Source organism: Sphingobacterium griseoflavum, assembly GCF_014653155.1.
Taxonomy (GTDB): domain Bacteria; phylum Bacteroidota; class Bacteroidia; order Sphingobacteriales; family Sphingobacteriaceae; genus Sphingobacterium; species Sphingobacterium griseoflavum.
The window spans coordinates 57672-101303 of record NZ_BNAF01000014.1 but is presented as its reverse complement, the minus strand read 5'-3'; the positions used below and the strand labels follow the sequence as shown (position 1 = coordinate 101303).

At 45.6% G+C, this 43632-nt stretch carries 29 protein-coding genes, 1 tRNA gene and 1 pseudogene (1 of these 31 cut by a window edge); 8 read left to right on the top strand and 23 right to left on the bottom strand.

Features of this window, described 5'->3' with window-relative positions; genetic code table 11:
• Together IE165_RS16615 and IE165_RS16610 are read right to left on the bottom strand one after the other, a co-directional pair.
• A pseudogene (locus IE165_RS16615) lies at positions 1-570 on the bottom strand (hypothetical protein); the annotation flags it as partial.
• A gap of 62 nt (positions 571-632) precedes the next feature.
• The gene (locus IE165_RS16610; protein WP_189627773.1) at positions 633-1688 is read right to left on the bottom strand and encodes a PLP-dependent cysteine synthase family protein; all 1056 of its coding nucleotides are present in this window, start codon (positions 1686-1688) and stop codon (positions 633-635) included.
• A 152-nt stretch (positions 1689-1840) separates the two neighbouring features.
• Here IE165_RS16610 and IE165_RS16605 point away from each other — a divergent pair, with 152 nt between their 5' ends.
• The gene (locus IE165_RS16605; protein ID WP_189627772.1) at positions 1841-2302 is read left to right on the top strand and encodes an Lrp/AsnC family transcriptional regulator; all 462 of its coding nucleotides are present in this window, start codon (positions 1841-1843) and stop codon (positions 2300-2302) included.
• 104 nt (positions 2303-2406) lie between these two features.
• On the opposite strand, the gene IE165_RS16600 is transcribed toward IE165_RS16605, so the two are convergent.
• Together IE165_RS16600 and IE165_RS16595 are read right to left on the bottom strand one after the other, a co-directional pair.
• The gene (locus IE165_RS16600) at positions 2407-4161 is read right to left on the bottom strand and encodes a RagB/SusD family nutrient uptake outer membrane protein (protein WP_189627771.1); all 1755 of its coding nucleotides are present in this window, start codon (positions 4159-4161) and stop codon (positions 2407-2409) included.
• Positions 4162-4164: 3 nt separating this feature from the next.
• Complete coding sequence (locus tag IE165_RS16595; protein WP_189627770.1) at positions 4165-7449, bottom strand: SusC/RagA family TonB-linked outer membrane protein; 3285 nt, start codon at positions 7447-7449, stop codon at positions 4165-4167.
• A 648-nt stretch (positions 7450-8097) separates the two neighbouring features.
• Between IE165_RS16595 and IE165_RS16590 the strand changes: the two genes are divergently transcribed.
• Positions 8098-9279, top strand: coding sequence for an exo-beta-N-acetylmuramidase NamZ family protein (locus IE165_RS16590; protein ID WP_189627769.1), 1182 nt, complete (start codon positions 8098-8100; stop codon positions 9277-9279).
• 239 nt (positions 9280-9518) lie between these two features.
• On the opposite strand, the gene IE165_RS16585 is transcribed toward IE165_RS16590, so the two are convergent.
• The 14 genes from IE165_RS16585 to nagA all read right to left on the bottom strand — a co-directional run bounded on the left by IE165_RS16585 (position 9519) and on the right by nagA (position 32609).
• Positions 9519-9593: transfer RNA gene (locus IE165_RS16585), tRNA-Val, on the bottom strand.
• A 73-nt stretch (positions 9594-9666) separates the two neighbouring features.
• Complete coding sequence (locus IE165_RS16580) at positions 9667-11154, bottom strand: sodium:solute symporter (RefSeq protein ID WP_189627768.1); 1488 nt, start codon at positions 11152-11154, stop codon at positions 9667-9669.
• 60 nt (positions 11155-11214) lie between these two features.
• Entirely contained in the window at positions 11215-12030 is an 816-nt protein-coding gene (murQ, locus tag IE165_RS16575; protein WP_189627767.1) for an N-acetylmuramic acid 6-phosphate etherase, read from the bottom strand.
• 281 nt (positions 12031-12311) lie between these two features.
• On the bottom strand, positions 12312-14201 hold the full coding sequence (locus IE165_RS16570) for an outer membrane protein assembly factor BamB family protein (RefSeq protein WP_189627766.1): 1890 nt from the start codon (positions 14199-14201) through the stop codon (positions 12312-12314).
• Positions 14202-14209: 8 nt separating this feature from the next.
• Positions 14210-15661 (bottom strand): glycoside hydrolase family 10-like protein, encoded by a 1452-nt coding sequence (locus IE165_RS16565; protein WP_189627765.1) that lies wholly within the window; start codon positions 15659-15661, stop codon positions 14210-14212.
• A gap of 95 nt (positions 15662-15756) precedes the next feature.
• Positions 15757-17193, bottom strand: a complete 1437-nt coding sequence (locus IE165_RS16560; protein ID WP_189627764.1) for a DUF4623 domain-containing protein — start codon at positions 17191-17193, stop codon at positions 15757-15759.
• A 26-nt stretch (positions 17194-17219) separates the two neighbouring features.
• Positions 17220-19022 (bottom strand): RagB/SusD family nutrient uptake outer membrane protein, encoded by a 1803-nt coding sequence (locus IE165_RS16555; RefSeq protein ID WP_189627763.1) that lies wholly within the window; start codon positions 19020-19022, stop codon positions 17220-17222.
• 15 nt (positions 19023-19037) lie between these two features.
• Positions 19038-22493, bottom strand: a complete 3456-nt coding sequence (locus IE165_RS16550) for a SusC/RagA family TonB-linked outer membrane protein (protein WP_229826605.1) — start codon at positions 22491-22493, stop codon at positions 19038-19040.
• A 214-nt stretch (positions 22494-22707) separates the two neighbouring features.
• Complete coding sequence (locus IE165_RS16545) at positions 22708-23940, bottom strand: exo-beta-N-acetylmuramidase NamZ family protein (protein WP_189627762.1); 1233 nt, start codon at positions 23938-23940, stop codon at positions 22708-22710.
• 95 nt (positions 23941-24035) lie between these two features.
• Entirely contained in the window at positions 24036-25676 is a 1641-nt protein-coding gene (locus tag IE165_RS16540) for a SusD/RagB family nutrient-binding outer membrane lipoprotein (protein WP_189627761.1), read from the bottom strand.
• Between the two features lie 3 nt (positions 25677-25679).
• The gene (locus IE165_RS16535) at positions 25680-28811 is read right to left on the bottom strand and encodes a SusC/RagA family TonB-linked outer membrane protein (protein WP_189627760.1); all 3132 of its coding nucleotides are present in this window, start codon (positions 28809-28811) and stop codon (positions 25680-25682) included.
• 242 nt (positions 28812-29053) lie between these two features.
• Positions 29054-29635 carry an N-acetylmuramoyl-L-alanine amidase gene (locus tag IE165_RS16530; protein WP_229826604.1) on the bottom strand — a complete coding sequence of 194 codons (582 nt, stop codon included), beginning with the start codon at positions 29633-29635 and terminating at the stop codon, positions 29054-29056.
• A gap of 139 nt (positions 29636-29774) precedes the next feature.
• Entirely contained in the window at positions 29775-31418 is a 1644-nt protein-coding gene (locus IE165_RS16525) for a glycoside hydrolase family 10-like protein (RefSeq protein ID WP_189627759.1), read from the bottom strand.
• A 72-nt stretch (positions 31419-31490) separates the two neighbouring features.
• Positions 31491-32609, bottom strand: a complete 1119-nt coding sequence (nagA, locus tag IE165_RS16520; protein WP_189627758.1) for an N-acetylglucosamine-6-phosphate deacetylase — start codon at positions 32607-32609, stop codon at positions 31491-31493.
• Between the two features lie 358 nt (positions 32610-32967).
• On the opposite strand from nagA, the gene IE165_RS16515 reads away from it, so the two are divergent.
• From IE165_RS16515 to recG, 5 genes are all read left to right on the top strand, one after another.
• A complete protein-coding gene (locus IE165_RS16515; RefSeq protein ID WP_189627757.1) occupies positions 32968-33354 on the top strand; it encodes a RidA family protein in 387 nt (128 codons plus the stop codon).
• Between the two features lie 23 nt (positions 33355-33377).
• Positions 33378-34271 (top strand): EamA family transporter, encoded by an 894-nt coding sequence (locus IE165_RS16510; RefSeq protein ID WP_189627756.1) that lies wholly within the window; start codon positions 33378-33380, stop codon positions 34269-34271.
• Between the two features lie 117 nt (positions 34272-34388).
• Positions 34389-34778: a hypothetical protein gene (locus tag IE165_RS16505; protein WP_189627755.1), complete on the top strand. Its 390-nt coding sequence runs from the start codon at positions 34389-34391 to the stop codon at positions 34776-34778.
• A 20-nt stretch (positions 34779-34798) separates the two neighbouring features.
• Entirely contained in the window at positions 34799-35206 is a 408-nt protein-coding gene (locus IE165_RS16500; RefSeq protein WP_189627754.1) for a hypothetical protein, read from the top strand.
• A gap of 113 nt (positions 35207-35319) precedes the next feature.
• Positions 35320-37425 (top strand): ATP-dependent DNA helicase RecG, encoded by a 2106-nt coding sequence (recG, locus tag IE165_RS16495; protein WP_189627753.1) that lies wholly within the window; start codon positions 35320-35322, stop codon positions 37423-37425.
• A 58-nt stretch (positions 37426-37483) separates the two neighbouring features.
• Here recG and hflX read toward each other — a convergent pair whose 3' ends face one another.
• Entirely contained in the window at positions 37484-38674 is a 1191-nt protein-coding gene (gene hflX, locus IE165_RS16490) for a GTPase HflX (protein ID WP_189627752.1), read from the bottom strand.
• 234 nt (positions 38675-38908) lie between these two features.
• On the opposite strand from hflX, the gene lipB reads away from it, so the two are divergent.
• Positions 38909-39634: a lipoyl(octanoyl) transferase LipB gene (gene lipB, locus IE165_RS16485; RefSeq protein WP_189627751.1), complete on the top strand. Its 726-nt coding sequence runs from the start codon at positions 38909-38911 to the stop codon at positions 39632-39634.
• Positions 39635-39645: 11 nt separating this feature from the next.
• On the opposite strand, the gene IE165_RS16480 is transcribed toward lipB, so the two are convergent.
• The 4 genes from IE165_RS16480 to IE165_RS16465 all read right to left on the bottom strand — a co-directional run.
• Entirely contained in the window at positions 39646-40026 is a 381-nt protein-coding gene (locus IE165_RS16480) for a hypothetical protein (RefSeq protein ID WP_189627750.1), read from the bottom strand.
• A 23-nt stretch (positions 40027-40049) separates the two neighbouring features.
• Positions 40050-40895 carry an MBL fold metallo-hydrolase gene (locus IE165_RS16475; RefSeq protein WP_189627749.1) on the bottom strand — a complete coding sequence of 282 codons (846 nt, stop codon included), beginning with the start codon at positions 40893-40895 and terminating at the stop codon, positions 40050-40052.
• Positions 40896-40958: 63 nt separating this feature from the next.
• Positions 40959-42386 carry an L-serine ammonia-lyase gene (locus IE165_RS16470; RefSeq protein WP_189627748.1) on the bottom strand — a complete coding sequence of 476 codons (1428 nt, stop codon included), beginning with the start codon at positions 42384-42386 and terminating at the stop codon, positions 40959-40961.
• A 223-nt stretch (positions 42387-42609) separates the two neighbouring features.
• A protein-coding gene (locus IE165_RS16465) for a glycoside hydrolase family 3 protein (protein WP_189627747.1) crosses the window boundary here: on the bottom strand, positions 42610-43632 show its 3' portion. The gene runs 681 nt beyond the window's last position; only the last 1023 of its 1704 coding nucleotides appear in the window; its start codon lies off the right edge, out of view; it ends in the stop codon at positions 42610-42612.

Below are 43632 nucleotides of genomic sequence, written 5' to 3'. Positions count from 1 at the left end.
CCCAAAGAAGGAGGCCGCAAAGACCAGCAGGATCAGGAAGAACAGAAAATTGAACACCCCGTTGGTGGAAAGTGCGTTGAGCGCATCGCTGCCGAAGGTAATGGAGATGAACATCCCCAGCGCGACATAGATCACAATGATGAACAGCCCATAGAGCAGGGCCTGCGACACCCCTTTGCCGCGGGAGCCCGAGCGCTTGGTGAAGAAGCTCACCGTTAGGGGCACCATCGGGAAGATGCAGGGCATGATGAAAGCGGCGAAGCCACCGATCAGGCCGGCTATAAAGATCCCCCAAAGCGATTGTTTCTCCGGTTTGCTATCCGCCGGCAGACCGGCATCCGACAGCGATACGCTATCTTGGGCCACACTGTCCGCTTCGCCATCCGTAAAAATGAGGTCCTCAGGAACTTCTTGGAGCGAATCTATCTCTCCAACACGAGCCGCTGTATCCGTTGCCCCATCCGTAAACACGACGTCCTCTACAGAAACAAGGCTATCTGCCACCTGCCCAAGTCCAATCAGCGGCAATGTCAACAGCAACCCTAAACATATTTTCCTTAATATTTTCATAATCTATTTCTATAAATTTACCTATCAACTATTATCAAGCTACCGAACGCTGGTAGGTACGGCTATATCATCGGAGCGCTGAGACGTCCGATCGGGTGAAACCCATCGAAACTAACTTCTTGGGCTAGAAAATCGGCTTTGATCGGCTCATCTTTCACCAAATCCGTACTGAGATACTTCTTATTATCATCACATAAAAGTGTGACTACGGTGGCATCAGCTCCTAACTGCTCTTTTAGTTTAATGGCACCAATTACGTTGGCACCAGATGAAATCCCAACAGCCAACCCCAGCTGCTTAGCCAGTTTCTGCGCCATCAGGATGGAATCTCCATCAGAAGCTTGTATGACTTCATCCAGCTGATCCAGTTTCACGATCGCAGGGATAAACTCATCCGAGATACCTTGTATCCGGTGCGATCCGACTTTATAACCGGTTGTTAACGTCGGGCTCTCTGCCGGCTCCAACGGGTGAATCTTCACGGCAGGGTTTATGCCGCGCAGATAATTTCCGACGCCCATCACTGTGCCTCCTGTACCTACACCGGCTACAAATGCATCCGCAGTTTTCCCCACGGTAGCCAGCTGCTCTGCAATCTCTTTTCCCGTAGTCAGCTCATGTGCTTCTGCATTGTATTGGTTTTCAAATTGACGCGGCAGGAAAACGCCGCCCTGTGCAGCCAGTTCCTCACTGAGACGAATGCTTCCCAAAAAGCCTCCTTCTTCTTTACTGACCAGCTGTATATCAGCACCCATACTTTTGATGATATCCATACGTTCCTTGCTTAACCAATTGGGCATAATGATTTTGACCTGATGACCCAATGCTTTACCGATAGCAGAAAATGCTATCCCGGTGTTTCCACTGGTGGCCTCAACGATCATATCCGTGGGCCGGATCGTACAATTCATATAGGCTTTGTATAAAATATAGAGTGCCATCCGATCCTTGATACTACCGGTCAAGTTGTAATTTTCACACTTCACATAAATCTGCCCCTTCTTGCCTCGATAGCTATACTGCAGTTCCAACATCGGCGTATTTCCGACCAAACACCACAGGTGTTTAAACTTACTATCAAGCTTGGGAGACAAGCATTTACTCATTAAGGCTTCCATAAATTGTAATCTAAATATTTTACAAAATTTGTATTTAACAAGATATTATTCAACCTAAATATCGTTATTTAGTAAAATTTATTATACAAAACGGAATATCAAAAATAATTTCGGAATTAAACACTATTTTCGAATACAATCAAGAAAAACGTATGATGGAATTGGACATTGTTGATATTAAATTACTTCGCCTTTTGCAGAAAGATGCTTCGTTAAGTAACAAAGAACTTTCTTACCACCTGAATAAGTCGATCGCCGCTGTGCATGAACGTGTTAAAAAACTGAAAGCCAACGGTTATATCAAACGCACCGTCGCTATCCTGGACAGGAAACGTGTCGGCATCGATTTGATCTCGTTCTCCCAAGTGTTTTTAAAGGCCCACACCGCTGAAGTGCTAAATGAGTTTGAAATGGAGGTTGCTAAATTCCCGGAGGTTATGGAGTGTTACCAAATGGCTGGCTCCTATGATTTTATGTTGCGTATTGCGACACGTGACATGGAGGCTTATCATATCTTTTTAAGGCACAAGTTGGCTGTGCTGCCACACGTAAGTACCGTACAGACGTATTTCGTGCTATCGGAAACGAAAAGTGAAACGGCCTATCCGATTTAGGGTGAAATGATAGGCGGATGCAAAAAAGGAATTTCGTTTCTGGAACACTATACTTTCCAACAGGTGTCGCCTGTTGAAAAGTATAGTGAGAAGGGAGTGTCAAATTACCATCCTGGATTTTGCGATAACTCGACACCATTGCTATTATAAAGCGAAATCTGATCGATCGGAATTGGATCGAGATAATATTTCTCGTTGACCAACCGCTTAATCGCATTAGAGGGAATAATATATCCTTCGGTTGAACCATCGATTGTAATGCCATTTAGCTGGCTTGCTGGATAATTTGCTTTGACAATATAAGCTCCTCGATTGATCGTGGGATTTTTATCAGTGTCTGCATAATCCAGCTTTTTCCAACGCCGTAAATCATTTAATCGCATCCCTTCGAACATCAGTTCGGACCGTCTTTCACGGCGAATTTCCCAAAGGATACTGGAAACACTGATATCGCGCGCAGGGTCATTATATGGCGTGCCGTTCACTGCAGGTTGGTTGGCAACGATCTCCAAACGCGGAAGCCCTACGCCATTTCTGCTCCGCAGCACATTGATTGATCGATCGATATCTTGCTGTGTCAAGACACCCAGCTCTGCGGTAGCTTCTGCATAATTCAACAAAACTTCGCCATATCGAATGATAGGTGCATCCGTGATATTTAATTGTCCGCTACCAATGGGAAGATTTCGAAGACTTTCATTCAAAAATTTATGTACGGAATAACCAGAGAATGCATAGTTGGACACCGTGTTTAACATGCGTAGTTGCGGAACTATAGTCTGCGTCATGCGGCCATCACGATTTGCCAATGCGTCCTGTACCGTTTTGTCGCCATTGTAACGACTAGAAAGGCCTATAGGAAGACCATCGGAAAGGAGATAGCTATCAATCGCATTCTTTGAGGCTCCCGCCTGAGGCTCTAGGTTATTAAAAGACATTAAGCTATGCTGCAACACCCCTTCCGCATACTCTTTAAAAAGAATGACCTCCGGATTGCCTTTAAGCGACTCCGAACTAAACAGCCCGCGGTAGTCGTTAGACAGGCTAAAAGCGCCACTGTTGATAACTTGCTCCGCGGCCCATCTAGACGCTTCTAAATATTCTTTTGATTTGGCCTCGTCGATTTGGTGATATTTTAGCCAAGTACCCTCAAATAGAAACACGCGCGACATATAGGCTAACACAACATATTTATTGACGGCCTGCTGTGCTGGGCCATCGGTAGTCCGGACACTTTCAGCGGCAAACCTGAAGTCTTCCAGAACCTTATCCATAACGATTATTCGCGAATCTCGTTTCTTATACAATGCTGGATCATTTTCGTCCAATACGCGGTCAATGTAGGGCACGTCCCCGAAAACATTGACAAAATTCGCATATTCAAGTCCCCGGAAAAAACGTCCTATCCCCAGCCAATGATCTTGCACCTCTTCCGCAAGATTGGCTTTAGGAACACTTTCTATGAAGTGATTTGCTTTGCGGATACGCGAATAATAGGAAGTTACGCCGATGGGCGTTTGGCTGGTAGGTAGAGCCGGAGACCAGCCTCCGCCAGAAGTAGGGACATTTTGTATAAATTCGGTAATGATGTTTTCATTGGGGGTCTGCGGCGCGAAATCATCATTGATAAATTGCCCTGCGAAATACGAACCCCAAGCGAATCCTTGGCCATAACCGCGAAAATAATAGTTATAAAAACCATACGTATATGTCCGGATATTATTTTCGGACGACCAAAAAGCTGGATCGGTCAATTGATCTAGCGGATCCTTGGTCAAAAAATCATCTCCTAAAAAATCTTTCGAGCAAGACGACATCGATAGAACGCCTGCTAACGCGATATATTTTAATAGTTTCATAGCTTAAAATGTTAATTGTAGTCCCAATGAAAAAGTTCTACGATACGGATAAGAACGGCCGAAAGAATTCGGATCTCGTATACCATTTTCCGTATAGTCCGTTTCCGGATCAATCGGAATGTTCAAGTTGTCGAATTCCATTAAGTTCTCACCCGAGAAAAAGACCCTAAATTTGGAAATTTTAGCTTTCTCTAATACCGTGGCCGGGATGGTATACCCAAGTGTCAGGTTTTTTAACCGTAGATAGGACATGTCTAACAGATATTGTGTCTGGGGCATATGGTTCATAGACGTATTGCTCTGGTTCTGATTTGTTGGCCGATAGTAGAATGCACCCGTATTTTCCGGCGTCCAATAGTCCATCTGATGTGCATACCATGCTTCTGCAGGACGCCACCCTGGCACGGCGAAATCTCCGCCTACCCAATTATCGCGCTGGCCAACACCCTGAAGAAAGAAGCCTAAATCAAAACCTTTAAATGCGAAGTCTGCACGAAAGCCATATTGGTAACGCGGATTAGCATTACCAATAATCCTTCTATCGCCGGGATTTTCAACGGTTCCGTCGCCCACACCGATCACCCCGTCACCGTTCAGATCTCTATATTTTACATCGCCTGGCCCGTATTTAAATGTCGCGGTTTCATAAAATGCCTGTGATGGAATGCCCTCTTTTAAGGTGTAGGTACCGTCGCTATTGATATGGAAATCATCTACCTGAAATAAGCGATCCGTCTCATATCCCCAAATTTCGCCGATTACCTTCCCTGTATAGTTGGAGGAAGTTCCGTTGGCATTGATCTGTGCCTGCCCATCAAATTTGGTAATACGCTCCGTGTAGTCGGATAGCTGACCCGCCAACCGCATGGTGAGACCATTATTAAAGCTATGGTTATAGGCTAGTTCCAACTCCCAGCCATTTGTTTGCATTTCGCCGAAATTGCGCAGTGGCGATGGAGCTCCAAAGCTCGACGGCAGGATCACACCGCCTGTAATTAGGTCAGAAACCGTCCTTCTGTAGCGATTAAATGTAACATTCAGTTTATTGCTAAAAAAAGCAGCATCTATTCCGATCTCTTGTGTGGTTACCGTTTCCCAAGTTAGATCTTGCGACACGATGGAAGGTGTCGTCATAGTATTCTGATTGACGCCATCGATTACCCAATTTGTGGGTGCCTGACTCAACGTAGAAAGATATAACCCTGTGGGCACAGTTTGGTTTCCGACACTGCCCCAGGAAGCCCTCAATTTTAGGAAATTGAGATAGGGCTTAGACCAGTCCATGAATGCCTCCTGCGAGAGTACATAACCAGCAGATATCGCTGGAAAAAATCCCCAAACATTATCCGCGTTGAAGCGTGAAGACCCATCGTACCTAGCCAACACTTCAAGTAGATATTTATTGTCATAATCGTAATTAACGCGTCCAAAAAAGCCCAATGTGGACCAATGCGAAGCTCCGGAGCTCGTCGACATTTCGCCGGTGGCCAAACCTAGCTGCGGATAATTCTGGTCGAGAAGACCGAGCCGCTGCCCCCATATATTGTCGGATTTGAAAAGCTCTGCGTTTGCACCGGCCATAACTTTGAAGTTGTGTTGCTCCACGCTCTTGTCATAGGTTGCATACATATTCGCAACATGCCTGTCTCGTATCGTGCGTTCTTTCCGAGCGCGGTTATATGCGGCGCCAGTGTAGGTAAGGTATTCAAACTCGTTTTTATTCCAAAAATCCCATCCGGTAACGGTGCCTCCATTTTCGTCAAATCTGGTAAGAAACTGAGAGTAGGTATAATCCGCGTCAAGGGTTAGTCCGGGCATGATCTTGGCCTGCCCACCAAACGTAAAACGTGCCATATTGAAGTTTCTTTCATTCATATTGGCCTGTTGCACATCCGTTATGGCATTTCGCATAGGAAGTCCATCAATGGTTCCGTAGGGAAAGTTTCGTGGCCACCGATATAAATAAAAGAGGGGCTCGTAAACGTCTCCATTAAAAGAAAAAGGTTTACTCACGTCAGATGCCGTATATAAAATTTTTGCGAAACCTGTCAGCCAATCAGTCAGATCGGCATTTATACCCAAATTGAAATTGTAGCGGTTATATTTATCGGTATTATCCTTTAAAATACCGGTCTGCGAAATCATGCCAAACCCCGCATTGTAATTAATTTTTTCGGATCCACCTGAAATGCTCAGATTATGATTTTGTTGCGGGGTATATTTTTTCATAAACATATCTTCCGCATCCCAGGTACGATGGAAATACAAGTAGCCATCCTTGACTTCATAATCCCGGCCTTCCAGCATATCTAATCCGAGCGTTTGCCCACCATACAACCGTTCCCATTCTTCCATCTTTTGAATCGCATATTCATCATAGCGGGTACCTAGATTAACATAGCCCGCGAGCGCAGGGTTAGTGCGCTGCATAGCAAGCAATCCCGCCCGAGCACCTTCGGCGCCACCAGCAATGACAGGGGTCGTAGTAAGGGTTTGCAAGGCGAAATTATTGGCATAGTTTATCGCTGTCTTTGTATTTCTTTTTCCAGACTTTGTCTTGATCAATATCACACCCCATGCAGCTCTGGATCCATAAATTGCCGCAGACGCATCCTTAACAACCGACATTGTCTCAATGTCTGTCGGGTTAATCATGGACAAACTGGGCACTTCCACCCCGTCGACAAGAATGAGCGGGGAGGCACCTCCCTGCGTTTGTAATGATCCTGTCACACCGCGTAGACGTATAGTCGGATCACCACCTAAGTCGCCGCTCGGCGTGGAAATTGACAAGCCAGACACAGCGCCTTGCAGCGCTCTTCCCACATCGGTAATCGGACGCGTCTCGAAGGTTTTTTCCGTATCTACGGTAGAAACCGCCCCCGTGACATTCGCTCGCTTTTGCGTCCCATAGCCTACCACAACAACTTCATCAACTGTGCGGGAATCAGACTGCATTTCCACCTGCATAGGGTTAGCGCTAACTACTAACTCCATTACTCCATATCCTACGCTACTGAACTGCAAAGTCGACCCTACGGGAGCTACAATTGAGAACTGCCCCTTTTCGTCGGTTTGGGTAGAGATAGCAGACCCGACGAGCGACACTGTCACGCCAGCTAACGGACCGTTCAAATCTACTACGGTACCGGTGGCGGTATGCTGCTGCGCAGCCATGGAGGTACGCCAGTCTGTGCTAGACGTAGCGCTAAGTCCTGCTTTCGGCACACTTGCTTGCGAATGCAGGACTATGCCAAATGCAGCAGAAAAAAGTAATGATCTTCGCATATTAAAGTTGTTAGTTTATTTTTATCGTATAGTTTTTATAAAAGCTAGTATTCAAGATTCTCGAAAAACAGATATTTTATTTATGCGTCTCCTTAAGCATATAAACCACTAACTTATCCTGCGACAATCTATTCTCCGTTTGTCAGCAGGAGTAAATGATCGGACAGCGGATATGGTAAATTTAGATAAGCTACTGCTCCTCAAAAACACGAACTATTTACATAAAATTAGTAAAAAAATGCACAATCATGCACATTTGTAGAATTATTTAACAGATTATGTTTATTTTAGTGTAAACGAGTCACAAAAACCAGTACAAACTTGCACCTTGACCTATAGCCTGCGATAGCATATAAAAGCACAGGAAGATAATCATATATGCTTATCTAGGTACAGATCCAGATCTTACAAACGTACTGAAGGCTATGGTTTATATCAGCAAAGCATGATCGTTTGCTTTGTTCTGTATAACTTGGTGCACCATCTTCGATAGATATTGAAGTCCTTGCGTTTTCTTGCCTATTTGAAAATTTATTCTTACTTTACGGCGAGAAAAATTGACAAACTGGCCAGTCAGTTTTGCATTATTAATAAACTAAAACGCCTTTACCGCGTTTTCAACGTTAAAAATTTACCGTCCTTATTATCATGAAAATTACGCTAACTACCTTTTTATGCCTTTTACTCTCTTACGCAGCGACAGCACAAATCATTCCTGGCGCAGATCGAATAACAGAGTACCTTGATTACATAAAAGGCAAAAGAATTGGGATGGTTGTTAACCCAACATCTCGGATAGGCGAAAAGTCAAGCGTCGACAGCTTATTGACATTGGGTGTGAACATCGTCAAGGTATTCGGTCCTGAACATGGTTTTCGTGGAGATGTTGGAGCGGGTGTCAAGGTGAAAGATGCTGTTGATCCAATAACAGGGGTTAAGGTTGTGTCACTCTATGGAAAAACAAGCAAACCAACCAAAGAAATGTTGGAAGATGTTGACCTGATGATTTTCGACATACAAGATATTGGAGTTAGATACTTTACCTATGTAGCGACGATGCATAGGGTTATGGAAGCCTGTGCAGAGCATGGCAAAGAACTATTGATATTGGACAGACCTAATCCAAATGGATACTTTATAGATGGTCCCATATTGGATATGGCCTACAAATCTGACATCGGCATGCATCCCGTACCAATTACCCATGGGATGACCGTAGGCGAATACGCACATATGATTAATGGCGAGGGCTGGTTGGCTAATGGCATCAAGTGCCCGCTTAAAGTTATTCCCGTGGCAAACTATACGCATGACATGGAATACATCCCTTCTGTTAATATGTCTCCGAATATCAACACTTATCAGGCTGTTATCTTATATCCTTCGACTTGCCTGTTTGAAGGCACCGTGTTAAGCGAGGGACGCGGCACGCTTTTTCCATTCACGGTGATGGGAGCCCCAGAATACAAACATATATATACATTTTCCTTCACCCCCAAAAGCATCCCGCACATGAGCGCTACGCCGATCTATTTGGAAAAGACCTGCTACGGCTTGGATTTAAGAACTGTAGATCTGAAACGTTTAAGAGCAGCCAAAGCCATCAACTTATCTTGGCTTATAGAGACCTATAATAGCCATCCGAATAAGAAAATATTCTTCGACTACAAGCAAAGTAAGGAAATTGTCGTTTTTGACAAGTTAGCTGGGGGACCGCTATTGAAACAACAGATAATGGATGGCATGAGCGCGGAAGAGATAAGGGAGAGCTGGAAGCCAGGACTCGAAAAATACAAGTTGATGCGGAACAAATACGTATTATATAAATAGAAGCTCAATGGCGACAACAACTTTACACGACTTGTAGTCGTCTTGATGGAACACCGCTAGCCAATACCTGATGACCATTGGATAAGCTGCGGAATCGTTTTGTTCGCATTTAACATGCGGTCATCACATGTACAATGTAGACCGGATAATAACGCGTAAAATCCCTATTCACACATTGCCCCCAAGAAGTCTTTGAACTTTTGGGGGCAATGTGTGAAAGATAGCTACGCTATCTGATGTGGGAAATACTGGGTTCGAACCAGTGACCCCTACCTTGTCGAGGTAGTGCTCTAAACCAGCTGAGCTAATTTCCCCTTTATCGAATTTCTTCGCGTGGCACAAAGATACATTTTTTAGGGATTTGCAAAAAGAATCTTACAAATTATTCTAAAATACACGGCTTCCTTTTTCCAGCTTTCCTGGTGATGTTGCCCAAAGCAATATAAATGTGGTCAATCCATTGTACACGATAAGCTCAAAACCTATGCGATAGGCGGTATTCGGAACGATGTAATACGTATTCAGCGCAAACCAAATTGCTGGCGATAACAGACAGAAATACGGCACCCATTGATCTTTCACCTCATATCGGGTCAGGATGCCGAAAGCAAATAAACCCAATAGAGGTCCGTAGGTATAACTTGCGGCCGTGAATATCGCTGTAACGACTGAATCGTCGTTGATCAACCTGAAAACGAGGATAACCAGCAGCATCACCACACTAAAAACAAAATGTACGATATTTCGCTGCCGCACCAACTTGGGATCGTTCGGATTCTCTTTTTTATTAAAATTCAAAAAGTCTACGCAATATGACGTGGTCAATGCCGTGAGGGCCGAGTCTGTGGTCGCAAAAGTAGCGGCCGTCAATCCCATCATAAAGATGATCCCCGCTGCTAGGGAAAGATGGTGTAAGGCAATCTCTGGATAAAGGTAATCCGGCGTGCGCAGCATGGAAATGTCAATTCCTTTTTCGGCAACATAGATGTACAGCAGCGCACCCACAGCCAAAAAGAAAAGGTTGATCACTACGAATATGGACGTAAAAGTGAGCATATTTTTTTGCGCTTCGCCAATCGTGCGCATACTTAAATTTTTCTGCATGAGATCCTGATCCAAACCGGTCATCGCTATTGTTGCAAACGCACCGCCCACCACGTGTTTCCAAAAATGATTCTTGTTCCCCAACAGGTCTTCCCAAACTATAATTTGTGCATACGAGCTATCCTTCACACGTTCGAAAGCATCCAGCACCGACAGGCCAAGACCATCTGCCATAAAATAAATCGATAAAATTACGGCCAATAGCAAACAGAATGTCTGTAAGGTGTCTGTAATGATAATGGTCTTCAATCCGCCTTTGTTTGTATAAAGCCAAATCAACAACAGGCACCCTGCTACGGTTATGCCAAAAGGAACTTCCCAAGCGTCAAAAATAAATTTTTGAAGAATGATGGCCACGAGATACAGCCGAAATGCCGAGCCCACCGTACGTGATACCAAAAAGATCATCGCTCCTGTTTTGTAGCTCTTATGCCCCAAACGCTCCTCCAAATAGGTGTAGATCGAGGTTAGGTTCATGCGGTAATAAAGTGGTAGCAAGACATATGCGATGACCAAAAAACCTAATGCGTTGCCCAGCACAAATTGAAAATAGCTAAAATTTGTCGTTCCTACGGCGCCAGGAACGGATATGAAAGTCACACCGGAAAGCGCTGTACCAATCATGCCGAAAGCAACCATATACCATTTGGAGTTACGGTTAGCCACAAAAAAAGTAGCATTATCCGAAGCGTTTCTCGATGTAAAATAAGAAACGGCCAAGAGCAGTCCAAAATAAACAAATAAAAAGGTCAGTAGTATGTAGGGTGACATGTTGGATTGAGTAGGAAATTGTGATCAGTAGGTTTACAATAGTGCAATGTGCTGCCGCGTTTACGCTTTGTAAGCGCGGCTGTTTTCGATGGCTTCACGAACATTACCGTAACGTTCGAGCAATAATGTAGCGGTCTCCTCGTCGGCGCCGGTTTCATCCATTACCATCCGCACGCCACGCGCCACCAATTTGATGTTTGATAGTTGCATATCCACCATTTTGTTGCCCTTCACGCGTCCCAATCGAATCATCACGGCCGTGCTCAACATATTAAGCACCAGTTTTTGGGCAGTTCCTGATTTCATTCGGGTAGATCCGGTCACGAACTCCGGGCCAACGACGACTTCGACTGGATACTGGGCCACCTCTGCAATGGGCGAGCCACTGTTGCAAACGATACATCCTGTAATCATCCCTTCTTTATTCGCACGGCTAAGGCCCCCGATAACATAGGGTGTAGTTCCAGAAGCCGCAATGCCAATGACGACGTCGTTCTTGCTCATGCCATACTCCTGCATATCCACCCATGCCTGTTCCTGATCGTCCTCCGCAAATTCTACAGCCTTTCTTATTGCCTGGTCGCCTCCTGCAATAAGGCCAATAACCCAATCAAATGGCACGCCGAAAGTTGGCGGACATTCCGAGGCATCCAAAATGCCGAGACGCCCGCTTGTGCCAGCGCCGATGTAGAATAAACGACCTCCCTGACTCATCTTTTCCACCGTGATGGACACCAGCTCCTCCAGTTGTGGAATTGCTTTTTCCACCGCGAGGGGTACCGATCTATCTTCCTTGTTCATGTTTGTTAAAAGATCATGAACAGACATTTTATCCAAGTCCTGATAATTAGACTCCTTTTCCGTAACTCGTATCATATTAAAAAGCAAATTCTACAACCATACAAATATGCGAATTTCAAATTGAAAGACGCACAAAAACGCAACCCTTTTTTATTTTTCCCCTGTACCCGTTCAACATGCTATTGGTTATCCATTGATATTCCATATCAAACATAGATAAATTTATAGGCATTTGTAATTGACCTCAGAAAAAAAGTAATTTTTTTGCTATCAAATTACGCTATGCACAAATTCAGCTAGGAATGGAAGGCTCGGATCCTGAACGAAACTGTCCAATAGACAGATGTACAGCATATTTACCTTAATTTTAGCTTGACGATACTTCCATCCATCGATGAGATGACCATGTACTTCCCTTTCATGGTATAGATCGGATTGATCATCGTGTTGGAGATCTTATATTGCCAAAGCAAATTTCCGCTTGCCGCATCAACGCCCGACAATAATCCTGAATGGCTCGGAACAAGCACCTGCCTCCCAAGAGTTTCGATCGCTGTCGGATTTAATTCATACGGAAGCTGCAAGTTCGAGCGCCAAGCAATGCGCATTTCATCTGCCTGTGCAGCTATGCCCAGCAAGTTGCCGTCCATTGTTTTCACATAGATATACTTATGATCTCGAGACAATCCCATGGACTCCCGCACGCGTATATCAGGCATTTTTTCACGCCATATAACCTTTCCGCTATGAACATCAAGGCATGTCATATATCGATCGGGTGCCACAACGAAAACGCGATTATGCACAACCACCGGATAGCAGGCCGCCGCAGACAACATACGACTTGAACTCCCATTATTCCAGCTCCATACCAGCTGCCCACTGCGTTGGTCTAATGCATAAAAACCATTGCCCCAAGAACCGAAAATAACTAAATTGCCGTGCAGCGTCGGCTTTGCGGATACGTATCCACTAACTTTGTCAAAAGTCCATTTAAGCTGACCAGAAGAAACATCAATCGCACGAAAAATACCGTCCGAAGAACCGATGAACGCTGTCCCGTCCGCTATAGCAGGACTTCCAAGCACAGCCTTATCCGCCTTAAGGCGCCATTTTTCCTTTCCATCTCTTGCACGGAGCCCGTAAATATAACCATCCGAAGAACCTACAACGACTACTCCCCGCCAAACAGCTGGGGTAGCGTAGACCTTTCCACCGGTGTTATACGTCCAAATTTTTTTACCTGTTTCACTGTCGATCGCATAAACCAACCCGCTGGTGTTACCGGTGATCAACAACCGTTTGTATGCTGCAAAACCAGCGCCCAAATCGGACCCGTCCTCATATCGCCATACGGCAGCTACTTGATCTTTATATTTTTCATTGACCGAGTAATCTGGTCTTTTAAAGGTTGTCGTTTCTTGTGCGAACCCGTGATTGCGCAAATCCACCTGTAACCAGGATTCGTTTGTGGCCACTAATGGTTTCCGAACGCGATAAACAGCCTTCCCATCGGCTATCGATATGATATTGTAACCGCCAACTGAATCTTTTGCCCGTAGGTTGGATCGCCCCATTACACCGGGGATACCTTCCCAGTCATATAACTTGTTGTTATGCCCATGTCCGCAGAGAATAAGCTGCACATTGCGTTGCTTAAGCCGATCAATCGCCTCATACCAATTATTCAGCGAAGAATCCTGTGGATAGTGATTGATATAGATCAGCGGTGTTTCCACATCCGGATGGGCGGCGAAAACGGAGTCCATCCAAACGAGATTTTCCCGTGGAACCTGCCCTGGTCCCATACGCATGTTTGGGCCAGAAGCTGTTCCCAAGAACATAAATCCTTTATGCCGGAAGAAGAAGGTCTCCCCGCCGAAAACCTTTCGAAAAGAATTTGCACCACTCTCGGACCAGTTGCTATCGTGGTTTCCCGGAATGACATACAAAGGCAAGTGCAGACTGTCTAAAATCTGTTTGGCCAATTGGAGCTCATCATCTGAACCAAATTCAGTGACATCACCCGACAAGATCACGAAATCTAAGTCCTGCTGTTGGTTAAGATCTCGGACAGTGCGTCGCAGGTCTTCCGCTCCCGTAGCTCCCCCCACATGCGTATCCGTGACCTGTGCAAATTTAAACGGCTGCTGTGCACATGCCCATTTTGGTATTCCCGCCAACAGGTAGCACGCAATCGTGACGCTCCAAAAGAAATATATTGTAGACAATCTACTAAAAGCCATAACGATACTTACTGAAATGCTATCGGTTTACTCGACGTACTTTCCTGATTATCCGGATTCAGCGCAGTAACCACATAGAAACCCGGCTGGTTTAATGGGATCGAATTATCGCTGGTGATAGCAACAACCTGACCTTCTGACACCAAATCCGCGAATCGGTAAACCACAGACCGACCTGATGTGTTCGTCCAACTTAATCTATCATTAGATATGCTTAGCGACCCAGGGATTGTCGGAGCTGCCGCGACGGCTCTCCCCATAAACGGAATGACCCCAGGGTTTGCATATAATGCACTGAGCTTATCCGTTATCCCAATTTTATTATCAAGGATATATTTGGCGCTATACATTGCACTTCCGACGACCTTTTTATTCAGTTTCGTCAAATTGAATTGCCTTTCCAATTCCTGCGTGCTCTGAAATGCTGCTGGCTGACTGGCATCGCCAAATCTATATAGGCCATGGCCAATCACCAACGCAGCACTGTAGTTGTATTGCGCCCAGATTGATAAGTTCGTTTGAAAATTATTCGCGCTATTTCCAATCTCTTGATAGAGCTGTGGAATAAGCAAATCAACCCACCCCTGTTGACACCATTTTCCCAAATCTGCGTATAATGTATTAAAATTGTAGTCCTTATTTGCGGCTGGTGATATGGAGAAAACAACTTCCGGTCGTGTACTGACCACTGCTTGATGAATTCCTTGTATGGCTTTATCTACGTTATCCCTTCGCCAGGCCTGGATAGTCCCAAAACCAGATCCATATGTCTGGTAATCTTGCTGATCGGAAACCATCGTGCCTGCCGATGTCGGGTCTGGATAAAAATAATCGTCTAAATGCAATCCATCAACGGGATATTTGGTTAGCAACTCTCTTACGATATCGACGATTCGCTCCCTTACTTCTGGGCGCGCCGGATTATAGATTTGTATCTTTTCATGGCTGACTACCCAACTTGCGTCAATGGAGGGGTGTAATGCAGGGTAGGCAGTTTCTGTCCCAGCGCGTGTGGCAATGCGATAAGGATTCATCCAGGCATGGAATTCGATCCCCCGGGCATGCGCTTCATCGATTAAGAATTTTAGCACATCGTAATTTGGGCCGCTCCCTCTGGAGCCCGTTAGAGACGCACTCCACGGCTCATAGTTTGAATTGTAATACGCATCGCCCATAGCCCGTACCTGAAAAAAGATAGCATTAATATTCATCTGCTTAAATTTATCCAAATATTCTATGTACTTCCGCTTCTGACCCGACTCGGTATAATCTCCTATAGGCCAATCCAACCCCCAAGCCGTTGTCACCCATACGGCACGCATCTCTTTCTTCGGGAATAGCATGGTTTGTTCGCCTTCCGCCGGCTCTGGCTCCGGTGTTATCGTGTCCGACGTTTTGCTACATCCACTTATCCATAGCACGGCAATGGAGCAAGCTATTATAAAAAATTTCGTTTTCATGGTATCTTTCTTTATGGTCAACGATCAGGCTAGACATGATAGGGCAAGCATCGCTACCTGAACGACCTTGCCCTTTTTTTATCATTATTTTATCATTAATCTTCGAGTTCCTTTTTCGGGATTTCCATAACGACAAACCCTGCATCGCTCGCTCCAGAGTAAATCAATAAGGTCTCATCGTTCCCGGCATCATCTTTCACAACAGCCCATCCAGTCTGGGTGGAAGGAGAGGTGTTCGCTGGTCCGAGGAAAGAATATTCCAACAAGGGCCTTCTTTCGGATTGCTCGAACGCTGTCAATGCATCGACAATGTTAGCTCCACGAGTAATATCATAAAGGTACATGACGGTTCCCTCTGAACCGGTGCGTGCCGCTGTCGTTGTCAGTAAATATCGTTCTCCGTTGAATTCAATAACACGAGCTGCTGAACTACGGATAGGTATTGCCGTCCGCCCCAAGGTGTGCGTTAAGGCCCCCGCACTGTTAACGACCATAATAGGTGCATCATGTCCGGTAAACAAATAATTGTCTGTGTTTCCCACTCGCGTGAAGGAACTCCATGATCCCACATTTACAGTCGATGTGATCACCAAAGGATCGCCAACCGCAGTGTAATTTGCCACGCTCAGTCTCAATACCTTGGTGCCTGCATTGTCACCGAAGAAAATGTACCCGTTTCCGGAATCATCCAAATTGATCGTGAAGTTATCGCCATGCCGTACCCCTGCACCCGGAATTGTACCAACATTAATATTTGCAATAACGTCTGGTGCAGCGCTTGGGTCTGTCCAATGGTAAATCTTTAACGGACTTGCGGCCGTATTGCCGGAAAGATTGGCAACATAAGTATGTCCGTTCACGATATCTCCCACTGATACGGCAAAAGTCCCTTGGGACACACCGGTCAGGTTAAGCGGTATCTTGTTCGCGACACCGTTGCGCAGATCACTTACTTTCAGCAAATGTGAGCCAGCAGCATGTCTAGTAACGATCAACACATGCTCTCCATCAAATCCAGACCCCCTAGTAAGCGCCGATACAAATGTTTCGTAAATGGGATTTCCCAACTCATTATTCGTAAAATCAAATGTTTTACGCTTTGCCACGTCAGCACCGAAAACCGGTATTCGCAAACGTAAGGTCACAAAATACTCTTTGTACCTTGGCGAATTCGTTACTTTAACGACAATCGTCTTTTCGGAATCACCATCTACAAATGGAAAAGTGTAGCTTTCCTTGTCCAATTTTGCGCCATCAGACATAACTGCTTCAAATCGAATTTGATCGAAATTCGTTTCGGGATCTATTCGTGGAAAAGAGATGGTTTTGCGATCCTCGTCGATCACCCCCTCTACCGTCTCTGTTCCGGCAGCGCCAGCGTTTGTTATTCGTATCGAAGAGAGCTGCGTCGACTTATCCGACACTACATTCTCGGGAAAATCGTCTTTACATCCCGTCAACATCAGGATGAGCGCACTCCATAGCAGCCATTTTGATGTGATATTGCTCTTTATCAGGATCTTATTTTTCATCTTCATTCAGTTTAATAATATGGAATTTAGTTTTGTGGCCATCCTTGTGTTTGTTGCAGTACATAGCCCCGCGAAGCATAGTCATCAATCTGGTTGCGTCCAACGGGCGATAAATACGGATTTATATTTACCTGATTTATAAACGGCAACCGGTCAGCATTGCTTCGATGCCTGTAAAATCCGTTCATCAAAGCGGCATTGGATCCATTGTATGGAACATAGTTACCATCGGTAGACACCACACCCAAATCAGCATTGATCAATGCAGGCAACTGTGCTTGAAAATTCACCCAACCACCCGACAGCAAATCAGGATTCATTTGTGTATCCATGTATTCCAATTTCTTCCAACGCTCTAAATCCGCAATTCGAGAGTACTCGAATGCAAACTCCATACGGCGTTCACGGCGTATTTCCCAAAGCAAAGGACTTACCGTTATATCGCGTTGCGGATCGGAAGGAATGCTAACCAAAAGTAAATCTGCCGTCTTTTGAACCCCTCTAGCTGCAGCTTCTGCAGCAATCGGACGCCTTCTGATTTTATTAATGCTTTTATCGATATCTTCCTGATTCACAGCCGCTCCACCAAACGTCGCGAGCTCCGCTTTTGCCTCGATCCAATTTAGTAACACCTCGGCATAACGTAATACGGGATAATCGGTCGTATTACGATTAGATGTGAAGTTTACTACGGGTGAATTCGCAGGGTTTTCGTGAATAGACTCAATATTCCTAGGCAAAAATTTCGTGATATAGAATAAGGAAGCCCGGTTTAGCGCAGAAGGATTTCTGTGAAACGTAGCCTCAAAGCGGGGATCTCTTGTTTTGATCATGCTTGCCAGATCAAACTTTCTCGCATCAGCCAGCGGCGAATTCTCCCAAACCAATCCATCGTTACACAAATACGATTTCAAGAGGTCTGTGGTTGGTCCTATAGCCAATGTTTCTCTTAAATTCGAGTAGGTTGCTATCGAGTGTTGCACCGCTATCGCTTCGTCATAATGTCGATAGAATACGCAATCTTTATTATCCTTGAGGCTTTCAGAAGTAAACAGCGCACGATACTCGGTTACGATATCATAACGGCCGCTATTAATAAGAAAATCGGCCGCAGATTTAGCAATTTCTAGAAACCGTTGTGCCCGTCCATTATTTTCATAATAATATTTCTGCCAAGTCCCTTCCTGTAGTGCGATACGCGCAACTATACCCGCTACCACATATCGATTCAAACTTTGGTCGCCATCGTTTAATCTTACATTTTCCATGGCAAATGTAAGATCTTCGAATACCCCATCCATCACCAAATCGCGCTGGTCTCTCGGTTTATAAAGCGCATCTAAATCAGTATCGCTCACTGGATAGTCGTAATAGGGAACGTCTCCATATGTAAACACAAGCTGAGCGTAACGCCAAGCTCGGTAGAACTTGGCAACTCCCAACCAATGTTGCTTGGCCTCGTCCGAAAGGATTGTTGCCATCCTGTTTTCAACACGATCAGCCATGACATTGGCCGATCGGATATTGCTATAGCTCCAAATAGAACTGATCGGTACGGATCGCGTAAAATTATTCTGATTGCCTAAGGATAGTACGTCATCACTTAACGTGAATCCCAGCAAAGGGGCTGATGTTGTTGTGAAAGTCGTATTATAACCTACAAAGAATTCCGGCAAGAACTTATTTGCATATAGGCGAACATTATCTTCTGTTACCCAAGCTGTTTCATCTTGCTCCGTGGTCAGCGGCGGCCGATCTAAAAATTTATCACATCCTGTGAAAGACAAGGATAAAGCGACCAAAGCATATGTTATTTTTGAAAGTTTCATTTTTCTTCAATTTTACTATAAACCAATCTGTATACCCATTGATGCCGATTTGAACGCGGGATTGGCCGTACCGGTACGGCCCAGATTATAGTTCCCGTTTGATAACAGCATCGAATTGCCCGAAATCGTTTCTGGATCTATCGGCAAACCTCTGAGGTTGTCGAAAGTGAACATGTTCTCCAGCGATACATAGATCCGTGCTCGAGATAAATGCATCCTGTTAAGTACCTTTGTTGGTACCGAGTATCCAAAATTGATGTTCTTGATTCTCACGTACGCCATATCCAGCATGTACCTTGTTTGCGGACGCATCACAAAACTGGAATTCGACCCGTTATAGTTCCAAGCACGCGGATAGAAAGCATCCGTACGGTCTTCGCGCCAATAATCTGTTGCGAAAACCTTGGGCATTCCTCCTTCTTTTGCAAAATAGCCAGGAATTGCCAGCTGGCCATCTCCCCAAATTTTCCGTTCGCCAATACCTTGTACAAATACGGCGAAATCAAAACCTTTATACTCTGCCCCCAATCGGAAGCCGAAGTCATAACGTGGCGTGGTATTTCCGATAACCACTTGATCGCCCATATTTCCAAAAGTATTATTGCCTGGGGTGATATAGCCGTCGCCATTTACGTCAACAAACTTTACGTCGCCGGGCGACATCAAAAGAATCTGGTTACCATCTTCGAAAAACGTTTGATATACCGGATTGTTCCCCGCTAGCATGTTCGTTCTTTTCGCGTTTCCATCGAACACAATCGTTGTCTGCGTGAAGTTGCCGTTTGCATCGTAAATAAAATCATCTTTCTGATATAAACGATCCGTCACATACCCGTACACATCGCCGTAACGCTTTCCGGTTACCCAAGTGTTGTGGATATTTCTGTTTTCAAAAGGCGTGTTTTGATCTGCCGCACGAGTAATCATTGTAACCGCATCGGCAAGATTCGCATTCATAGTTAAACGAAGTCCGCTCTCGAACTGTAGGCTGTAATCGGCAGCAATTTCCCAACCTCTCGTCCGCAGATCGCCATAGTTTCCATTTGGAGCAGGTGCACCCAATGTTGCAGGAAGAGCATCACCGGCAATAATCATATCTGTGGTCGAACGCTGGAACCACTCAAATACAAAGCCCAGTTTATTGTTGAATAAACGTACATCTGCTCCTACATTAAGGTGCTCAATGTTTTGCCAACCTATACCATCAGAAATCAAATTAGGCGTTCCCAGCTGAAAGAATTTCTGTCCATCGGACGAAAGCCAGTTATTTTGCGCGATGTTCATCCGCGCCCAATAGAGCCCATTTGACACCGATTGGTCTCCAATAATACCATAGGAACCTCTCAGCTTTAAGAAGCTCAGCACCGGGCGTATAGGTTCCATGAAAGATTCGTTGCTCAGCACCCAACCGGCAGATGCGGACGGATACCACCTCCAACGCAACCTTTCCGGAAAGAGCGATGTTCCATCGTAACGTATGTTTCCTTCGAGTAAATATTTGTCTTTATAGGCGTAATTCACCCGACCGAATACCCCAAATTGCGACTGCCAATCTGCCGTACCTCCCGCAGTTTGTACACCTGTAGCAAAATTGAACTGTGGATTGTCGTTATTGATAAGCTCTGTTCGGTTCGACCAGTTGGACAACTCATTATCTGCCACAATGTTCGTTCCGGCCATTATTTTGATATCGTGCACATCAGCGAAACTTTTCTGATAAGTAGTAAAAGCATTGAACGTATGCTTTTGTGCTTCGAATGCATCTCGATACACATATGAATTTGCCTTGGTACCGTAGTTTACCAGTGGAAACTTATAACCGGGAATACCGCCTGTATCAGTGGGATTTCCGTTTTCGTCTACGAAAATACGGTTCCCAAGGTCGTCATTCCATATTACAGGACTATACCAAGGCTCTGCGGCTGTGATGGTAGGTTGAGACCGAAACAAGGAATTGATTTGCGAAGTGTACGCATAATCTGCCTTTAGGTCCCAACTTTTTGTAAGTTGAACTGTTGTTCCTAAATTCAAGTTTATGAAACGATCTCGTTTTGTTGTTGTATGTGCCAACGACGCATCAGTTGCCGGATCCCGGAGATCTACCCCATTTTCTTTCACGCCTATGGGAAACAGTGAACTCCAGCGATACAAATAAAGCCATGGATCTGCGGTAAATCCTCCCGAGTTGGTTGAATTTGGATAACGCTTCGTCCCGTCGGCATACATAGCGCCCCCCCGCAAAGTCAGATAATTGGAAACTTTTGTTGATACATTCAGGTTGGATGTAAACCTTTGGTAATCGTCATGCTGGGCGGGTTTCATCATTCCTTCCTGCCCCAAATAACCCACAGAAAAATTGTATTGTGTATCTCCTCGCTTGCCATTCAAGCCTATGTTGTGCAAATGTGAAAATGCACGATCCTTGATCATAGCATCAGCAGCGTCATACACTCGATAGCCGTACTTATCGACACCATCAAAATACCAATCCCTTCCATAAACAACGGGATCTCCATTTTTTACAGTTCCCCCGTATTTTTCCTGCCACTCCTTAATTTTTTCGAAACTCTCCCAATTGAGACGCCAAAATCCCCCTGCCGGACCGGCCTGTTTCATATTATCATGAGCATCCAAGGTATATTGAAGCCCTTCGATGCCCGCAAGTTGTATATCGGTAAAGGGTGATTGAAACGAATAATTTCCCGAGTACGTCACATCATTGCGATCCGTTTTTGCGCCCTTTTTCGTCGTTATTAAAACAACACCGAAGGCTGCTTTCGCACCGTAAATCGAACTTGCGGCAGCATCTTTTAGCACAGTAATATTCTCAATATCGTCTGGATTAACAACCTGCACATTTGGTACCTCTACATTATCCACCAATATCAAGGGATTGCTCGAACCGTTTTGGGACGCAATCTGCCCGCGTATTCGCATGACTGGATTGGATCCTACTTCTCCGCTAGGGACTTGAATAGAAAGTCCGGGAACAGCTCCTTGCAAACCCCTTGCAAAATCCGGAATTGGCCTACTCCCTAACGTTTTTTCAACATCTACGGAAGATACTGCTCCTGTCAGATTTGCCTTCTTTTGTTGGCCGTAACCCACTACTACAACTTGCTCCAGGGAATTTTCATCAATTTCCAACAATACGTTTATTGAATTGCCTGATACCCTTACTTCTTGGGACTTGTAACCGACAGATGAGTAGCGGAGTATTGCGTTGTTTGGCGCCGTGATGGCATAGCTTCCATCAACCCCTGTCATTGTTGAACTTGAGGTTCCTACGATGCTAACCGTTACGCCAGATACGGGGCCATTCGCGTCCCGAACCACACCACTTATACGTTCCTGCTGCAACGTGTGGATATTCGTCGGCATGAACGAAAAATGCAGATTCGCCATTACTGGATCCACGTCGAGATTCAGGAGCACGCTCGCGGTGAAAGAAAATAAAACTGATTTTCTCATTGTTAATTAGTTAGTTATTAATAAACGGTCAAAACCATAATTAGGTCAGTATCTTGCGTTTTCTTACCATATAATGTTACATCAAACGCTAAAACCTGCACTAATATAGGCAACAAATCTTAAAAACAAAATTTTCTCTGCGCTTTTTAACGCTTTTATGCCAAAACAAAAAAAAACACGCACAAAGGCGTGTTTTACAATATGTATTTCTGACCTATTGAAAATCAGGATATAGCAGGTATTTTTTACGCATGGTTTTGTATGCTTCGAGCTCAGCCTTCCAGCTATTGCGTATTTCGGTTTCGGTTTTGCCTGCAAGAATCATCTTGCGCAGCTGGTCTGTACCGGCGAGTTTGTCGAAGAATTCCGGTCTAGCAAAAAACTTTGTTTTATCGGGCATTTTCTCGTAAAAATCCAACAGGTAGCGCAGCGTGAATTTTTGCTTATCGGCATCAATCGCACGCAGATCTACCCCGTACAGCATCTCCCCTTTACCTTCTACGTGCTTGCTCATACCGGATTTCTCTCCCGGTGTAAACTGAAAATCGCCGTATACCGGATTATTGTATCCGATGACCTGGAAAGGCCAATCGGTTCCTCGCCCTACGGAGATATCAGTCCCTTCAAACAGGCATAACGAGGAATACAAACGAACAGAAAGGTGATTGGGTAAGCTTGGTGAAGGTATCACAGGCAGCTCATAACGGCTGTTGTGGTCCCAATTTTTAACAGGGACGACTGTCAACTTACACTGTTTCCCGCCTTCGAGCCACTGCTCGCCGTTGATCATTTGCGCCAGTTCACCAACCGTCAATCCGTGGACCATCGCGATTTTATGGAAAGAAACATTCGATTTGAATTTATCGTCCTGACGAACAGGGCCATCGACCTGATCGCCGCACGGGTTTGGCCGGTCCAACACGATCAATTCTTTACCATGTTTAGCACACAGCTCCATCACGCGATGCAACGAAGTGATATACGTATAGAAGCGGGCACCGACATCCTGCAAATCAAAAATCATCACATCAATCGACTTCACAATCGAGTCTTGCTTTTCATTTCCTCCATATAAAGTAAAAAGCGGCAAACCTGTCTTTGTATCCACCTCATTACTGACCTTCTCACCACGCTCAACCTCGCCCCGAAAACCATGTTCTGGTGCAAAGGCAAACTTAAGGTCTACTTTTTCCCGTAATAACATATCCACTACGTGCTCATTTTTGGCGCCAATAATCGATGTTTGATTGCCCATCAGACCGACTTTCTTCCCTTCCAGCATCGGTAAATAGAGCTGAGACTGGTCAGCACCGGTATGGATTTCGATGGTTGCCGTATCGATGGGCGCCTTGCTCGTGCCCCCCGTTTCATTATTTTGCCGGTTGTGCGCAGAGCAAGAGCCCAAGAACAATACGATAGTGGCGTAGGCAAGCATTATCTTTTTCATATTTATGCGTTTTTAATTGTACAACAAACATAAACAAGAAAGCTCGGATAAAAAAATTCCCGAAAGCGAACTTTCGGGAAATATGAATTTTTAGACTAATCTTGTTTATCCCACCATATCGGCTCGTTGATATAGGTTGGCAGATCGTAAGTCGGCGCGGCGATGCGAAGTTGCTGACTATTGTAATTAACTTCATAGGTAGGCATGGAGAAGCGGCGCGGCCAATCGGTTGCCAAGGGGTATGAGTCCGAATATACATGCCGCGGCCTCTTGTAACCTTTGTAGACGCCTGTCGCCTCGCTGTAGTTTCCAGAAGCATCCGTGCAGAAATTCAGCCGTCGCATATCCACCCATTGCTCTGGCGAGTAAGACAGGGCAATGTATTTTTGAATCATTATATGGCTCAATGTCAACGCGCTAGCATCTTGCACAACCGACGTACTGTTCAAAAAGCTTTCAATAAGTGTCGTATTAATCCCCATAATCTGCATATGGATACGAATTCCGTTTTTGTAAGCTGCCAGGGCTAGGCCTGACTCTCCTCTACGGAAGCGTATTTCCGCCTCTATAAACTTCATCTCGGCGGCTGTCAAGAGAAGACCTTTTGATCCTTTGTGGTTATACCAAGTGCCGGTGGAAAGTATTCTGCCATTGCCTGCAACAGCTTCGCGAAGTTGTACGTACACAGAATCTCTATGACTGAAGGTGTTTGTAGACGTCGAGTAACTGTATGCTGCCGGACCGTTAAGCACTACGTCAGAAGAAAAATCTACACCTATTGATGCCCGCATGGTACCATCTGGATCTTGCGAATGAGGAATGAGCAATGTAAATCGCGGATCCTCCATATCTTGAAGACCCGTTGGCGCACCGGTATACCGATTAAGTATGTAGTCGACGTAAAGTTTGGAAACCCGTGTAGAAGCAGACGTGTTTACGTATTGCAAGGCAGACTGCACGGTGGATGCCGTGGTTGCGGACTGGTCGACATATTGAAAAATCGTCGATTCCTCCATACTTTGTGGCGCATTTGCCAAAGCCGCGAGAATAGCATCTTCATTGTATATCGACTTTTTGTTTAAGTGTGATAAGAATCGTGCCTTCAATCCATAAGCCAATTTAATCCAGTTTTGCACGTTTCCACCGTTATAAGTATCCCCTAGAGCTAGCGCAGGTGCGCCAGCTGCCTGTGTTTTCTGCAGCTCGACAACGGCTTCATCCAATAATGGCAAAATCTGTTCGTAAATATATTCCGCATCATCAAAAGCGGGTGTGATGATATCGGGATTGTCGAATTCTCGGTAAGGCAGGATGCCATAAAAGTCGGCCAGGTAACCGAAGCCCCATGCTTTCATGATCTTTCCCACCCCAATATAATGGTAGGCACCCAACCCCTCTGCTTTATCAATCATCGGCTGTATATTCACTGCGGTATTGACATACCATGCCTGCCACGGCCAATTTGCGGCGGCAGCATCGGAATACCACCGGGTCAAAAGATAGTTGCGCGCATTGGCGCTATACACATTTGCCAGCTGATGTGTCACGTGCACCGCACGCGTCCCGGCACTTTCATAGCCATCGGCGAATTGCGCTAATATCGGCGGCAGACGCTGCTCCGGCAATGGGACGGATGCATTGGCGCTATTCGGGTTATCATTAATGTCCAACCACTTATCACATGCCCCTAAAATAAACGTGGCAGAAGCAGCGATGATATATAGTACTTTTTTCATGTTTTAAAATCTTAAGTTAACACCAACCGTAAAGCCAGCTGTTGCCGGCACACCGGCATAGTCTATGCCTGACGACCCTGACCCAAGCACACCGGCTCCCGCCGCACTTGTTTCCGGATCCACACCCGAGTAATTTGTCAACAACCACAAATTGTTGCCTGCCGCATTGAAGGTTGCCCCCTTAATAAACTTTGTGCGGGCAAGCACTTCTTTGGGTAAGGTATAGCTCAATGACACGGCACGCAGGCGCCACCAATTTACGTTTTCGATAAAATTCGGAGTATGCTTGCTGTATACGTCTTTGTAAAAGGCCTCATCGGCCACTACCTCGCGGGTAATTATTTCGTAAGCTTGTGTGGCAGGGTTCAACGCACTTCCCGTAAAGCTTATAGTCTCTCCTCTTGATGCCGTTCTTTGACTTGTTCCGTAAACGGTCATCAGGTAGTCGGAGGCATTGTAGATATCACCTCCTTTTCGGAAATCAAATAAAAAAGATAGATCCCAATTTTTATATGTAAAGGAGTTGTTCCATCCTCCGATAAAATCAGGCTCTCTGTTGCCTACATAGGTTGTCGTTGTGTTAGTCGTCAGTGGCCTCCCCGTGTTATAATCCAACAATAAGTTGCCATCATCGTCTGTTTGCCAAACGGAACCACTTATGGCCATAAAATCACCATCATTGTAGGAGGCGGCCTTACCATTGCCGACCTGTACATCGGTAACGTATAAGATGTCCAATCCACCGATCAATTCGGCTACCCGACCAGTATTATGGGAAACGTTCAAGGTACTGTTCCACGTAAAATTCTCCCGTCTAATCGGCGTAGCGTTGAGCGTAAACTCCACACCCTTGTTGTTTAACTCGCCGATATTGTAAGAGGTCAAAATATAGCCGGTGGCATTGGATACCCGTGGTTGCAAAATTTGATTGAATGAATTGGTTTGGTAGTAGGTAAATTCCAGCCCCAACCGATCATTCAAAAAGCGTAGGTCGGCACCTACCTCAAATGCATTTGTCTTTTCGGGCAGGAGCTTATCGTTACCGCGTGTCCAATGATTTCTAAAGCCTCCGCCAATAGTCTCTTCAGGACCGAAAAGATAAGTATTGGTTGCATATGGGTTCGTATCTTTCCCCACAAAGGCGGAAGAAGCACGAAGCTTACCAAACGATAAAATAGAATTTCTTTCAAACAATTCGGTAAAAATAAACGATCCGGATACAGAAGGATAGAAAAACGACCGATTGTTCAACGGTAGTGTCGACGACCAATCGTTACGCCCGGTGAAGTTGATAAATGCTAGATTCTTGTATCCGACGCGTAAGTCTCCATACACGCCTATCAGTCTATTGTTATCATATATTTGGGTGTAATATTGGTTGTTTGTTGAGAAATTTTCTATACTTTCAAAACCTTTGTTCTCGAAACGCTCTCCGCGAACAGATGTCGATTTTATTTGCGTATCTTCCGTCGTAGTACCAAGCAATAAGCCAAAATCCCAATCGTTGATCTGCTTTTTAAAATTCAGCATGAGGTTGCTGTTCAAGTATTGGTACTTCCTATCGGTATTGGACATCATACCTTCCTGCCACTGCAATTTAACGCTAGACCCTGCTGAAGTTAACGAGCTGAACTGCGTGGTGTAGTTGTCGATCCCCAATCGATATGTAATATCAAACCAATCGGCGACATCGATATTTGTATACACATTCCCGATTATCCGATCCGTCTTATCGTTCTGTGGATTTCTGTTGATAAGCCAATAGGGATTGTCCATATTATTTTCCAGCGCTACCTCCGGAAGCAATAGCTTGTTCGACCCATCGGGATTGAGATAATCCTTCATATTATTGTTGCCCGGCCAGATCAAAACCCCTTCCATATACCCACTACCTCCAGAGCCCCACAATCCAGAGCCTGTCAGCGTTTTGCGGGTATCGCTCATCGAATACGAAACGTTAGCACCAACAGTGACCTTCCCAAGTTTCTGCTCGCCGTTAAAACGAACCGTAGACCGGTTGAAGTCTGTTGTAGGCACCACACCCGTTTGGTAGATGTTTGAACCCGAAAGATAAAAATTACCGTTTGGCGAACCTCCTGAAATGTTGAAGGAATTGTCATACGAGCTAGCCAACTCGTAGAAATCGCGCATATTGTTAAAGCGCTGTTCCCCGGCTCCAAAAGGATCTCCCCACGATTCGAAGGTCTGCGTGACCAAAGACCCGTTGTAATACGACCCTTGTTTGTACAAGGACTGCTGTTCCGGCAGTTTATTCACCCAATTCACCCCAAATCGGGAGCTGATAGATGCTTGCGTAGCACCATCTTTACCCTTCTTCGTCGTGATCACAATGGCACCAGCTGCAGCCCGCAAGCCATAGAGCGCTGCAGCTGATGGCCCTTTTAACACCGATACTGACTCGATATCTTCGGGATTCAGATCCAACGCCCGGTTACCGTTCGTAGTGGATGCGTTGGTGCTGCCGTCGAATGCAGAGTTATCACCTTGCCCGGTCGAGTTATCCATGGGTACGCCATCGATGACAAACAACGGTTGGTTATCGCGTTCGAGAGAGGTACCGCCACGAATGATGATATTTGCAGATGCCCCTGGCGCACCTCCAGAATTCGTGACATTCACCCCAGCAATTTTGCCGTTCAACGAATTGATAACATTGGGGTTCTTGTTCTTCATGAGCTCATCGGCTTTGATATCCTGCGCGGCATAGCCTAGTGCTCTTTTCTCCCGTTTTATGCCCAATGCGGTAACGATCACTTCATCGAGCGAAGTATCGTCATTTTCCAACACTATGTTAGCGGTAGAACCCTCTACCGACACATCCTTGGATTTATAGCCAATTGCGGAAAAGCGCAGTATGTTGCCTGCTGATGCCGCAATCGAGAATGCTCCATTTTCGTCCGTTTGCACGACTACGGATGTGCCTACGACGGCCACAGTTACTCCTGATACGGGGCCGGATGCATCACGCACGATCCCGGAAACCTGGGTTTGATTAGAAAAGTCACTTTTGTGTGAAGGATGATAATTTGTACCAAATGTCTCCGGAACAAAGCCAGCATTGGCTCCTTGTATCACCCCTCCTAAAGCAATTGCTACGAGTAGAGCTTTATTCATGGTAGTTGTTTTGAAATTTATTCATAAAAAGGCTTTTGGAAGCGCTCTTCATCTTTATATCAAACAATAGTAAGGTATTTTTATTTAACCTGCAACATTATGCGGCTTTTTCAAAAAAAGAAGCAGAAAAAACTTCAACACATACGCTTTTTTCTGTAAAAAGGCGACGTACAACGTAAGAATAACGCATATCATAAACAGACGAAAGCAGACCTTGGGTTGATCCGGAATATAAAACAACGCTACGGCAGGGCTACTGCATCTTCCATCTCCAAATTCATGCGCAGTTGCTGCATAAATATTGCACCGGGATCCGATTTCTGGGTGAAATAAGCTGGATCTGTCTCTTTCCACCATTCGGTGCCTTGAAACGCTAGATATTCATGATGCCCGATGACATGTTGAATATCATATTTTGACATCAAGTATTTGATCAGCGTTGTATTGGCCTGTAGCTGTGCTTCGGTCAGTGGGTAGCGGGCTGATCCAATATTCTCAATACCGATTGAACAGTAGTTGAGACCTATGGTATGGCGGGCAAAAGTGGTTTCAGGAAGCAGCTGAAAGATTGTACCATCCCTTCCGACCACAAACTGGGCGGAAACATTGAGCATGCTCGCTTTTTTTAATCGCGGTCGGCCGGGGAGCTGTACAGGATCGAACGTACGAATGGTCTTGTTAACAGATAGTATATCCGTCCAGTGCACAACAATTATCTTTGGCACGATATCTACGGTTTTGCTAGGTATCCCATGCCGCTCTTCGAGATAGGCTAAAGAAAGTTGCTCACGTGTACTGTCCCACGTAATCGGTCTTTGCACCATAGCAGGTCTTTCTTGTGCACAACTCGAATAACACAGACCCCACAAAACAAAAAACACCGCCAATTTAACTTTCCACACCTCCATAAAAACAAAACTACCTGAAAATTTAAGGTAGTTTTGTAAAGTTTTGGTTATGGAATCAAAGTGCCGATTTTGCAACATATTCGCTTTCGTTACTCAATCGGTCTACCGCTTTCACCGCAATGGCATGCAAAGGCTTGCCATTCTTCATTTTTGGATAGCTTTTCTCACTCTGCTGGGCATCCAAGATCTCGTACTCCCACGTGTCACCATATTGTGCATAGGCTATCCATTGAAAAACTTGATTGGGCTGCTTGTGCAGCCATTTTACAAAAACGCTACTCGTTTCCTTCGTTAGCAGCAAGGTTGGCGCCAACAATGGATTGACCTGTAACCAAGGGCTACGTGGTATTAGTGCTTTATGCTGATAGGGTCCATTTTTAAGAGCCTGTACCATGCTTGGGCTTTTAGTCAACCCAGCAATGCTCCAATGTACAGCACCGACACTATTGGGAATCAGCTGGCGTGTTGCCTCAACCTGTCTAACAATTTCCTGCGGACGGTTCGATGAACGGACCTCCACGGTGTTGAGTCCTGGCCATACATGACGTTTTTGTGTGTTCTCCGACTCCCACCAGCGCAATAGCGCGGTAAAACTTTGTCTGGCGGGCTCGATTGGCCAATACAATTGTGGTGTAAAATAATCGATCCATCCTTTATTTAGCCATAGTTTAGCATCGGCATACAGTTCATCATACTGTGAAGATCCAGTGATTCCAGCAGGATAGCCAGGTTTCCAAATACCAAATGGACTGATCCCGAATTTGACGTAGTTTTTCTCCGATTTGATAACCTTATATACCCGTTCAATAAACCTATTTACGTTATCCCGACGCCAATCTGCTCGAGACAATTTACCGCCCGACGACCGATAGGCACTCCAAGATGCGTCGTCGGGGAAATCTGCACCGCCATTATACTCGGCATACGGATAGAAATAATCGTCAAAATGTACACCATCAATATCATAACGTTTCACAATATCCTCCACTACTTTTGCCGCGTGATCTTGTGTTTTCGGATTCGCAGGATCGAACCAGTACATACCGTTACGCAATCGCAGCACCATTTCGGGGGCTTTACGAACCATAGATTCGCTGCTTACAGCGCCACCACTAGCATGGTGGGCTCGGTAGGGATTTAGCCAAACGTGCAGCTCGAGTCCCCGCTTGTGCGCTTCGTCTACCCAAAATGTCAATGGATCATAATACGGGGATGGACGTTTGCCGGTAGCGCCGGTCAAAAAATAAGACCAAGGCTCGTAGGGGCTGTCATACAGCGCATCCCCAGAAGGCCGCACCTGGAAAATGACCGCATTGAAATTATTTTCTTTCAAAAAATCAAGTAAGGCGATAGCTTCTTGCTTTTGTGATTCGGTGGCATAGTTACCACGCGTAGGCCAGTTGATATTGGCCACCGTAGCAACCCAAGCGCCGCGGAATTCGCGTTCCACCGTAGGTAGATCCACACGGAGTGGCGCTTCGATAAGGACATTACCTCCAGATTTTGATTTGGTAACCACCGGAGGCGTAACGGACGACAGCGGCTTTTCTATGCGTGCCGTATCCGCTAGCACCAGCTCTACCGCAGGAGATTTTAGCTCCTTGGCTGCCTTTTTATTTTTACGCGACGCACATGAAAACAGCAGCATCGATGACACGAGTGCCAACACTGCTGCACTTTTTATCGGTTTTAAATTCATAGATTGCAAAACTACACTTTTTCAGCCTAGGCGACGAAAATTGCGTGATTTTCATCTCGCATTAGCTGCTGTTCAGACATAACGCACACCTCCCATGTACACCTGTTGCACGCCAAACTCCGCGTCAAACACCAAAACATTGGCTGACGATCCCGTATTCAAATTTCCAATATCGCTCCTTCCCAAGAGCTCCGCCGGATAAGATGTAGCCATCCGAAGCGCTTCTTCCAAGGCTATATCTGCTTGGACAACGCAATTTCCAACGGCTTGCAACAGCGTGAGGGCCGAGCCGCTCAATGTCCCATCAGGCAAGGTATAGTGGTCTATCTTGCGCACATGCTGATAAGGACCTTTGTCGCACGTCGCAACGGCATCTGTTATCAGAAAAAGTCGGTCGCCGAGCAGCTTCTTGCTGAGCTTCAACGCCTGAAAATCCACATGTACACCGTCTGCTATGATGGAGGCCTTGACTTTGTCGTGCTGAAACACCGCACCGGGCAACCCGGTATCGCGATGGTGAAATGGAGACATCGCATTCCACAGATGGGTAACAGCCTGAATACCGCTGGAAAAACCCTCGTTCGCTTCCTGAAAGGAGGCAGCACTATGACCGGCACTTAGTAAAATGCCTCGGCGTCGCAATTCTTTTACGACCGCCTGGTCGATCAACTCCGGAGCGATGGTCATCATTTTTACGACACCCTGCGCGTCGCGCAATAGCTCCTCCATATTTTCCAACGATGGCTCGAGCATGTATTTGGCGGGGTGGGCTCCACCTTTTGCCTTATTTAAAAACGGCCCCTCAAGATGCAGTCCCAAAGCTGCTTTTGGTTGCCAGTCTTTGAAAATTTCAATCCCCTTATGCAACACCGCTATGCTATTCGTCGCTAAGGTAAGCATAAAGGATGTGCAGCCCTGCATGATTAGATTCCTTTCGATGCGATCTAAACTATCCATGCTAAGTTCTGCCGAAAACAGATCGTTGCCTGTCCCATAGATTTGCAAATCAATCAAACCAGCACTAATATGGCCACGCTCAACGTCTACCTGCAGGTAGTCTTGCGGAATGGCTCGCATTGGAAAAATCCCTTGAATTCGACCGGCGTCCATCAACAAGCCATGCCCTAAAAACACATCGTCACCGTTGAATATACGTCCGTTAACGAGTGCAATTTTTTGATTCTTTGTCATTTTCTACATTTTTGGCGAAAACTAAAAAGCTAAATCGCCATTTAACAACTGCTATAATATCGGAAAGTTAACGATTTTACACGCAACGAAAGAAAAATTTACACCATTTTAGCTGGACATAGATATTGCTAATGCAAATTTTGGATTGTAAATTAGCTGCATGAAACCAAAGGACAATCAGCCCGAACTATCGGCTTCTTCTCGTTTCAATCGAAAAGCCATGCGTATAATGAATATAATCGCCATTACGATGTTCGTGCTAGCTATCGTATATAAAATCTTTTTTGCAAACTAGCTTTTCGGAACGTTCTTCGAGCTGGTTTTATTCATTTTAAGACCCTCTTTTATACATTAACATATGTCAGAAAAACAAATCTTCAATACAGAAAACGCGCCTGCGGCAATCGGCCCTTATAACCAAGCCATTAAAGCCGGACAAACGCTCTATGTATCTGGGCAGATACCACTGATTCCGGGAAGCATGGAGCTTGTGAGCTCCGGCGTCGCGGATGAAACCCACCAAGTACTTAAAAATGTGGCTGCTATATTGGAAAATGCGGGATACAGTTTTAAGGATGTGGTAAAGGCCAGCATCTTTATCAGCGATATGGGAGACTTTGCAACAATCAATGAAGTATATGCGCAATATTTTACGGAGAGCCAGCCCGCGCGGGAATGCGTCGCTGTAAAAACACTTCCGAAGAACGTCAATGTCGAGATTTCTGTGATCGCCTGGAAAGATTAGTCGTGGAAAAACATACCGACAATATGGAAAGCCGCAAAACGTATTTTTTTGCGGCTTTTTTAGCTCCTTTGATTTGGGGATTTATGTCTATTCCGGTGCGTTGGCTTGAGGGCTGGCCGGCCGACGACATCCTGAATTACCGAATCCTGACTGGTCTTATCATCTTATGGAGTTATCTGCTCATTTTTAGGACGAAGGTGCTATACAAAGATATCCAACACTATAACACTCTTTCCTTCAACGGAAAAAGAAGGGTCGTTGTGCTCACCGTTTTTGCCTCCATCTGTATCTTCGGCAATTGGTACTGCTACATCTACGCGATCAATTACATCAGCGTCCAATCTGCTGCATTCGGCTACATGATCTGCCCATTGATCACAACGTTTACGGCATTCGTTGTCTTGCAGGAACGGCTGAATGCCTGGAAATGGACGGCCTTGGCGCTGGCGCTTGTCAGTGTTAGCCTGCTGGCCAGCGGCTCCCTTATTGATGGTATGTGGTCTTTGGCTATTGCTGCTTTATATGCTTTTTATCTGATCAGTCAACGGGTGCTACAAGGCTTTGACAAACTACACGTCTTGGCCATACAGCTATCCATCTGTTCCTTGTTCATCATCCCTATTCTTATCATACAGCGTCACCCCCTACCTCAAGGCTACGTATTCTGGACATCGATTCTCCTTATTGCGGTAGCTTTCACTATCATCCCCTTGTTTTTGAGCATGTACGCACTGACGCGCATTTCTTCCAGCACAACGGGCGTATTGCTTTATGTCAATCCTATTATAGCTTTTTTACTGGCAATCTTTTATTTCAAGGAAGATGTAGATCCGCATAAGTATGTGGCCTATGCCACGTTGTCCCTCGCAATTGTCCTGTTTAATTTCCAAACCTTACGCAAACTGCTAACGCGGTAATATCTACCATACAAAGGTGTGAGTTTTGAAAAATTCCAAAATAAAAGAATTGATCGATGTCGCGTTTGTGTCGCCTTATCCGTATAAGAAGAAACAAACCAACACAACGTAAAAGATATGAAACCTATCCTCCTTTTCTTTTCAAGCATCGTGCTAGGTTTATGCACGGCATGCGACAAAACAGAATTGCATACCCGCCTGGCTGCAGAGGAAGAGCTTCGCCAGCTACACTCGGAAATCACCGCTCTTGCGAATAGTGTGCCCTGTACCGATCCTTCACAATGGGCAATCACGCCGCTGGGAAGCAAAGCCTGTGGAGGCCCCGTGTCCTACATTGCCTATCCTGAAGGTAGCCTGAGCCAAAACTTCCTGTCCCTTGTTGAACACTACACAGAAGCACAGCGGGCTTTTAATAAAAAATATGGCTTGATATCGGATTGCATGTATGTCATGTCTCCCTCCGGTATACGCTGTGAGAACAACCGAGCTGTCTTTATCACCCCGTAACGATCAAAACATTTAATTTCATGCCATTATCAACCAAGAACTTTTTTATCAATAGTTTTGCTTTAGTGCTTTTATTAGCTGGCTGTAGTAAAGGAGACATACAAAGCAATCCCTATAGCGACCTTCCTGAGCCGGAGCTGGAAAAAACAGCCAACCGAAAGTACGAAGCGATTATAAATCTGGCTCATAGAAAACCCTGTAGCCAAGTCGCAGATTGGAAAATGATGGATATTCAGACCATTTGCGGACTGGATCATTTAGCCTATCATAGCACGACAGACGAGCAACAGTTGCAAAAACTTGTTGCAGATTATGAACTGGTCATTGCCATCTACCGCCCGATGATCGCGCCGCGCATCAACTGCATGGCCTACAGAAAGCCCAGAGGCATCACCTGTTTGGACGGAAAGCCTATTTTTACCTATTGAGGTTTAACGACAGCGCCGCACGTGAATAGTCCAATTGAACGAACATCATCCATACCACGCATCAATGGGAAGGTTAAACGAAAATATTTTCTTAATTTAGCCTTTCCTAGAAAATGGCTGATTTATCTGCAATAACGCCCATAGCGTACCTGAAAGGTGTAGGACCACAAAAGGCGGACGTCCTTAAATTAGAACTGCAGCTTTTTACCATTGGTGATCTGCTTCAGCACTACCCTTTCCGGTATATCGACCGGACAAAATTCCATAAAATCAAGGAAGTACATGCCGATATGGTCGGCGCACAGATTATTGGGCGTTTAATAAGCTTGCAAGAGATGGGTGAAAAACGGGGTAAGCGCCTTGTAGCACAGTTTCGAGATGACACGGCCAGCATGGAGCTCGTTTGGTTCCAAAGTATCCCTTGGCTAAAAAAATCCCTGAAAGTGGGTTCCGCGTATATAGCCTACGGCAAACCGACAGCTTTTAATGGCCAGGTTTCCATTACGCATCCAGAGATGGAGCTTTTCGATAACAAGGAGAAAAAGATAGGCAATCTCACGATGCAGCCCGTCTATTCCTCCACAGATAAGCTCAAAAAATTCAATCTGGATAGCAAAGGCATTCAGAAACTGCAGCAGACAGCTTTGGAGACGATCTTGCGCTCCCTGCAAGAGCCCTTACCCGAATACCTTCTTGAAAAGCATAAACTGATCGGCTATCAGCAAGCACTACTATCCATACATTTCCCGCAAACGGTACACGACCTTAATGCTGCAATAAGGAGGCTCAAATTCGAGGAGCTATTCTTCATTCAGCTCCGGTTACTACGCAACAAGCAGCTTAATATGCAGAAATATCGGGGGCACCGTTTCGATCAGGTCGGCGATTCCTTCAACACATTTTTCAACGAACGACTGCCCTTCCCATTGACGGGTGCGCAAAAACGCGTAATCAAGGAAATACGAGTAGACACCAATACTGGGGCACAAATGAATCGCTTAGTTCAGGGCGACGTGGGCTCTGGCAAGACGGTCGTTGCACTAATGTCCATGCTGCTAGCCATTGACAATGGTTATCAGGCCTGTATGATGGCGCCGACAGAAATTCTTGCACAACAGCATTTTGCAGGCATCAGCTCACTCTTGGGAGAGGATATCTGTACCGTTAAACTGTTAACAGGCTCTACGAGCACAAAAGAACGCCGGATTATCCACCAGCAGTTGGAGGAAGGGACATTAGATATACTGATTGGCACCCATGCCCTTATCGAAGATAAAGTCAAATTCAAGAATATCGGCTTCGTGGTGATTGACGAACAACATCGATTTGGCGTGGAACAACGCGCTAAGCTATGGCGGAAAAACAGCATACCTCCTCATATGCTTGTGATGACCGCCACACCAATCCCGAGAACACTGGCCATGACCATGTACGGCGATCTCGACATCTCCGTTATTGACGAACTGCCGGCCGGGAGAAAGCCTATTAAAACTGTTCATTTTTTTGAAAACCAGCGGCTACGTGTATTTGGCTTTATGCGGGACGAAATTAACAAAGGCCGTCAGGTGTATGTGGTCTACCCACTGATAAAGGAAAGCGAAAAGATGGATCTCTTGTATTTAGAGGCCGGGCTGGAAAACCTACAGCGCGAATTCCCTCTTCCTCAATTCAAGATCAGCATCGTGCACGGAAAAATGCCCGTGAAGGACAAGGACTTCGAGATGCAGCGTTTTGTGAAAGGCGAAACACAGATCATGGTGGCCACTACGGTGATCGAAGTTGGTGTTAACGTACCGAATGCGTCCGTCATGATTATCGAAAATTCCGAACGTTTTGGATTATCACAACTGCACCAGCTACGTGGACGGGTAGGCCGTGGCGCAGAACAATCATTTTGCATCCTGATGTCGGGCAACAAACTTAGCAAAGAGGGCAGAACCAGATTGGAAACCATGGTTCGGACGTCTGACGGTTTTGAGATTGCGGAAGTCGACCTGCAACTGCGCGGCCCAGGAGATCTATCAGGCACCCAGCAATCGGGTGTGCTAGAGATGAAAATAGCCAACCTCTCCTCCGACCAAGGTATACTCAGCGAAGCACGCAACAGTGTCATCGCGATATTCCATGACGACCCCGCGCTTGCACAGGAAAAAAACAGTAAACTGTCTGCATATCTTTCGCAACGCGGCCCTAATATCTCGTGGGATAAAATTTCTTAATAAAAACACCAATCAATATCCCGCTCCAACTTTTCAAGCCAAGGCATATCCTTCTTCGTTAGTACAGCAAATTATTATATGGATAACGAACGTTGTGCAGCGCTACCACAATCTCATATAATTTCTCCTTTAACTCTTCCAGATTGGTCTTGTCCGTTGCAGAGATAAAGATAGCGGGATCCGCATTTTTGGCCATCCAGGAGTTTCGGAAATCAGCTAATGTCGTCTTGATCTCTTGCCCCTCCTCATCTGCTGTTACTGCAGGTTGGTATGCGTCAATCTTATTAAAAACGGTGATCACTGGTTTATCCAAAGCTCCGAGCTCTTTCAATGTTTCATTGACCGCGAGGATATGGTCTTCAAAATTAGGGTGGGATATATCGACCACGTGGATGAGAATATCCGCCTCGCGAACCTCATCCAAAGTGGATTTAAAACATTCCACGAGATGATGCGGCAATTTGCGGATAAACCCTACGGTATCGGAAAGCAAAAAAGGCAGGTTGTCAATGACGACTTTTCTAACCGTAGTGTCCAAGGTCGCGAAAAGTTTATTCTCGATCAGGACATCCGATTTGGAAACCATATTCATGATGGTGGATTTTCCGACATTGGTATACCCGACCAAAGCAGCGCGGATGAGCTCTCCTCGATTTTTGCGTTGCGTTTCATTTTGCTTGTCGATTTGCTTCAACCGATCTTTCAACAAGGAGATCTTGTTCAGAATCATACGCCTATCCGACTCAATTTGGCTTTCGCCCGGCCCCCGCATACCAATACCACCACGCTGGCGCTCCAAGTGAGTCCACATACGGGTTAAACGGGGCAATAGATATTGCAGCTGGGCAAGCTCAACCTGCGTTTTCGCTTGCGCCGTTTGGGCATGTCGCGCGAAGATGTCCAAAATAAGATTCGAACGGTCCAAAACCTTAATTTGAAATTCCTTCTCAATATTACGCAGCTGCGAGGGCGATAGCTCGTCATCAAACACAACCATATCGATCCCTTCGGCAACAATGTATGCCTTAATTTCTTCCAATTTGCCACTCCCTACAAAAGTAGCCCTATCCGGATAAGCCAATTTCTGTGTAAAAATGCCCTTATTGACACCTCCAGCCGTTTCAACCAAAAAAGCAAGCTCCTCGAGGTACTCATGGGCTTTCACCTCGGAGCTATCCGGCGTGATCACTGACACCAAAACTGCTGTTTCGGGTTTTATTGCTGTATCGTATATTTTTGTTCTTGCCATATTATTCCACACTAAGTTGATCAATCGTCGTGCAAGGCCATTTCGTCTTCGTTGGCTTGCTATCGATTCGCTTCCACCTTGCTCAAGCCTACAAAGATAATTGTTTTTATCCACTCTTGACATCCACAGGATATTCATCCGGGAGATTTCGGTTCGAATTCCATAAATTTGTATCGTTTATTCGCTGGCTCACTCAAGCTGCCTGAAATAAACGAAGGCGTAATGGAATAACACATGCAAAACAAAAACGTTCAATTCATAGATTGGGGATTGGTTGAATACCAAGAAGCCTGGGACAAACAGGAAGCCGTTTTTTCGGGTACGGTCGCTATCAAGCATGACAATGTAATCAACAAAACAGATCGTGCTACTCCGAATTACCTCATCTTTACCGAGCACCCACATGTTTACACCTTAGGCAAGAGTGGACATCCGGAGTACCTGCTGTTGGACGAGGATGGTCTCCGGGCCAAACAAGCTACTTTTCATAAGATCAATCGTGGTGGAGATATCACCTACCACGGTCCAGGCCAAATCGTAGGTTATCCCATTATTGATCTGGATAATTTTTTCACGGACATCCACCGGTATTTACGCACTTTGGAAGAAGCCGTTATTCGCACCTGTGCAGATTACGGAATCGCAACTGGCCGTTACGATGGCTTCACGGGGGTGTGGATTGATGCAGATAACGATAAGGCAAGAAAGATCTGCGCAATGGGTGTACGTGCATCACGCTGGGTGACCATGCATGGATTTGCCTTTAATGTTAACACAGACCTGAGCTACTTTACGCACATTATTCCTTGTGGAATTGATGACAAAGACGTCACGTCGCTAGCACGCGAGCTCGGCCGCAAACTGGACATGGACGAAGTGAAGGAGATACTTAAAACACATATTGCCGAACTATTTGGCATGCAATTGTTCGAGCATCCACAAAACATACCTTTACCATAAACCATCTTCGATTATTTTCTACAGGCCCTTAGTTCTTGTTCCAATAAACTAACCTGTTGCTCTAGAAGCTTGATGGTTTTTTCCTGAGCGGATACCGCTTGTTGTAAAGCAGCATGCAGTGGCTCGCCTTTTTGATTGCTTTCTACCGAACCATCTCCCTGCTCAGGGCGCGTCACGGATGTGCGCATCATCGTTCCTTCACCCATCAACAGCCAAACAGGGTCGACATCTGGGTATCTTTGTAGAATGGTAACGAGCGTATCTGAACTTAATGCTGACCGCTTTTGCGGCCCTTTAAAATTTGCATAGGATATACCCAAATCTTGAAAAAAACTTACTTTTTGAAGTCCCTTTTGTTTAGCGATATGCAACACGCGTTCCTTTATGGTCATGGTAAGGTTTTTTTTTGGAAACCTTAAGCTTCCTCCGCCTTTGCAAATAAACTTGTTTGGTGAACGCTGCTTTTTTTCAGCTGGGTTTCTACATGCTTCGTTTGGGACAGGGCATGCAAATCAAAAAGCTCAGTTTCTTCGTAACGGGTGGCAACGGAAAGTTTGATATCTGCACAGTGGGGGGCAAAGGTTTGATAAACAAGATCCACCTTATTGTTCTGCCCTGAAAGATGAGATAGGATGAGATGTCGTAGGCGCGGCGTTCGATTTTCGAGAAACACCTCGAGCGAAAGCTTGTTGGAAATATGTCCCCATCCACTGCGAATGCGATTTTTGAGGTAGAAAGAATAGCGCCCCTTCTCCAGCATCTCTTCATCGTAATTCGCCTCCAGCAGCAACACATCAGCATGCTTGACCACATGTTTTACGTTGTCGCATAGTCTTCCTAAATCGGTTAGGATGCCGATGTTAAACATACCATTGCTAATCAGGAAACTGCAGGGTTCTTTGGCATCATGGTATTTCGGGATACCATATACGCTAATAGAACCTATATCGATCTTGGCATTGGGTTGTATGATATGCACTAAGTAATCCGGAAGATGCAAGCGCGACCCTTGGTAGGAACCCGCTGTCAGGTATACCGGTATCTGATACCGTTTGCAAAACACGGATAATCCGCGGATGTGGTCGCTATGCTCATGGGTTATGAAAATAGCCGCAATGCTCGCAGGATCAATCCCGAGCTTACCCATCCGTAACTCCATATGCTTGGTATTGATGCCGACGTCCACGAGCACCGCATCATCCCCATTCGCTACATAATAGCTGTTTCCATTACTTCCTGACGCTAACGCACTATATCTCATAACAAACACCTCCAAAATTAATCATCACGCCTATCGCCATCCCAAGCTGACTCCTGCATCGTCCTAACATTCCGGCAAACTTAATGGGACCTTGATGGCCAATCCGCCATCCGCGGTCTCCTTGTATTTTATATTCATATCCTGCGCGGTCTCCCACATGGTGCTGACCACCGCATCTAAACTAACCTTTGCTTTATCCGGATTGGAATTTAACGCCAATTGTGCGGCGGTTATAGCCTTGACAGCACCCATCGTGTTCCGCTCGATACAGGGGATCTGTACCAAGCCGCCGATAGGATCGCAGGTAAGCCCAAGGTGATGCTCCATCGCAATCTCGGCAGCCATCAATACCTGTCGCTGTGATCCGCCCAAGCATTCGGTCAATGCGCCGGCAGCCATTGCCGAGGACACCCCAATTTCTGCTTGACAGCCACCCATGGCGGCCGATATGGTAGCTCCTTTTTTGAAGATGGATCCAATTTCGGATGCCGTTGCAATAAACTGCGTGATTTTGTCTTCCCCGTAAGCGTTGTGAAAGGTGATATAGTATTGCAATACTGCCGGAATAACACCAGATGCACCATTTGTGGGTGCGGTGACAACCCTTCCGAAGGAAGCATTTTCTTCATTTACGGCCAAAGCGAAACAGCTTACCCAATCCAAGATATAACCGAAATCCTTTCCTCCTTCGCGTATGGCCTCAAGCCAAGAATCGTAATCACGATATGGCCGTCCTTTCAACAGGCGTTGGTTCATCTTGGCAGCCCGACGTTCTACGAGTAGGCCTCCAGGCAATATCCCCGCCGTATGGCAGCCTTTGTAGATGCAATCCTTAATGGTATGGAATATCTGCAGGATGCCAGCTTTGGTTTCTTCTTCATTTCGCCACGACAGTTCGTTCTCCAGCACAAGTTCCGAGATCTTCAACCCGGTACGCATGCACCAAACCATCAACTCTTGTGCCGTATCTACCGGAAAAGGGAGGTCTACCTCGCTCAACACACCATCTGCATCTCCCTCTTGCACCACAAATCCCCCCCCAATCGAATAGTACGTTTCTGAAACTGCCGTACCATCTTCCAAGAATGCTTGAAACGTAACTGCATTCGGATGAAAGGGAAGACTTTCTGCATAGAGAAAAAGCAAATCGGACTGGTAGGAAAAAGGAATATCTCGCTCGCCTCCCAGATTAATACGTCCTGATGTTTTGATGTGATGCACTTTTGGCATCACTTGATAGACATCAAACGTAACTGGGTCATCACCGCTAAGCCCAAGTAAGGTGGCAATATCCGTTCCATGACCGATCCCGGTTTTTGCTAAGGAACCATAAAGCAAGATATGGATGCCGACGGTGCTGTTCAAGACGTTTCTACCTTTTAACACCGTTATAAAACGTTGCGCAGCGCGCCAAGGACCTAGGGTATGCGAACTGGATGGTCCGATACCAATTTTAAACATATCAAAAATAGAGATTCGCTCGTTTGCCATTTCCAAATTTAAGCTCTCACAAAAATATCGTTTTCTATGACAATATCCTCTATTACTAGCCTCAATTTTTAGCAACAACCGTTAGCAATATCCTAACAACTAGCAAATTTCGTTAAAAAATTTGCAGAATGGCTCCTTAGTTTTTTGCGGCTTCCGATCGACATGGGGGCAAATTGTCTCTTATCGAAGCTACGCCCTATACACCATCTACACGAACAATGCGCTAGAGACCATCTCCATATTGAAACTTCTTGTTGATAGTGACGGGCAGTTTGCCCTGGGCTTTGATCTGTCCTAAAAGTAGCTTAACTGCGGCCTTCTGCATAAAACTATCATTCTGATACGCCATGATAATGCCACTGCTTCGATCTACCGAAAGGTTATCCAGCATATACGGATTGGTAAACATGAGGGTGATCGTCCGTCTACCGGCAAGCTTATCGATAAACTCGCGAACATCTTCGGACAAGTCTGATTCACTTCTAGGGCGGGATCTGTTGTCGTGTATGGCAAGTAAGATTTGTCTAGCACCTCGAATCTGCTTCAACAAATCTTTTAATTCTTCCTCTGTCTCTTTGCCGGTAATATAAAAGTGGTTCTTTTCCGTGAGCTGCGTCGCTATTTCCTTCTCGAAATCCTGTGCCTGTCCGATACCGACCGATACAATAGCTGTTTCCGCGCGACGATCAAATGTTTTCATGCGCCTATCGGCTTTCAATACGGTTACAGCAGCATCCGCTAGGCGCTGTACCAGTTGTTTCGCGGGATTGCCGTTTAGGTCGCTATATAGCTGCTGCATGGGCACAGGCCGGTACTGGTGCAGCCCCACCCAATATTTAGCAGCAAGCACACGCTTAACGCGCTGATCTAAATCCGCCTGTTTGATCCGTCCGCTTTTAACAGCCTTTTCTACCAGATCAATAGCGCGCGCGCTGTTTTCAGATACTTCCAATAAATCATGACCCGCTTCGATTGCCATAACATCCGCCTCCCCATTTGGAAAAAACTTCTTCACACCGTTCATATCCATGGCATCAGTCACTGTAAGCCCTTTAAACCCCAGCTCTTTTCGCAGCAAGTCTGTTACTACTTTCTTCGATATAGAAGAAGGGATATTGGGTGAAGCGTCGAGCGCCGGAATATGCATGTGTGCCACCATGATCGCTGGAGCCCCCGCCTTTATCAAGGCTCGAAACGGAAAAATCTCCAACGTATCCAAACGTTTTTTTGAAAAATTTAGCTGTGG

Coding starts and splice junctions, on each gene's coding strand:
- IE165_RS16610 (WP_189627773.1), bottom strand. CDS start 1,688: ATGGAAGCCTTAATGAGTAAATGCTTGTCTCCCAAGCTTGATAGTAAG.
- IE165_RS16605 (WP_189627772.1), top strand. CDS start 1,841: ATGATGGAATTGGACATTGTTGATATTAAATTACTTCGCCTTTTGCAG.
- IE165_RS16600 (WP_189627771.1), bottom strand. CDS start 4,161: ATGAAACTATTAAAATATATCGCGTTAGCAGGCGTTCTATCGATGTCG.
- IE165_RS16595 (WP_189627770.1), bottom strand. CDS start 7,449: ATGCGAAGATCATTACTTTTTTCTGCTGCATTTGGCATAGTCCTGCAT.
- IE165_RS16590 (WP_189627769.1), top strand. CDS start 8,098: ATGAAAATTACGCTAACTACCTTTTTATGCCTTTTACTCTCTTACGCA.
- IE165_RS16580 (WP_189627768.1), bottom strand. CDS start 11,154: ATGTCACCCTACATACTACTGACCTTTTTATTTGTTTATTTTGGACTG.
- murQ (WP_189627767.1), bottom strand. CDS start 12,030: ATGATACGAGTTACGGAAAAGGAGTCTAATTATCAGGACTTGGATAAA.
- IE165_RS16570 (WP_189627766.1), bottom strand. CDS start 14,201: ATGGCTTTTAGTAGATTGTCTACAATATATTTCTTTTGGAGCGTCACG.
- IE165_RS16565 (WP_189627765.1), bottom strand. CDS start 15,661: ATGAAAACGAAATTTTTTATAATAGCTTGCTCCATTGCCGTGCTATGG.
- IE165_RS16560 (WP_189627764.1), bottom strand. CDS start 17,193: ATGAAAAATAAGATCCTGATAAAGAGCAATATCACATCAAAATGGCTG.
- IE165_RS16555 (WP_189627763.1), bottom strand. CDS start 19,022: ATGAAACTTTCAAAAATAACATATGCTTTGGTCGCTTTATCCTTGTCT.
- IE165_RS16550 (WP_229826605.1), bottom strand. CDS start 22,493: ATGAGAAAATCAGTTTTATTTTCTTTCACCGCGAGCGTGCTCCTGAAT.
- IE165_RS16545 (WP_189627762.1), bottom strand. CDS start 23,940: ATGAAAAAGATAATGCTTGCCTACGCCACTATCGTATTGTTCTTGGGC.
- IE165_RS16540 (WP_189627761.1), bottom strand. CDS start 25,676: ATGAAAAAAGTACTATATATCATCGCTGCTTCTGCCACGTTTATTTTA.
- IE165_RS16535 (WP_189627760.1), bottom strand. CDS start 28,811: ATGAATAAAGCTCTACTCGTAGCAATTGCTTTAGGAGGGGTGATACAA.
- IE165_RS16530 (WP_229826604.1), bottom strand. CDS start 29,635: ATGGTGCAAAGACCGATTACGTGGGACAGTACACGTGAGCAACTTTCT.
- IE165_RS16525 (WP_189627759.1), bottom strand. CDS start 31,418: ATGAATTTAAAACCGATAAAAAGTGCAGCAGTGTTGGCACTCGTGTCA.
- nagA (WP_189627758.1), bottom strand. CDS start 32,609: ATGACAAAGAATCAAAAAATTGCACTCGTTAACGGACGTATATTCAAC.
- IE165_RS16515 (WP_189627757.1), top strand. CDS start 32,968: ATGTCAGAAAAACAAATCTTCAATACAGAAAACGCGCCTGCGGCAATC.
- IE165_RS16510 (WP_189627756.1), top strand. CDS start 33,378: ATGGAAAGCCGCAAAACGTATTTTTTTGCGGCTTTTTTAGCTCCTTTG.
- IE165_RS16505 (WP_189627755.1), top strand. CDS start 34,389: ATGAAACCTATCCTCCTTTTCTTTTCAAGCATCGTGCTAGGTTTATGC.
- IE165_RS16500 (WP_189627754.1), top strand. CDS start 34,799: ATGCCATTATCAACCAAGAACTTTTTTATCAATAGTTTTGCTTTAGTG.
- recG (WP_189627753.1), top strand. CDS start 35,320: ATGGCTGATTTATCTGCAATAACGCCCATAGCGTACCTGAAAGGTGTA.
- hflX (WP_189627752.1), bottom strand. CDS start 38,674: ATGGCAAGAACAAAAATATACGATACAGCAATAAAACCCGAAACAGCA.
- lipB (WP_189627751.1), top strand. CDS start 38,909: ATGCAAAACAAAAACGTTCAATTCATAGATTGGGGATTGGTTGAATAC.
- IE165_RS16480 (WP_189627750.1), bottom strand. CDS start 40,026: ATGACCATAAAGGAACGCGTGTTGCATATCGCTAAACAAAAGGGACTT.
- IE165_RS16475 (WP_189627749.1), bottom strand. CDS start 40,895: ATGAGATATAGTGCGTTAGCGTCAGGAAGTAATGGAAACAGCTATTAT.
- IE165_RS16470 (WP_189627748.1), bottom strand. CDS start 42,386: ATGGCAAACGAGCGAATCTCTATTTTTGATATGTTTAAAATTGGTATC.